Genomic DNA, 56,953 nt, shown 5'->3' on the forward strand with positions numbered 1-56,953 from the left:
CCGAGGGGTGATCGTGGCGGTCGCCACGTCCGATGGTGACCTGCATGACCGGGCCAGCCTCACCCCGGGCGAGGCACGGCGCATGACGGCCCTCGCGCGGCGGGCGGGGCGGCAGGAACACCACCGGCGTGAGAGCAAGGCGAAACGTCGGGGCGGGCCAGGTCCGTGCGCGCCCAGATGAACAAGCTGTGGGCGAAGGTCCGTGACAGGCGAACTGATTTCGCCCACCAGGTCGCCCACCGGCTCGCCGATACGTACGGCCAGGTCGTGATCGAAGACCTGCGCATCATCAACATGACCGCCTCAGCGGCCGGCACCATCGACGCCCCGGGCCGGCGGGTACGGCAGAAAGCGGGCCTGAACCGGGCCATCCTCGACAAGGGCTGGCACGGTCTGGAACTCGCCCTGAACAACCAGGCCCGCAAGACCGGCATGACCGTCATCAAAGTCAACCCGGCGTACACGTCACAGCAGTGCTCGACCTGCAAGCACACTGATCGCGACAACCGCGAAAGCCAAGCGGTGTTCCGGTGCGTGGCCTGCGGACACACCTGCAACGCCGACGTGAATGCCGCCCGCAACATCCGAGACCGAGCACACCTAACCGCCGGACAGGCCGGGATCGGGCGCATCAGCCACCACACACCGGTGCCGCGCCAACCACCAGACCGGGCCTAAACGCCCGGCAGAACCGCCCCCCACCAGCGGGCGAGGATGTCAAGATACCGCCTACACAGTGTTCGCGAAGGAGGACAGCGACGTGCCCGACAGCATCTGGCTGCGGCCCGAGCGTGCGGTACGCGGGCCGGTGCCGGAACACAGCCGCGAGGAGATCGCCGGGATCGGCATCGGCATCGCCGACGCGCGCGGTCTGCCCGCTGTCACCATGCGGGCTGTCGCCGGCGCGCTCGGCTCCGGCCCGGCCTCGCTGTACCGGTACGTCGTCTCCCGCGACGAGCTGCTCGAACTCATGGTCAACGAGGTGCACGGCGAGCTGGACTACTCGCGGCTCGGTTCCGGCGACTGGCTCGCCGACCTGCTGGTGCTCGCGCACGAGAGCCGCGCCGGGTACCTGCGCCACCCGTGGATGATCGAGCTGGCCGCGAGCCGGATGGCGGTGGGTCCGCACGCCATGGACTATCTCGAACACGCCCTGGCCGCGATGTCGACCCTGAAGGTGGACGCCGTCACCCAGTTGGAGACGGTCGGGCTGCTCGGCGGGTTGGTGCTCATGTTGACCCGCGCGGAGTTGGGCGACCAGCAGTCGCCGGAGGTCCAGCACGCCCGGGCGGCCTATGTGGGCGCGGTCGCCGCCGAGGGGCGGCATCCGCACCTCGCGGCGGTGGTCGTCGCTGCGGCGTCCGGACCGGTCGCGCCGGCCGAGCCGCTCTTCGACCGGGTGATCACCCGCATGTTGACGGGGTTGCTCCGCGCGGAGGGCTAGGGTCGCGGTCATCGGCCTCGCGGTCACCGCCCGCCTGGTCAGCGGCAGTCCTGGAACGGCGGCGCGACACCGTTCGCCGCAGCCGGCGAGCATCCCGACGGGCGTTCGTGGGGCGCGATCCACGGACCTGACTCGCCGCAGACGTCGACGGCGAGCGATAACTCCTTTGCGGACGGTGCGCGATCTGACGTAACCTCGCTACTGCGAACGTTGATCGCAGCAAACGGGGGTTCTTCGACGAGCGAACCGGGGCGATCATCCGCGAGAACGGGAGACGTGGACACACGACCGGCCGATTCCGGCCGGGGTGCTGTCCGCCCTCGGGGATGCGTCCCTCGCCGGAGGGCCGCGGCGCCGTTCGCAGCTCTCGCACCCGGCCGCAGCGGCCGGTGCGTACGGAGGGAGGAGAGTCAGCGATGACTTCAGTGGTTAGGTCGGTCGCGGCGCGTGCGTCCGATGTGTGGAAGGTGTACGGGCAGGGCGAGGCGCAGGTGATCGCGTTGCGGGGCATCAACGTGGAGCTGGCGCAGGGGCAGTTCACGGCGATCATGGGTCCGTCGGGGTCGGGTAAGTCGACGTTGATGCACTGTCTGGCGGGTTTGGACACGGTGACCCGTGGTGATCTGTTCGTGGGTGACACCCAGGTCAACAAGCTGTCGGACAGTGGGTTGACGAAGTTGCGCCGGGACAAGATCGGTTTCATCTTCCAGCAGTTCAACCTGCTGCCCACCCTGACGGCGGAGGAGAACATTCTGCTGCCGTTGTCGATCGCCGGCCGTAAACCCGATCAGGTCTGGTACGACACGGTCATCAAGACCGTCGGGCTCGAGGACCGCCTCAAGCACAAGCCCACCGAACTGTCGGGCGGTCAGCAGCAGCGCGTGGCGTGCGCCCGCGCCCTCGTCTCCCGCCCCGATGTGATCTTCGCCGACGAGCCGACCGGTAACCTCGACTCACGCTCGGGTGCTGAGGTCCTCAACTTCCTGCGCAACTCCGTGCGCGACTTCGGCCAGACCATCGTCATGGTCACCCACGACCCCACCGCCGCCTCCTACGCCGACCGGGTCATCTTCCTCGCCGACGGCCAGATCGTCGACGAACTCCTCGAACCCACCGTCGACCAGGTCCACGACAAACTCAAGAGCCTGGACCCCCACGCCCACAGCGGTGACGTCTGATGCTCAAAGCAACCCTGAAAAGCCTCCTGTCCCGCAAACTCCGACTCGTCCTGTCAGCACTCGCCGTCGTCCTCGGCGTCATGTTCGTCTCCGGCTCCTTCGTGCTGGGCTCGACGCTCAACAAGTCCTTCGACAGCCTGTACGCCTCCGTCTACGAGGGACTCGACGTCTCCGTCACGGGCAGGTCCACCATCGCCAACGGCCCGACGGCGCCGATCCCCGCGGCGGTGCTGGACAAGGTGTCCACCGTGCCGGGAGTCCGCAGGGCCACCGGCACCGTGTTCGCCAACGGCGCGCGCCTCATCGGCAGGAACGGCAAGGTCGTCACCGGCGGAGGACAGGCCTTCGGGACCAACTGGACCGGCGAGAACGACATCGTGAAGCTGCGGTCGGGCAGGGCCCCGTCCTCGGACACCGAGATCGTGATCAACCGGGCGCTGGCCGAGGCTTCCGGGTACCAGATCGGCGACCAGGTCGGGGTGCTGACCCTGGAGCCGAAGAAGCAGTTCACCATCGTCGGGATCTTCGGCTACTCCGGAGACCGCAGCTCGATCGCCGGTGAGTTCACGATCGCGTTCACGACCCCGGTGGCCCAGCGGCTGATGCTCGGCGACACCGGTCTGTTCACCTCGATCGACGTCACGGCCGCACCCGGCACCTCGGACGGGAAGCTGCGCGACTCGGTGCGCTCGGCGCTCGGCGACACGTTCGTCGTCCGGACCAGCGAGGAGATCAGCAGGGCGCAGGCCGACGCGGTCAAGGGCGTGTTCGACTTCCTCCGCAACGTCCTGATCGGCTTCGCGGCCGTGGCGCTGCTCGTCGGCGTATTTCTGATCATCAACACGTTCTCGATCATCGTCGCGCAGCGGACCAGGGAGCTCGCCCTGATGCGGGCTCTGGGCGCGAGTGGCGGCCAGGTCATCGGTTCGGTGATCATGGAGGCCGTCCTCATCGGGTTGATCGCCTCGGTCCTCGGTCTCGGGGCCGGGATCGGCGTGGGCGCCGGGCTCGTCGGGGCCATCGGCAGCGTCATCCCGACCAGCGGCCTCGTAGTTCCGGCGGCGGCGGTGATCGCCGCGTTCTCGATCGGCATCCTCGTCACGGTCCTGGCGGCGCTGTTCCCGGCGCTGCGGGCCGCCCGGATCCCCCCGATCGCCGCGATGCGGGACGCGGCGAACACCACCAGGTCCCTGCGGACGCTCACGATCGTGGGCGGCGTGGTCACGACGCTCGGCGTGGCCGGCCTGTGGGTGGCGCTCGCCGGCGACGCCGGTGACAACACCCTGGCCATGGTGCTCGGTGGCGTCCTGTTCTCCTTCGTCGGGATCGCGCTGCTCACCCCGTCGATCAGCCGGCCGGTCGTGTCGCTGCTGGGCCGGATCCTGTCGTGGTCGACGCCGGGTGAGCTCGGCCGGCGCAACTCGGCCCGCAACCCGCGCCGGACCGCCATCACGGCCGCCGCGCTGATGATCGGCATCGCGCTGGTGATCGGGGTCAGCGTCGTGGCCACGTCCATGCGGGCCAGCATCACCAGGACGATCGACGACGGCCTGCGGGCCGAGTTGGTCATCTCCGGCGAACAACTCGGCACCGCGCCGCCGACCTTCGACCCGTCCGTGCTGGACAAGATCAAGGACATCTCGGGGGTACGCGCCGTCGCCGGCATCTACATCGATGGCGCGAAGATCAACGACAGGGACGGTGGTTACGCGTACGCCACCAGTGACGTGCGGGCACTGGCCGACATCCTCGGACTGCGGGCCACGTCCGGTTCCGTGGACGTGGTGTCCGGTACCCAGGCGATCCTCGACGAGGAGACCGCGCGCCACTACGGCCTCGCCGTGGGGGACACGGTCCGGATCCGGTGCTCGCGTGGGGAGGCGGTCACCTACACCCTCGTCGGGGTGTACCGGAAGACCGGGGTCATGGACGGGTTCATCCTCCCGCAGGCGGCGGCGAGGAACTTCCTCACCCCCACCCCGGTCCGGGCCTACATCAGGCTCGGCGACGGGGCGCCGGTGTCGCGGGTCAAGGACCAGATCGACACGTACCTGGCCGACAGCCCCGAGGTCACCGTCGTCGACCGCAGCTCCTACGAGCGGCAGCAGACATCGTTCGTGGACATCCTGCTCGCGATGATCCAGATCCTGCTCGCGTTGGCGATCATCATCGCGGTGCTGGGCGTGATCAACACCCTGGCGCTGTCGATGATCGAACGCACCCGCGAACTCGGCCTGCTGCGCGCCGTCGGCATGAGCCGTCGCCAGATCATCGGGATGGTCACGGTCGAGTCGGTGGTGATCTCGGTGTTCGGCGCCCTGCTGGGCATCGGCGTCGGCGTCGGCCTCGGGGCGGCGATCGTCCGGGCGCTCAAGGACGATGGGCTGGCGGTCCTGGTCCTGCCGTGGACCCAGATGTTCGTGTACCTGAGCCTGGCCGTCGTCGTCGGCGTCCTCGCCGCCGCCCTGCCGGCCATCAGGGCGGCCCGCACGGACGTACTGACCGCGATCAGCTACGAGTAGGTACGCGGACGGCGCGGTCCTGTCGTATGGGACAGGACCGCGCCGGCCGCGCGAAACGCCTGAGCGTCGTCGTCGGCCAGCGCCGGGCGGAGGCGAGGGGTTGCGAGGGACCGTTATCGTGCCCGCCATGCATGCCGCCATCGCCGAGATCATCGACGTGGCACGGCGGACCGCCGCGCTGGAGGCCGACGACGAGCTGGACCCGCCGGGCGGCCCCGCCGGCGAGGAGGCCGTCGCGCGTGCCGTGCGGCGCTTCGGGGACAAGCTGTCCCCGGCCTACCTCGACTTCCTCCGCCAGCACGACGGATGGTCGGACTGCCCGTGGGGGATGCGCCTGTTCAGCGTCGACGAGCTGTGCGGCGAGGTGGGCGAGTGGGCCAAGGGGATGCTCGAGGACCTCGACGACGACGGGGAGATGCCCGCGGAGTTGACCGACGCGGTCGTCATCGGCAAGTGCGACAACACCGCGCAGACGCTCCTGCTGGTCGGCTCCGGCGAGGTCGTCGACTTCCTGTACGAGGAGGACTGCCGCTACCCCGACCTGAACGGGTACCTGGCGGACGTACTGGAGATGGTCCGCGACGTGCTCCGGGCCACCGAACGGGAGCAGCGCTCCGCCGCCGAGCAGACCGACCCCGGGTGGCGGGCCGAGGCGGAGAGCACGCTGCTGGCCGAGTTGCGCGCGGAGCTCGCAGACGCGCCGTCCGAGGGGCGGCCGGCCGGTCCACCGGTGCCCGCCTCGCCGGGTGGCGAGCGGCCCGCGCCGGTCACGCCGGCGGAGCTGGTCCACCGCGACGGCGACGGCACCGAGCTGGCGTACGTGCGGCTCAATCTCGTGCTGTACCTCGGTGCGTATCCGTCCCGCGAGGAGCTGGTCGGCGCGTTCCGCGCCTTCCGGCGGCACTTCCCGGTCGACGGCGACCTGATCTGGGGTCTGCCGGCCAGGTTCTACGTGAAGCAGAACCGCGCGGCCGACCCCGACTCGGAGGAGTGGGCCGACGCGGTCCGCGCCGACGGCTCCGGCATGTACGGGATCCGCCTGGCGATCGGCGACCACGTGCTGAATCTGTGCGGCGTCCCCGACAACGACGACGGGGAACCGCGGGCCGCGTTCTGCGAGGTCATGCTGCCGGTCGACGCTGATCCGCGGCGGCTCGTGGCACTGGCGGCCGAGCTGGCCGAGCTGTTGCCGGTGCGCTCCGGCCACGGCGGGTTCAGCGCGTACGCGTCCTCCTCGGCGCAACGGTCCGCGTACCGGGAGATCTTCCGGTGGTGCCGGCGCTTCCTCGGCCTGGACGTGGGCCACCTCGACGGATGGCTGGTGTCGGCGCGGCGGTGGGTGCTCGGCGCGGGCTGGCTGACCGTCCTCGGTCCGACGTTCGCGACGGTGCTGGCGGAACGCGGGGGCGCGCCGACCTTCGCGGATCCCACCATCGAGGTCCGCGACCTGCGGGGCGGTGGGGTACTGATCCGGGCCGGCGCCGCACCGACCCTCGGCGACGTCGCCCGGGCCCGGTTCCCGCACGCGCAGGCGGAGGTCGACCACTACCTCGAACCGCTCAAGCTGACCCGCTGGACCCACACCGCCCTGCTCATGATGGGTGACAGCGCCTGGCAGGTCGGCGGCGACGAACTGCCCGGCGGGTTCTACGACCACCGGATGACCGGCGCCTGGCTGCGTCGCCTGCTGGATCCGGCAGCGTTCCTCGGGCCCTCCGTGCTGGACCGCGGCGCGGCCTTGCGCCACCGTACGGAACGACCCGCGCTTCACCGCGTTGATGACCTCGGCCTAGCCGGGCCGGCGAGCGCGGCAAGCGCCGCCAGTCACGTCTGACGGACGGATGACAGACCGGCTGCCCGCGGTCGCGGCGGCGGCTGACGTGCGGATTGCGGATGCGAGCCGTCGGATGGTCTGGGACGATCGTGGCCTCGTTCGCGACGGAAATGGAGGTCAGGGTGTCTGGGCGTCTGTCGGTGACCACCTTGTGGCGCCCCACCGGGCCTGAGGAGCTGGCCCTGGTGCGCGAGTCCGGGTGGCGGGCCTGGCCGCCCCGGCTGCCGGACCAGCCGATCTTCTACCCGGTGCTGACCGAGGACTACGCGGTGCGTATCGCCAGGGAGTGGAATGTGCCGCACTCGGGCTCGGGGTACGTGACCAGATTCTTCGTGGACTCGGCATTTCTGGCGCGCTATCCGGTTCAGCTGGCCGGGGGCCGCGACATCCGTGAACTGTGGGTGCCGGCGGAGGATCTGCCGGAGTTCAACGCGCACATCATCGGCACGATCGAACTGGTGCACAGCTTCGAGCCGGTGCGATGACGGCGCCTGAGATCGTGTGACCGTCCTCGCCGAAGTGGGTGAACGGTTGGCGCGCCCCGGGTGTCGGCCGGGGCGCGCTGCGGATGTCCCGATGTTGCGGTCGGTCAGAAGTGGAGCATGTGCTGGAAGTCGTACCCGGCGTTGCTCACGTGCAGGTGCGAGCGGGTGCCGTATCCCAGCGGGGTGTTCCAGTTGTACTCCTCGACATCGAACGAACCGTCGGAGTAGACGGCGTTCACGTAGGCCACGTGGCCGAGGTTGTGGACGTCGTTGACCGCGATGGCGCCCACGGTCGGGGTGGTGTCGACCCGGACGCCGACCCGGACGGCGGCGTCGTCCCAGGTGCCGGCGTTGCCCCAGGTGACTCCGCCGTAGGAGTTACTGAAGCTGGGCACCCCGAGGCGGCTGGCGATGCGGTACGCGGCGAAGGCGGTGCAGTTGTTGGCCGCGAAGCCGCGGGTGCCGTGGTCGAAGTCGTCAGTCGGGGCCTGGTTCCCGCCACCCCCGCCGAGGAACTGGTGGGAGGCCTCGTTGTTCTTCAGCGTGGCGTTGAGGTTGGCCATCTGGCCCGGCGCGAAGTCCTGACTGGCGCCGCCGAAGCCACTGTTGTAGTAGACGCGGACGGTCTGTCCGGTGCGGTTCCACACCGACGCCGCGTTGTTCTTGACGCAGACGCCCTGGCCGGAGCCGGCGCTCTTGAACTCGTAGCAGGACGGCTGGCTGGACCCGAGATCGCTGACGGAGCCGGTGAAGTCCGAGACCGAGCCGGCCTGGTTGCTGTTGTAGTAGTAGCAGAACTCTCCGCTGTCGCAGACTCCGTCGCGGGAGGCGGCGAGGGCGGGGCCGGCGGTGGTGGCCAGGAGTGGGACGGCCAGGGCCAGGGCGGCCGCGGCGACGGTGAGCATGGAGCGCACGCTCTTCATGGTTTCCTCATTTCGTGTCGGTTCTGGATGTTGTGGTCAGTGGGAGCGCTGGTATTCCTCCCAGGTCTGGATGGGGATGCGGGGGCCGTCGTCGGCGGCGTGGTTGGCCAGGCCGTTGAGGCCGAGGTAGTAGTCACCGGTCTGGTTCTGGGCCTGGGTGGACAGGTCCGTGTCGCTGATGGCCGCGGCGTGGATGTGCCACGGCCAGTCGCCCTGGCTCGGGTTGCGGACCCAGGCGGCGAATCCGACCTGGCGCAGTGCCCGGGTGACGGCGGTGCGGGTGTCGGCGGACATGCCGTCGACGTTGATGTCCACCACGCCGCCGCCGTCGTGGGTGCCGGCGGACGTGGGGTCGCCGCCGGGGTTGTAGGACCCCTGGGACAGGGTGAGGTGGAAGCCGAGGAGACGCTCGGACTCGGTGAGCATCGCCTGGGTGCGGGCGTCGATGGTGTACCCGTCGCGTTGCAGGTGGGCGCCGGGACCGATCAGGCGGGTGAGCGTGAACCGGCCCTGCCCGAGTGCCGTGAGCGAGGAGGGGCCGGGGAGCCCGTTGGCGGCCAGTCCGGAGTACCCAAGGGAGCGCTGGAAGGCGGCGTAGGCGGTGATGGTGGATGTGCCGAAGTACCCGTCGACCCAGCGTGCGTCGAGGAGATTGCGGGCCTGCAGTGCCCGCTCGACGGCGAGGACCGAGTCCTTGGCCCCGGGGGTCAGCGTGCTGTCGGGGCGTCGGGGGTCGATCTGGGCGGCGAGAACGGTGGCTTCCATGTCCACCACCGGCAGTACGGTGACGGCCGACCGCGGGGTGGTCGCGTGGGCCGGGGTGGCGCCCATCGCCAGGCCGCCGGCGACGGCGACGGCCGCGAGTAGTCCGGTCACAGCGCGCCGGACGCTGATGGCGGGTGTCATCAGCCGCACCGCTGGTCGGTGCGGCTGTCGCTGACGTAGTTGCCCCAGAAGAGGGCCGCATCGGCGTAGGTGCACTTGCCGCTGCCCGCGAAGCCGTACGACCAGAACTCGGCCTGCCGGGTGTCGTTGTAGATCCGGGTACCCTCGCTCGTCTCCACGCCGGGCGAATGGACCCAGCCCTCGCCCACCGAGACGGTCCAGGTACCGGAGTGGCTGTTGCGGAAGGACTGCCAGACGAAGGCGTACGCGAAGTTCTGGCGGCAGCTCGGCGACCAGTACTGCTTGATGGACATGGCCGACTGCCCGCGCTCGTCGGGCACCACCGTGGTGGAGCCCACCTGGTAGGCGTCGGAGCACGAACCGATCTCCGAGGCGTGGGCCGGGGTGGCCGCGGCGATGATCGGGGTGGCGGCCAGGGCCAGTGCGGCCAGTCTGACCGCGACCCGGGGAAGTGAACGCTGCATGACTACTCCATCTGATGACATGCGAAGTGGGATTTCGTCGAAGGTCGTACCGGGTCCCGGCGGCCACGGTGATCGCCGTGGCCGCCCGGGTGCCATGCTCAGCAGCGGACGTCGGTCGTGACGGTGACGTCGCCGGCGACGGGCGAGCCGAAGTCCCCGCCGGAGCCGTTCCAGCCCAGGGCCTGGGTGCACTGCGACAGGGTGCTGGCCCCGAAGGACCAGACCTCCACGGGGTTGGGGCCGCCGCAGTTGACGTCCTGGATGGTGTGTCCGCCGTCGGTGACGATGGACGCGCACGCGTCCCAGCTGCTGTGGTGGCTGCGGTAGCCGGCCCACACGTACAGGTAGGCGTAGTTCTTCCCGCAGCCCTTGTACTGCTTCACCGACGCCATCGTCTCCCCGCCGACGGTGAGGTAGGAGGTGCCGCCGATCTGCGTGACGCTGGAACAACCGGACGGGGTGGAGGCGTTGGCGGTGCCGGCGGCACCGATGAGAATCGGCACGGCGAGGGCTGCGACCGTAGCGATCTTGGCGATTTTGGACATGATGAAAACCTTCGTCCTGGAAAGGGGAGCGGAGACGGGTTCAGCAGGTGGGCAGGGCGGGCAGGTCGGCCCCGGCGAGCACGTAGGTCACGTACGTCATGCTGTCGGCCTTGATCTCGCCGTCGGGGTAGGACACCGTGATCGCGCGGCCGTTGCCGAGCGCGGCGCCGTACTGGACGGACATCTGGGTGAACGACCGGCTGCGCAGGTCCGCGGCGTAGGTGGCGGTCGAACCGGTCCAGGTGACCAGGTCCCCGGCCACGTGGATCCCGTCGATGGCGTCGTCGCCGTCGACGGTCCGGACGGTGACCGGTGCCGCCCAGCCGGCGCGCCACGCCGACAGGGTCCGGGAGTCGGCCGAGCTCCACACCCAGGTCGTGCCGTCGCTGGCGATCGACGCCGGCTTGCGGATCGCGGCGAGCGTGGCCGGCAGCGCGGCCGGGGCCCCGGTGGACACCGAGACGGCGGTGAGCTGGCCGGGCGCGTCGGCGCTGGTGGACTCGGGCCACACGGCCAGGTCGCCGACGAGGATGGGGCTGGCGAGGTGGCCGGTGTGCACGATCCGGTCGACGTCGCCGGCCAGGGTGTACAGGTGCACCTGGCGGCTCGCGTCCGGGGTCGCCTGGATCCAGGTCGCCGTGCCGTTGCGGACGGCCGGCCACAGGAGCGGCGCACCCGGGGCGGTGGCGTCGTCGTGGGCGATCATGTGCGGGGCGCCACCGGCGGCGGAGTCCCAGGCGAACAGGTCCCAGGCCCCGACCACGTCCTGCGACTTGTTCGCCGCGAAGACCAGCCACCGGCCGTCGAAGTCCATCTGGCCGAATCCGAGGTACGGGGCCTGCAGGGTGAACACCGTCTGCCGCCGCGTGCCATGCTCGCGGAGCCAGATGAGCTCGTTCATGTGGGCCGCCCCGTGGCCGGCCTCGGCGAACAGGGACGATCCGTCGGGGGCGACGGCGACCGGGAAGAGGTTCTCGCCCGGGGCGTGCCCGATGGTGCCGGAAGCGGTGGCCCGGGTCCAGGACTCGGGGGACTTCACGGCGCAGAAGTTCGTGGCGGTGGCCTTGGCCGGGCCCTGCGGGGCGGGGAAGGCGACTGGGTTCTGGGCGGCGGCTTGCGGGGCGGGCCGGGGCGCCGGCGAGCACCCGAGGGTACTCGCCAGCACACCACACACCGTCATCGCAAGGAGCCACCTACCAGTAGTACGGACGTCCACTGATGATCCTCACCATGGTGTCCGAGCTGATGGTCGAGTACTTCGGAACGCTCCAGCCGTAGTCGGTGAAAGAGTCGGCGTAGTGCGTCGTGGCACCGTAGTCGAGGTAGCCGTCAATGGCGATGAAGTGGAACACATTGCTGTTCGACGGGTGCCCGACGAGGTGCGGTCCACCGGCGACCTCGTAGGCCACGGCGACGAGTCCGTACCCGGCGTTGATGTCACTCTGCAGCCGCGACTGGTAACTCGCGACATAGTTCGAGTAGGGCGAGCTGACCTGAACCTCGTCGTACTTGAATCCGCCGGAGTAGGCGTTGAGCGCCGGCCCCATTTCGCCGCCATTGGTGCCGCTGCCGCCCGGAGCGCCGGTGTGCAGGACGCCGGCCGCCCAACCCTGGTCCTTGTAGATGCCATGCTCGGCGAGCGTCTCCACCAGGGACGCCGGGCCGCAGTAGTTGTTGTACCACTGCCGCTGCTGGCTTTCGGTGAGCAGGTGGTAGCCCGGACCGCCGATCGTCGAGGCGTGGATGTGGGAGTTCATCCAGGCCTGCTTCTCGGGCGACACCGCGTCGGGGGCGGTGACGACCTTGTGGGCCTCGTAGCCGTCGGTGCCGGGCCGGTCGGCCGAGGCCTTGGCCTGGGCCAATGCCCGGTCGCCGAGGGCGGTGGGGCCGGCGGCGCTGGCCGGACCCGAGGCCATCAGCCCCGCTACCGCCGCTGCCGCCGTGATGGCGAGAATTCGCTTGTACACGATGACTCCTTTTGAATTGGGGGGCGGGTTTTCCGCCCCCCAGAACAATCGCAGTATTCGTGTGTGGCGAATAGACGGACCTTAGGGCGTAGAACAATGGTGCGTACCGCACTGGCAGTGCAGAACACTGAATGCGACTATTCCCACCTGCAGTCTCGACTCGACTCCCAGGCGGATCATCACCGCGGAGACGTGCTGTTTCACCGTGCGGTCGGCGAGCCCGATCTCGCGGGCGATGTGGGCGTTACTCAGGCCGCGGCCGATGCAGTCGAAGATGACGGCCTGTTGCCGGGTCAGCGAGTCGGCCCTGGCGCGCGCGTGCGCGAGCCAGACCGGATCGTGGTGGACGGGACGGAACTCGGCGAGCGTCTGCATGTTCGTTGCCTCTCTCGCGCCAAAGGGATCAGCCGGCCAGCAGCCAACGCGACAGCTCCGGGCTGTGTTCGAGAGCGCGGGCGCACAGGGCCCGCGCGGTGTCGAGGCCGGCGGACCGGCTCTCGGCGAGCACGAAGACGGCCACGTCGATGTGGCCGGGGTCGATCCGGACCCGGAAGTGCTCGATACGGTCCTCCGGCCGGCACCGCGCCCAGAGCTGCTCGGTCACGGCGGTCGGGTCGGGCTGGGCGTCCGTGGGGCCGGCCAGAGCCAACGTGATCAGGTGCAAGGCGGTGTCCATGGTGGGGTTCAGCCCTTCTGGTTCGGGTCGGTGACGCCCCAGCCGAAGCCGTCGGCGACGAGGGTTCCGTGCGTGCCGGTCGGTGCGGTGGCGACCGCGACGGTCCCGACGAGGAGGATGAGGGCTACGAACAGGAGCAGGATTTTGATCATGGACAGTCTCCACCCGTGAACGAGGTACCTGGCTTTCCGGAACGCTTCCGGTGCCTCCGAGTCTGCGCCGGGTCCGGGCGCACCGGCAGGGCCGCGGGCTGTCCCCAAAGGGCCTGGTCCCAAAGGGGACACGGGCCGTCAGGCGGCGTAAGGCAAACGTAAGGCGGGTGGTCCACAATGCGGTCTGGGGGTGGCTGATCATGTTGGAGATACTGGGGCTCTCTGACCCGACGGCGCGGGTGTACCAGGCCATGCTGTCGCACCCAGGCCGCGGAGTGGCGGTCCTCGCCGAGGTCGCCGAGCTGACCGAGGCCCAGGTCCGCGCGGCACTCAACGAACTCGCCGACCTGGAACTCCTGCGACCGCAGCTCGACGGCACCCAGCGCCCGGTCAGCCCGGAGATCGGTCTGACAGCCCTGCTGGCAGCGGCCGAGAGCGAGGTGGCCGACAAGCAGCGCCAGATCGAGGCCACCCGGGCGGCGATCGCCGCGATCGCCACCGAGCACGAGGCGCACCGCGCCCAGAGTTCCGACAGCGCGATCCGGCTAGAAGGGCTGGTCGCCGTCCGGGCCAGGCTGGAGGAACTGTCCGTCCTCGCCCGGGAGGAGTGCCTGTCGCTCAATCCCGGCGGCGCGCACCGTCCCGACGCCCGGAGCGCCTCGGCGCCCCTCAACCAACAGGCCCTCGAACGCGGGGTCCGGATCCAGACGGTCTGCCGGGACAGCTTCCGCAACGACCTCGCCACCCTGGCCTACGCGCGCTGGCTGACCAACCTGGGCGGCCAGATGCGCACCGTACCCACGGTGCCGATGCCCCTGATCATCATCGACCGCCGGATCGCGGTGCTCCCCATCGACCCCGTGGACCCGACGATCGGCGCCCTGGAGGTGACCAGCCCCGGGATCCTGGCGGCCTCATGCGCCCTGTTCGACCATCTGTGGAGCACCGGCACGCCCTTCGCGACCGCGGTCACCACCGACGAACAGGGCCTGACTCCACAGGAACGCACCCTGCTGGAACTCGCCGACGCCGGCCACACCGACGAGAGCGCCGCCCGCAAGCTGGGGGTGTCGGCGCGGACGGTCAAGCGGGCGATGGCCGAACTGATGGAGCGGCTGCGCGCCACCAGCCGGTTCCAGGCCGGGGCCAACGCCGCCCGGCGGGGCTGGATCTGACGCACAGGAGCCGCACTCCGTTTCCACCGTCCGTTGGACCCGCAGGCCCGGGCCTTGTGGCCCTGTCGGCGTGGTCGTATCCGGTTCTAGCGTCGGAAGGGGAAGCCGACGAAGGAGGCCGCCATGCGCGTACGTGACGTGATGACCCGACCTGTGCGCACCGTGCGGATGCGGCACCGCCTCGACGAGTACGGCGACGGCACCCGACGGCGACCGTCACCGACGGGGCGGTCACGGTCGACGGCACGTTCCTCGACGACGCCAAACGGCACGTGGTGGACATCCTCGCCCGGACCGTCCCTGGCATCCGGCGCGCGACCACCGCCACTTCCCACTAGCTTCGGAGACCAGTCATGACGGACACCTCCCGGCGCGTCGTCGCCGGTATCGACGGCTCGCCCGACAGCTTCGCCGCGCTCGACCTCGCGGCCGAGGAGGCCCGGGCGCGCGGCGTGCCCCTGCACCTCGTGTGCGCGTACGTGTCTCCGCTGCTCTACATCCCCTACTCGCCGCCGGTGATCCCCGGCGCCGACGAACCGGCCCGGAAGATGGTCCACGACACGGCCGAACGGATCCGCCTGGAAAATCCCGGGCTGACGGTCGTGGAGAACGTCGTGCAGGGCGGCGGAGCGGCCATCCTGGTCGACGAGTCCCACACCGCCGACCTCGTCGTGGTGGGCTGCCGGGGGAGGGGCGGCTTCACGGGCCTGCTCGCCGGTTCGGTGAGCGCCCAGCTCGCCGCGCACGCCTCCTGCCCGGTGATCGTGGTCCGACCCGCGCATCCGGCGGTACGTCCGGAGGGCGGGCACGTCGTCGTCGGGGTGGACGCCAGTCCGGAGTGCGGCCCAGCCGTGGAGTTCGCCTTCATCGAGGCTGCGCGGCGCCGGGTCCCGCTCACCGCCGCCCACGTGTGGTCACACCTGCCGGTCACCGCGATGACGGCCGACGCGCCGATCTCCTACAGCTACGCCCAGGCGCACGAGGACGCCGAGCGTGTGATCGCTGAGTCGGTGGCCGGCTGGGCCGAGAAGTACCCGGACGTGGAGGTGCTCGCCTCGCCGATCCTGGCTGAGGACGCGGGAGCGGAACTCGTCGCGGTGTCCGAACACGCCGGCCTCCTCGTGGTCGGGTCGCGCGGGCGCGGCGAGCTGGCCGGGATGGTCCTGGGGTCTGTCGGCTACACCCTGGTACATCACGCGCTCTGCCCGGTCGCCATTGTGCGGCGCCGACCGGCGAGAAACCAGACCAGGGGTTGACACCCCCACTCCGCGACCGTGGTGCGCATCGCCGGAGCGCTGGCCACCGCCCAGGCGTCGTGGCGGGGTAACGTCAGCCGGACGTCCTACCGCGGCGGTGACCGGTGACAGAAGGCAGCGGATAGACCCGCTGTTCCTGTCGCTTGCGGGCCGCGGATGCTCGACTCCGTAACGGGCGAGAACGCCGAACACCCTGAGGCACGGTCGCCGGTTCGGGCATATTCGGTGGTGACCGTGTCCGATCCGCGAAAGGCGCATCCGTGGCCAAGTTCGACCCCTCCGCCCAGCACCATCCGAGTGTCGTCGCGCACTGGGAGAACCGCGGTGCCAGCCTGCAACTGCGGGTCGCCGACGCGATCACCGCGTTCGCCGGCTCGATGACCTTCGTGTACATCCACGCTGCTGCCTTCGCCATCTGGATGATCTTCGGAGAATCCAGCCCGTGGCCCACGCTGACGCTTATCGTCTCCCTGGAGGCGATCTTCCTGTCCACGTTCGTCATGATCGGCCAGAACCGCCAGGCCCATTTCCAGCAGGTGAAGGCCGACCACGACTTCGTCGCCCAGGAACTCGAACTCCAGACCAACACCGAACTCACCCGGCAGATCCACGTCCTGACGGCCGAACTGCACCGCCGGCTGTTGGCCGATCCGCAGCAGGGGTGAGCATCGTTTCCGATCGACACGTGATCATGAGTCCGCTGCCCCGCGGGTTGCTGACCGGAGGTTCATGGCTCAGGTCAGTGGCGAACCCCGTCGTGTCTGAGCTGTTCCCGACGGCACGGCGGCCCGGCCACGCGGTGACGCGTGGCCGGACCGCCGTGCCGAAGGGCATCAGCCGTTGAGGTACTCCACGCCTTCGATGATCTCGTACATGATGTCGGGGCAGTTCGAACCCTCGGTCATTGTCACGGTCTTGGACGGGTTGCCGGTGTAGTTGACGGTCACCTGGTAGGTGAACCGGTCGCAGCACGGGTTGGCCGGCGCGTAGGAGGCGTTTAGTGCCAGGTACTCCGGGCTGGATGCCCGGGCCAGGATCGGTGCGCTGTTCGGGGTGGACCTGTCCACGCTGTAGGTCTCGTTCACCCCGGCGATGCCCCCGGTCTGCACGACGCTGATCCGGTACGCGCGGTGGTTCGACGGCCGGCTGGAGGACGCCGAGGCCGGTCCTGCGGCGACCGCGGTGGCGGTGACGCCGACGAGCAGCAGGGCGGTCAGTGCGGTGATCCGGTGTGCGATCGAGGACTTCGTGGTGGGCATGGTGTTCCTTCCGTCGGGCGGCGCCTGTGGATCGTTGTCCGTTTGGCCTTCTTGTCTAGCTGCGGACGTTTATGTCGACATTCAGTAGACCGGTTCGGCACCCTGGCACTCAGGGCCAGACAGCCCGTCCACACGGGACCATCGACCTGTGGCGACCCGGGCCGTACGGCAGAATCACCCGGCTGCGCCGATGGGACGTGCAGGCACATTCAGGCAGGCGGGGGGGGAGTCATGGGGGCGCGACGAACCCGAAGTGCCGAACGGCCCCGCCGGACCGGGTCGTGGCCTGGGACCGTTGTGCGGACGGCCTATGGTGTCCACGACGCCCTTACCCCTCATCCGATGGACGAGGGGTAAGGATGGCCGCGCCGCGCCGCGGTCGCCGAGTGCGGTCTGGATGGTGACGCGGAGGGCGTGTGTGAGTGCCCGCCGGCGGGATCGGGACGGGCCTCCCGCCGGGATCTCCCATCGTCACGATGGTGGGTGTCGGGGTCAGACGACCTCCGTGTCCCTTCTCCTCAGCGGTGGCCGCCCGGGTTCTCCGTCGGCGGGCACAACTCCAGAGTCACCGTCGGCCGCCCTCGGGGACAGGGCCGAAAGACCCCGTTGCCTCGGGCGGAGCGGACCCTCGTCGACAGGTCACTGGGCACTGCCCGTGCAGGTGTCCGGGGTGCAGGCTGGAGGCGGAAACGAGACGAACGGAGTACCCGCCATGAACTCGACGCACGGTCTTCGGCCTTCGTGGCGGCGCAGCCCGGCTCCGGCCGGGTCCCCGACGCCTCGATCCGTCCGCTGGTGGCGGCACCCGCTGACGCCCGCCGCACGAGAACCCGATCTCCAGACCCGGGAACTCGTGCCGGTGCCGGTGCGCAGGAGCTGAACACCACGGAGGGTTGGGGTGGGTGCGGTTGAGGGGCCGCGCCCACCCGGGTCCCCGGCGCCCGGCTCGCCGAATCGGGCATTCGAGACACGCCTCGGCGCGGATCCGTCCCGTTGGGTGTGCCGGTCGCGACGCTCCAGCGGCCTAGGATAAGGACATGGCCGACAAGCGCGCTGACAACTCTGGGCCCGCTTCCTCCGCGCTCGGCCTGCCTCCGCTGTCTCAGACCGGTCTCGACGACCTGCTCCAGGAGCTGTTGTCGCGGGTCGGGGACGTGATGGCGAGCCGGGAACGGCTGCGTTCGCTGCTGGACGCGGTGGTCGGGATCGGCACTGACCTGGAGCTGCGTGCCACCCTCGAACGCATCACCCTGGCGGCCTGTGAACTGACCGACGCCGAGTACGGGGCGCTGGGCGTGATCGGCCCTGACCGCACGCTGGTCGAGTTCATCACGCACGGCATGAACCCGGCCGTGCACGCCCGGATCGGGGACCTGCCGTCCGGGCACGGCGTGCTGGGCCTGCTGATCGAGGACCCGCGCCCGATCCGGCTACCGGACATCACCCAGCACCCCCGGGCCTACGGCTTCCCGGCCGAGCACCCGCCGATGCACACGTTCCTGGGCGTGCCGATCCGCATCCGCGACCAGGTGTACGGCAACCTGTACCTGTCGGAGAAGCGCGGCGGCGGCCTGTTCACCGACGACGACGAGGAGATCATGATCGCCCTCGCCGTGGCGGCCGGCGCGGCGATCGACAACGCTCGGCTCTACGCGCAGTCCCGCCGCCGGCAACGCTGGCTGGAGGCCACCACCGAGACCAGCGCCGTGATCCTCGGCGACGTCGACCGCACCGACGCGCTGCGGATCGTCGCCTCCCGGGCCCGGGAGGTCGCCGAGGCGCACCTGGCCATGGTGCTGCTCTATGACGAGCGGGCGGACACGTTGACCGTCGAGGTCGCCGACGGCGGCCCGGGTGCGGCGTTGGAGGGCTTCGCGTTACCGACGGTGGGGGGCGAACTGGCCACGGTGATCGCGGAACGTCACCTCGCGGTGGTGGAGGATCTCGGCAGGACCGCCACCTGGCCCGCGGACCTGTCCACCGGCACCGCCCTGTTGGTGCCCCTGATCGCCGACGGCACGATGCTCGGCATCCTGGCCGTCGCCTACCGGCAGGGCGGGGTCGCGTTCGCCGAGGGGCCCGACGTCGCGCTGATCGAGACGTTCGCCGGGCAGGCAGCCCTGGCCCTGGTCCGGGCCAGGGCGCGCGACGAACGGGCGTTGCTGGCCATGATCGGCGACCGGGAGCGCATCGCCCGTGACCTGCACGACGTGGTGATCCAGCGGCTGTTCGCGGCCGGAATGCACCTGCAGGGCGCGGCCCGGATCACCGCGAAACAGGACGTCGCCGACCGGATCAACGCGGTCGTCGACGACCTGGACGGCACGATCCGCGATATCCGCGGCGCCATCTTCGAACTGCGCTCCCCAGCGACGTCCGAGTTGCGCGTCGAGGTGCGCGACCTGGTCGACGAGTCGGCGCGCACTCTGGGATTCCGTCCCACGCTGGTGCTGGACGGGCCCGTGGACAGCGCGGTGCCCGACGAGGTGCGCCCCGATCTGCTGGCGGTCCTGCGGGAGACCCTGTCCAACGTGGCCCGACACGCCGGGGCCAGCCGGGTCGAGGTCGGGGTGCGGGTCACGACGGGCCGGCTGACGGTGACCGTGGCCGACGACGGGTGCGGCGGGGCGACGCCGCGCGGCGGATTGCGCAACCTGGCCGAGCGGGCCGATACCCGGGGCGGCGGGTTCGAGGTGGACGGCGTCGAGCCGTCCGGCACCCGGGTGACCTGGTGGGCCCCGATCTAGGACGTCAGCTCTTCTCCGTTCCGAGGAGTTTGCTGGCCAGGACAGCGGCCTGGGTGCGGCGTTCCAGGCCGAGCTTCGCCAGTACCGACGAGACGTAGTTCTTCACGGTCTTCTCGGCCAGGAACATGCTCGTCGCGATCTCGCGGTTGGTCTTGCCCTCGGCCATGTGGACCAGTACCTTGCGTTCCTGTTCGGTGAGGTCGGCCAGGGCGTCGGGAGCCTGGGTGCCGCGCCGGATGCGGTCGAGGACCCTGGCTGTCACCGCGGGGTCGAGGAGGGACTGGCCGGCGGCGACCCTGCGGACGGCGTCGACGAGGTCGGTGCCCCGGATCTGTTTGAGCAGGTAGCCTGCCGCTCCGGCCATGATGGCGGCGAACAGGGCCTCGTCGTCCTCGTAGGAGGTGAGGATCAGGGCCTGGACGCTCGGGTCCACCGACCGGACGGTGCGGCACACCTCGATGCCGCTGCCGTCGGGCAGCCGGGCGTCGAGAACGGCGACCTGGGGCTTGAGGGCAGGAATGCGGCTGGCGGCCTCGACGGCCGAGCCGGACTCCCCGACGATCTCGATGTCGCCGGAGTCCTCGAGCAGGTCGCGCAGGCCGCGGCGGACCACCTCGTGGTCGTCGAGGAGGAAAACTCTGATCATGTGTCCGTTGTACAGGACGAGCGCGGCCGGGGACCGTGCCGAAGGTCCCGAACCGGACAGGCCACAGGTCACAGGAACGAGAAGAACAGCAGGGCGAGCACGCAGAACGACAGCGCGACGATCATGGCGAACTGGGCGGTGGCCATCCGCCGCCCGGTGGCGAAGGGGCCCATCAGGTCCCGGTCGCGGCCCAGCCGGTACAGGTAGATCAGCAGGGGCGGGAGGGCCACGGCGTTGAGGATCTGGGTACCGACCAGGATCGGCACCAGCGGCGCGCCGGGGATCAGCACGAGTGCGGCGCCGAGGACGGTGACGGTGAGGGTGGTGCCGTAGAACAGCGGGTCGGCGCGCGGGGTGTCGTTGAGGGCTGCGGGGCGGCCGAAGACGTCGGTGACGGAGTAGCCGGTGGACAGGGGCAGGATCGCGGCGGCGAGCATGGCCGAGCCGATCAGGCCGATGGCGAAAACGGTGCCGGCCAGGTCCCCGGCCAGGGGGCGCAGGGCGGCGGCCGCGTCGGCGGCGTCGGTGATGGTGTGGCCCTGCTTGTGCAGGGTCGCGGCGCAGGCGACGACGACGAACAGCCCGATGACGCCGGTGAGGACGGAGCCGGTGACCAGGTCGTAGCGGGAGGCGCGCAGGTCGTGCGGTGTGAGGTGTTTGTCGAGGACGTAGGACTGCACGAAGCTCAGCCCCCACGGGGCGAGGGTGGTGCCGATGGTGGCCACGGTGATGTACACGGCGTCGCGGGTGAGGGGCATGGTGGGGACGACGAGACCGGTGGCGGCGGCTCCCCAGTCCGGGCCGGCCAGGAACCCGGCGACGATGTAGGAGACGAACACGGCGCTCAGGGCCAGCAGGACCCGTTCGACGATCCGGAAGCTGCCACGGCGCACCAGCACGATGATGATCAGGGCCGTGAGGGGCACGGCGATCTGCCGGCGCACGCCGAACAGTTCCCAGCCGGCGGCGATGCCGGCGAACTCGGCGACCGTGGTGCCCACGTTGGCGACCACGAGCGCGGCGAGGGCGCCGACCCCGGCGCGGACGCCGTACTGCTGGCGGATCAGGCCGGCCATGCCCTGGCCGGTGACGACCCCGAGCCGGGCGGCCAGGTTGTGGAACATGATCAGGGCAACGGTGGAGGCAAGGAGTACCCAGAGCAGGCGGTAGCCGTGGTCTGCGCCGAGTACCGAATAGGTGGTGATGCCGGCGGGGTCGTCGTCGGACAGCCCGGCGAGCAGGCCGGGACCGGCCACGGCAAACACCGCCCAGAGGCGTTTTCTCACAGCAGCAGGTTCCGCAGGCGGGTGAGGGCTGCGGCGCGGCTCGGGTGCAGGTGGCCCAGGACGGCTTCGGCGTGTGCCGGTGGCAGGTGGTCGAGCACCATGGCGGCGTGGTGGGTGGCCAGCCCCGATGTCAGGGTGGCCAGCTGGGGCGCGGTGAGCTGGTGCAGGGCTGCCGGGTTGGCGGCCAGGTGGTGGGCGAGCCCGGCCCCGGTCGCGGGGTGCAGGTCCGGCCATTCGATGACGGTCGTGGGCAGGTGGTCGGCGACCCGCCGCAGTCCGAGCCGCCGCCACACCGAGGCCGCGCCCACCTCGACCCCCACGAGAAGCAGGTCCCCGTCCTCCTCGAAGAGGACGTCGCCGACCCGGACGAGCCGGTTGCCGGCGATGTCGAAGACCTGCCCGTCGAGCAGGTCGCGGACCAGCCGGAGCTCGCCGGGCACCGGCTCGGGGGCGGGGGAGCGCAGGTCGGGCCAGCGGACCCAGTCCGACACCCGGGTCCGGTGGCCCAGTCCGGCGGCCCGGACCGCCAGCTGGTCGGCCCCGAGGGGCGCGACCAGATCGGTGATCCGGGACCGGGTGGCGGGAACCGGACGTCCGAGCAGTTCGCTGAGTCGGACGATGCCCATTATCAGCGCAGCCAGGGCAGCCGGTGGACCAGCGGCAGCTTCGCCCACCAGGTTCCCAGCCCGAGGGTGTTCCCGGCGCTGGTGAGGGCAAGGGCGACGAGCAGGCCGGCGTAGATGAGGTGGTCGTCCATGAACGGATTCGTGGCCGGAGGCAGGACTGCGGTCCACATCATGACCAGGAGCGCTGACCCGCTGATCGCGGCGATCCGCATCCCGATCCCGAGCATCAGCGCGACGCCGACCCCGGCGAGGGCGGCCATGAACATGGTGTCCGCCCAGGCGGTACCGGCGATGGAGTGGTAGAAGTCGGCGAACGGGCCCTTCGCGGAGTTCTTCAGGAACCCCAGCGTCGGGTGCCCGCCGTTGACCCAGGCGCCCTTCGACGGGGTGGCGTAGCCCAGTCCGAACAGCTTGTCGACGAACGCCCACAGGAACACCCAGCCCAGGGCCAGGCGGAGTCCGGCGAACACCCAGCGGGTCGCGGCGGCCCGGCCGACCGTCGCCGTGGCGGGCAGCGTATGGGCGTTGCGGTGCGTGATGGTGGTCATCGTCAGGTCCTCTCACGGTGTAGTGACCCCCACAGACTCCGCCTGTCCTGGTGCCCCGGGCAGTGCCGGGCGTCCCGACAATGACGGTCCCAGTGCCCTACGTGACCAGGCCCTTCGGCACTGTCGGGCGGCCGGCGACAGCGCGAAGGTGGAGGCAAGGCACACACCCACGGAGGTCGCCATGTCCACCCAACCCGTCGTCACCGATCACGTCGTCGTCGGCGTGGACGGCTCCGACCTGGCTCTGGCCGCCGTGGACTGGGCGGCCGACGCCGCCACCCTGCGCGGCCGGCCGCTGCGGATCGTGCACGCCTCGATCTGGCCCCAGATGCGGTTCCCCGACACCCCGGTCCTGGCCTCGCGGATCCTCCAGGGGCTCCGGGTCCAGGGCGAGGAGTACGTCGCCACCGCGACCACCCGTGCCCAGGCCCGCCAGCCGGGTCTGGCGGTCGAGTCGGAGGTCATCGAGGGCGCGCCCGCGCCGGTGCTGATCCGGGAGAGCCGGACGGCGGACATGATCGTCCTCGGGCACCGGGGCCTGGGCGGCTTCACCGGCCTACTCGTCGGGTCCGTGGGTGTGCAGCTCGCCGCGCACGCCGGCTGTCCGGTCATCGTTGTTCGCCCGCACACCCTGCCGCCGGGTCCCGCCGCCGGCACCGTCGTCGTCGGCGTCGACGGCTCCGAGGAGTCCGACGCCGCCATCGAGTTCGCGTTCACCGAGGCCTCGCTCAACGAAGTGGGCCTGACCGCCGTGCACGCCTGGCGCTGGCCGCAGTCCACCGAGCCCGGGGACATGCTGCCCCTGGTCTACGACGCCGACGTCCTCGCCGCCGAGGAACTGCGGATGTTCGCCGAGTCGCTGGCCGGCTGGCAGGAACGCTTCCCCGACGTCAAGGTCCACCACGACCAGGTGCGGACCCGGGCCGGCAAGGCCCTCATCGAGGCATCACCCGGCGCGCACCTGCTCGTCGTCGGCTCCCGCGGCAGGGGCGGCTTCACCGGCTTGCTGCTGGGCTCCGTCAGCCAGGCCGCGCTGCACCACGCGGACTGCCCCGTCGCGGTCGTCCGGTCATAAGGAGAGAACACCATGTCCGTGTACTTCACCGACACCGACCCGGCGATGCGCGCCCGCGCGAGCTCCGGCCCGCTCGGCCAGGCCGCCATGGCCGCGCTGCGCGCCCCGTCCGTGTTCAACACCCAGCCCTGGCGTTGGGACCTGCACGACGGGGTCGCCGACCTGCGCGCGGACGTCGGCCGTCGGCTGCCGGTGCTCGACCCCGACAGTCGGCTGCTCGTGGTCAGCTGCGGGACAGCACTCAACCACGCCGTAGTCAGCCTGACCGCCGCCGGCCACGCCGTGAGCGTGCACCGGCTGCCCGACCCCGACGACCCGACCCTCCTGGCCCGGCTGGTCCTCGCCGGTCGGCGTCCACCGGAGCCGATGGACCTGCGTCTCATGCAGGCCACCGCGGTCCGGCGCACCGACCGCCGGCCCTTCAGCGACATCCCGGTGCCCGAGGAGTCGGTGGAGGCGCTGCGCGTCGCGGCGGAACGGTACGGCGCGCACCTGCAATTCCTTCGCGAGGACCAGGTCGTCGAGCTGACCGTCGCGGCGTCGCACGCCGCCGACGCGGAGGTCACAGATCCCCGGTACCGGGCCGAGCTGTCCGCCTGGACCCACCGCCCGCCCGGCAGCGCCGACGGCGTCCCCGCCACCGGTGCGGTGGGGACGGTCCCGCGCCGGGTGCCGGTGCGCGACTTCGCCCTGGAGGGCGGCGCGGCGCTGGCCCCTGGCGGGGACTCCGACGCGGGCACCCGTTACGCGATCCTGTTCACCGACGCAGACACCCCGACGGACTGGTTGGTGGCGGGCGAGGCCATGTCAGCGGTCCTGCTCACCGCCGTGTACTGCGGGCTGGCGTCGTCGCCGATGAGTGACGTCACCGAGGTACCCGCGGTGCGCCAGGCTCTGCGGCAGCTGCTGTCGGGGCTCGGCTGGCCCGTGCTGGCGCTGCGGTTCGGGATCGCCCACCGACCCGGTGCCGTGCCGCACACCCCCCGCCGGGGTCCTGAGGAGGAGCCGTCATGAGTGTCCTGACAGAGGAGGTCTTCACCGAGGCGGTCACCGCAGCGACCTTGGCGCCGTCGATGCACAACACCCAGCCGTGGCCGTTCCGCCGCGAGGGCGACGCGATCGAGGTGTATGCCGACACCGACCGTGCCCTGCCCGTGGCAGACCCGCACCACAGGGCCGTCCGGATCGCCTGCGGGGCGGCGCTACTCAACCTGCGCCTCGCCCTGGCGGTCCGCGGCCACCAGGCGACGGTGCGCCTGCTGCCGATCGCCGGCCACTCGGACATGGTCGCGCGCCTCACCCCGGCCGAGCCGCGCCCGGCGACCCCGCTGGAGATCGAACTGCACGGCGCGATCCCGCACCGGCACAGCAACCGCGACCCGTTCCTGGACAGCCCCGTCCCCGTCGAACACCGCCACAGCCTCGCCCGGGCCGCGGAGGCCGAACGGTGCTGGCTCCAGTTCACCGACGACCCGGCCGTCCTGGCACGGATCGCGACGATCGTGCGCGCCGCCAACCGGAGGATCACCGACAACCCCGCCTACCGCGAAGAGCTCGCCGCCTGGACCAGCCACGACGACGCCCGCCGCGACGGCGTGCCCGTTGCGGCGGGCGGCCCGGCACCGCAGGCACACGAACTCCTGCCCCGCCGCGACTATGGCGGCCCGGAACGCACCGGCGTCCGCGACTACGAACCCGAGCCGCTGCTCGCGATCCTCGGCGCGCACGGCGACCTGCCCAGCGACCAGCTCCGCGCCGGCCAGGCACTGCAACGCGTCCTGCTCACCGCCACCGAACTCGGCCTGTCCGCGCAGATGATGTCCCAACCCGTCGACGACCCCGAGGCCCGCGACGAACTGTGGCAGGAACTCCCATGGAACGGCAGCCCCCAGATGCTGCTCCGCCTCGGCTACGGCCTGCCAGCCGTCACCAGCCCCCGTCGCCCGGCCAGCGACGTCATCCTGTCCTGAAGCGGGCGGCCGTCCGCACCCCTCGGGGTCCGACATGGGCCGAAGGACCCGGGCCGAGCCGGGACGCACGCCTCTGACCCGGCCCCGGCCGATCCGCGAGCCTCAACACATCGGCGATCCACACTCGGAGGAAACAAGGAGCCACACCGACGCGCCAGCCGTCCTCGTCGGGGTCGACGGTTCGCAGATCAGCGACGACGCCTCGACCTCGTCTGCTGAGCCCGCCCGCCCCGGACATAGATGACAACCGGTGTCGCTGCACCAACCGTGTGGGCCGCTCGGGCGACGTTCGGGAGTGGTCTGCCGGGCTGTGGGGTAACGTCTCGCCGTATGCGGCTGGGCTTTCACCACCTCGAGGTCCTGGTCACCGTCGCCGACGCCGGCAGCATCCGCAAGGCGGCCCAGGTGCTCCAGGTCGCCCAGCCGGCCGTGACGACGCAGTTGCACCGGATCGAGACGACGCTCGGGGTGCGGTTGTTCGACCGCAATCGCGACGGGGTCACCCCGACAGAACTCGGCCGGTACGCCGTCACCCGGGCCCGGGAGCTCCTGGCCGGTATCGAGGAGCTGGCGACCACGTTGAGCAGCCTGGCCAGGGAGGAACTGCCGAACCTGGCCCTGCGGGTGGGCGGGGTCGCGGGCCCGTTCGTTCTGGATCTGGTCAACGTGCTGCACGAGCTGATCCCGGGTCGCGAGACCGCCACGGTGATGGAACCGATGGTCGGCACCCTGTTGGACCAGGTCGCCTCCGGGGACCTCGACCTGGTGGTCGTGCACGAGTTCCCCGGCTTCGAGGTGCGCGCGCCCGAACACGTCGACCTGGTCACGATCATCGCCGCCGAGCCGGTGTTCGCCATGGTCGCCGACAGCCATCCGGCCGCGGTCAAGCCGGCCATCGGCCTCGCGGACCTGGCCGGCGACGACTGGGTGATGATGACGCCCGACGATACGGGCCTGTACGCGCGGCTGCGGATCATCTGCGAGGCCGCCGGGTTCACGCCGCGCTTCCGGCACGCGGCCAACGACTCCTCGGCGGCCGTGGCCATCGTCGCCGACGCCCAGGCGGTCAGCGGCATGTACGCCACCGGCCGCCAACTGCCCGGCATCATGGTGCGGCCCCTCGCCGGGACCCCGCACACCCGGCGGATCATGCTCGCCTGGCGGCAGGACTCCGAGATCGCCGATCTCGGCGGCGACATCGTCCAGCGGCTCATGGAACGCTACTTCCAGCTCGCCGACGACCGGCCGCACTATGCTGCGTGGCTGGCCGAGCACGGCCGCGAGGCGATTCTCAAACCGCCTCCGGGGCCACGCTGACGGTGACGACCGGCGTCGGTGGCCGGCCGTGGCGGTGCGACCATGATCCGGGCCGGGGATGCCATGGTCGCGGTGACCGTGGCACCCCTGAGCCATGCGTCCGAGGGTCCAGCGCTGTCCTCGACGGAGACCGTCGTGGCCTGTTCCTAGGTGACGAAGAAGGTGGGCTTCCAGGTGCCGGTGTGGCCCTGGGTGTCGGTGATGGTGAGGATCGGGTGGTAGGTGCCGGCCCTGGTCAGCGTGCCGCTGAGGTAGCCCAGGAACGGGGTGGCGGTGATCGGGTGGTAGGTCAGGCTGGGCGGCAGGCCCTTCCAGGCGTACGTGTAGGTGCCCGTGCCGCCGGAGAAGTCGATGTCCATCTCCTGGCAGACGTCACCGACGCCGAAGTCGAACGGGTCCGGTGGCGAGGAGATGCGCACCGGCTGGTCGGTCAGGGCGGTGACGGTGAACCCGACGGTCGCCGTGGCCCCGGCGCTGTCGGTGACGGTCACGTCGACGTGGTGGACGCCGGCCGAGGTGATGTAGCCCTTGAAGCCGGTGCCGCTCTTGGTCAGTCCCGCCGGTAGCCCCGTGTAGGCGACCTGGTAGGGCTTCTGACCGCCCCGGATCGCCGGTGCGCCGTACTGCCAGGTGTCGATGGCGTCCAGGACATCGGACGGCTTCGTCACCGACAGTGCGACAGCCTGGGCGTCGGTCGTGGTGTCCGCGGCTGTCAGGGTCGTGGCGTGGGCGGCGGGAGTGAATCCGACGACGGCCAGCGCCGCGCTCGCTACGGTGAGGCCGAGCCGGATCATCCTTCGTGGTGTTCGCACAGTTCCTCCTGAGGGCTGGAAGCTTCTCCAGGAGGAGGATGGCGGGGCGGCATCGAACCACGCCAATACCAAAGGGTGATAACACAAGGTAGGGCGCTGCCGCGCCGACGCCACGCGAACGCGAATGTTATCGGCGATTGACAGCTGCCGTGATGGACAGTGCCGGATCCACACTCGACAGTGTTTCTGGTTTCCCGCCCCTTGAAGGAGTGTCTTGTGAGACCCACTCGTCTTGCCCCGGTCGTCGCCGGTGCTGCGCTCGCCCTGGTGTTCACCGGCCCGGCCACGGCCTCGGCGCCGGCCGAGTCGTCCGCCCGTGGTGCCGAGGCTCTCGTGGTCACCGACTCGGTCACGGACCCCGACGGCAGTCGGCACGTGCACTACGACCGCACGTACGCCGGCCTGCCGGTGCTCGGCGGCGATCTGATCGTGCACTACGCCCCGGACGGCACCGTCCGCGGCACCGACCGGCTCGGCCCAGTGGAGGTCCGGCTGTCGTCCGTCACCCCGACGGTCGCCGCTCGTGACGCCGCCGGCCTCGCGGCCCCGGGTCTCGTCGCGGGCACCGCGACGCCCCGGCTCGTCGTCTGGGCGACCGGCGACGCCCAGGCCCTGGCATGGGAGACCACGATCTCCGGCGTGGACTCCGACGGCACGCCCAGCGAGGCGCACGTCATCTCCGACGCTCGCTCCGGCGGCCAGCTCGACCGGTGGGAAGCGGTGACCACATTCGCACCCCGCGGCACCACCGCCACCGGCTCGGATGCCGCGCGGTCGGCGACCATCGGGGACGCGGGCACCGGTACCGGGTACTACGACGGCCCGGTCGCGCTCACCACCACCAAGAGTGGCGCTTCCTACCAGTTGAAGGACCCGTCGCGGGGCAACCAGTCGACGGTCGACATGAACAACGCCACCACCGGCGCCGGCACCCTGTTCACCGACCCGGACAACAAGTGGGGCGACGGCACGGTGGCCAACCGGCAGTCCACCGGCGTGGACGTCCAGTACGGCGCGGCCATGACCTGGGACTTCTACAAGACCACCTACGGCCGCAACGGGATCAAGGACAACGGCAAGGGCGCGATGTCCAAGGCCCACTACGGCAGGAACTACGTCAACGCGTTCTGGAACGACGGCTGCTTCTGCATGACGTACGGCGACGGCGCCCAGAACAAGCATCCGCTCACCGCGCTCGACGTGGCCGGCCACGAGATGAGCCACGGGGTCACGTCGGCGACAGCGAAGCTGCGCTACAGCGGTGAGTCGGGCGGGCTCAACGAGGCGAACAGCGACATCTTCGGCACCATGGTCGAGTTCTACGCCAAGAACTCCAAGGACGTCGGCGACTACCTGATCGGCGAGAAGGTCGACATCTTCGGCACCGGCAAGCCGTTGCGCTACATGGACGACCCGAAGAAGGACGGGCAGTCGCTGTCGTGCTGGAAGGTCGGCGCCGGCAACTCCGACGTGCACTACTCCTCCGGTATCGGCAACCACTTCTTCTACCTGCTGTCCGAGGGCAGCGGCGCCAAGACGATCAACGGCGTGTCCTACAACTCGCCCACCTGCGACGGCTCGAAGGTCACCGGGATCGGCCGCGACGCCGCCGCGAAGATCTGGTACACGGCACTGACGAAGTACATGACCGCCACCACCACGTACAAGGACGCGCGTGCCGCCACCCTCAAGGCGGCCACCGACCTGTACGGGGCGACCAGCGCCCAGTACAAGGCCGTCGACGCCAGCTGGAAGGGCGTCGCCGTCACCGCGTGACACCGCTTCATCCGGCTGGCCGGGGAGGAGATTCCCTGGCCGGCCGGCCCATGAGCGCTCACGCGGACGCGGCTGCTACGCCCGGATGAGTCCGCTCTGGTACGCGATCACGACCAGCTGGGCGCGGTCGCGGGCCCCGAGTTTGGTCATGGCGCGGTTGACGTGGGTCTTGGCGGTCAGCGGCGAGAGGTGCAGGCGTTCGGCGATCTCGTCGTTGGACAGGCCGGTGGCGACGAGGAGCAGGATCTCGCGTTCGCGGTCGGTGAGGGCGTGCAACTGCGGGGGGACCGCCGCCTGTGTGGGTTCCGGCTGGGCGAGGAACCGGGTGATCAGGCTCCGGGTTGCCTTCGGCGACAGGAGGGCGTCGCCGCGGGCGACCACGCGGATCGCGTCGAGGAGTTCGGCGGGTTCCACGCCCTTGCTGAGGAAGCCGCTGGCACCGGCCCGCAGCGCGCGCAGGACGTACTCGTCGATCTCGAAGGTGGTGAGAATGAGGACGCGGACCCCGGCGAGATCGTCGTCCGCGGTGATCGCGGTGGTGGCCTCCAGCCCGTCGAGGTCGGGCATGCGGATGTCCATGAGCACCACGTCCGCACGGGCACTGCGGGCCAGCGCGACGGCTTCCCGTCCGGTGGCGGCCTCGCCGACGATCTCCAGGTCCGGTGCGGAGTCGATGAGGACCCGGAATCCGGCCCGGATCAGGGCCTGGTCATCGGCGATGAGTACCCGGATCGTCATGCGTCGTCTCCTGGCAGTGGGAGCCGGGCCCGCAGCACGAACTCTCCGTTCACCGCGTGGTCCGCGCGCAGGGTGCCGTTGACCGTGAGGGCGCGCTCGCGCATGCCGACCAGGCCGTGTCCGGTGCCGTTGTGCCCGGGCGTCGGGCGGGCGGGCACGAAGTTGTGGACCTCGACGACCAGCGCGGCGGTCGTGTACTCCACGGACAGCCGCGCGCCCCGACCGTCCCCGTGTTTGTGGGCGTTGGTCAGCGCCTCCTGGATGATGCGGTAGGCGGCCAGGTCCACTGTCGGGGGTAGCGGTCGGGCCTGACCAGCCTGCTGGTAGGAGACGCGCAGGCCCGCGGTGGCCAGCGTGCCGAGGAGGTCGGCGAGCCGGCCGAGGCCGGGGGCCGGTTCGGTGGGGGCGTCGGGGTCGCCGGGCTGGCGCAGTACCCCGAGCAGGGTGCTGAGTTCTTCCAGGACGCTGCGGGCGGCCTGGCGGATGTGGCCCAGCGCCTCCTCGGCCTGTCGCGGCTCCGCGCGCAGGACGTGCGCGGCGACACCGGCCTGCACGCTGATCATGGCGATGTTGTGCGCGACCACGTCGTGCAGCTCGCGGGCGATGCGGAGCCGCTCGTCCGTGACCTGGCGGCTGGCCTCCTGTTCGCGGTTCTCCTCTGCGCGCCGGGCGCGCTCCTCGACGGCGGCGAGATAGGCGCGGCGGGTGCGGGTGGCGTCCCCTACGGCGGTGGCCATCCCGGTCCACGCGAGGATCGCCACATTCTCCGGATCCAGCCAGCCGTGCCCAGCCCAGCGCACGCTGGCCGCGTACAGCAGCAGCCCGGCCGCGCCGCCGGCGAGCCACGCGGTGAACCGGGAGGTCACCGACGCGACGGTGTACACGGCGATCACGACGGCGGCCTGCAGGATGTTGCGTGCGCCGTCGAGCGCCGTGAAGGTCACCGCCGCGACGGTCGTCAGTGCCAGCACGGCCAGCGGCCAGCGGCGGCGGCAGACCAGCAGTCCGCATGCGAGGGCGATCGTGACGTACGTGGCCGGGGTACGCGGATTGCGGTCCGAACCGGCGGTGACGGCCAGCAGGGCGGTGCCGGCGAAGATCGTGGCGACGACGGCGTCGAACACGCGCGGGTGTCCGGCGACCGTGCGCCAGGGGCGCCACAGCAGATCGGCGGATCCACCCATACCTGTCACGCTACGCGATCCTTGAATAACCATGCGTCGTCTGGTTGTGGTAGTCCTCCCTGCTCGCCTTCCACGGCCGTGGTATGCGGGGAGACCACGCCTGGACGACGACAGGGACCAGGCGAAAGGCCAGGCTGGAGGCATGATCGAAGTCAACGAACTGACCAAGCGGTACGGAAACAAGACGGCCGTCGACAGCCTGACGTTCTCGGTGAAACCGGGCATCGTCACCGGCTTTCTCGGCCCCAACGGTGCCGGCAAGTCGACCACGATGCGGATGATCCTCGGCCTGGACCGGCCCACCTCAGGCACGGTCACGGTCGACGGCCGCCCGTACGCCGAGCACGTCGCCCCGCTGCACGAGGTCGGCGCGCTCCTGGAGGCCAGATCAGTTCATACCGGACGTTCGGCCTATTACCACCTCGCCGCGATGGCCGCGACCTGTGGCCTGCCCCGCGCCCGGGTCGAGGAGGTCATCGACCTCGTCGGGCTGCACGAGGTCGCCCGCAAACGGGCCGGCGGCTTCTCCCTCGGCATGGGCCAGCGCCTGGGCATCGCCTCGGCCCTGTTGGCCGACCCGAAGATGCTGATCCTGGACGAGCCCGTCAACGGCCTGGACCCCGAGGGCATCCTGTGGATCCGCAACCTGTTGCAGAACCTGGCGGCCCAGGGCCGCACCGTCTTCGTCTCCTCGCACCTGATGAGCGAGATGGCACTGACCGCCGAGCACCTCATCGTCATCGGCAAGGGGAAGCTGATCGCCGACCTGCCCATGGCCGAGTTCATCCGGCGGGCGTCCAACAACTCCGTGCTGGTGCGCTCCCCGCAGGTGGAGAGACTGCACGACCTGCTGACTGGCCCGGACGTCACCGTGACGGGCCTGGAGCGCGGGCTGTTCGAGGTCACGGGGCTGACCGTCGAGCAGATCGGTGACCGGGCCGCCGCGAGTGGAATCACCCTGCACGAGCTGACGGTGCGGGAGCCGTCGCTCGAGGAGGCGTTCATGGAACTCACCCGCGACGCCGTCGAGTACCACGCCACCGCGGGCCGCGCGCTCGCCGCCGCCGGGAGGGCAGCATGATGGCCACCACCACGATGCACCTACGCGTCACCCAGACCCGGGTGATCCGCTCGGAATGGATCAAGTTCTGGTCCCTGCGGTCCACGATCGTCACCATCGCCGCAGCCCTGGCCGTCGTGGTCGGCATCGGCCTGCTGGCCGCGCAGATCACCAGCACCGGCGCGGCCGGCGACACCCCGGCGGACCCGACTGACGTGAGCCTCGCCGGTGTCGGTATCGGCGTGCTCATCCTCGGCACGCTCGGGGTCCTGTTCACGGCCACCGAGTACTCCACCGGGATGATCCGGTCGACGCTGGCCGCCGTGCCGAAGCGGTTGCCGGTGCTGTGGGGCAAGGCAGCGGTGTTCGCCGCCGTCGTGTTCCCGCTGACGCTGGCCGCCGCGCTCATCGCGTTCCTCGGCGGACAGGCGCTCCTCGGCGACCATGGCGCGTCCCTGACCGACCCGGGCGTGGCGCGCGCCGTCCTCGGCTCAGCCGGATACCTCACCGGCGCGGGGCTGTTCGGGCTGGCGCTCGGCTCGCTCCTGCGCAGCACGGCCGCAGCGGTCAGCACGCTGTTCGGTGTGCTGTTCCTGCTGCCGGGCATCTCCTTCCTCCTGCTGCCCGACAGCTGGCAGAACAACGTCGGCCCCTACCTGCCGTCCTCCGCGGGCAGCGCGTTCACCGCGGTCCGACAGTCGGCCGACCTGCTCACTCCCTGGGCCGGACTCGCGGTGTTCGCCGGCTACCTCGTCGTCCTCGGCGGCGCGGCGGCCTGGCGGCTCCGGCGTCACGACGCCTGACCCAGTCATGCCCGGGACCACCGTTCCGGGCATGAGCGCGGAACCGAACGTGGCGCTGCCGGTCGTCGGTCCGAGGGCACCCGACGCCCCGGACAAGAGCGGGACGGTGTCCCTGGCGAAAATGAGGTGGACAGTCCGGATTCCGCCCGCATACGGTGCGGACCGGTTGACCACGAGGGAGTTTCGATGTCCACAGTCCTGTCGGCGGACGGTACCCGGATCGCCTACGACCGGTACGGTCAGGGCCCAGCGGTCGTGCTGGTCGGCGGCGCGTTCCAGGTCCGGGGCAACCCGAGCCTGACCGGCCTCGCGGAGTGGCTGGCCGACCGGTTCACGGTGTACAGCTACGACCGGCGCGGCCGTGGGGACAGCACCGACACCGCGCCGTACGCGGTCGAGCGGGAGATCGAGGACCTCGGCGCGCTGATCGCGGCCGCCGGAGGCTCGGCAGCGGTGTTCGGCGTCTCCTCCGGCGCGGCCCTGGCCCTACGCGCAGCCCGGGTCCTGGCGGTGACCAGGCTCGCGGTGTACGAGCCGCCGTTCGTCGTCGACGACAGCCGCCCCCCGGTGCCCGAGGACTACCTGGCCACCGTGGACCGGCTGATCGCCGGGGACCGCAGGGCCGAGGCGATCGGGTACTTCACGACGGCGGCCGTCGGACTGCCGGCCGAGATGACGGTCGGCATGGATCAGTCGCCGTACTGGCCGGTGATGCTGTCGGTGGCGCACACCATCGGCTACGACGGCCGGGTGATGGGGGAGAGCATGTCCGGCCGGCCGCTGCGGGCCGAGTGGGGCGAGGTGCCGGTGCCGACGCTGGTCCTGGCGGGGGCGCAGACCTTCGGCTGGTTGCTCACCGGGGTGGCCCAGCTGGCCTCGATGGTGCCGGACGCCCGGCATGTGGTGCTCGACGGGCAGACCCACGAGGTGCGGCCGGAGGTGGTCGGGCCACTGCTCGCGGAGTTCCTGGCCGGGTAGGGGGTTCAGGTCGTGGCCCCGGTGCCGAACTCGCGCCGGGACCTGACCCCGAGCTTGCGCATCGCCTTGGCCACGTGTTCCTCGACCGTCCGTTCGGACAGGAACAGGGTCGCGGCGATCTCCCGGTTGGAGTGCCCGAGCCCGGCCAACCGGACCACGTCGCGTTCCCGGGGGGACAGCTCGGTGCCGTAGCCGCGCCGGCCTCGGCGGGGGGACACCCGCAGGCCGTGGGCGCGGAGTGCCGCCCGGGCCCGGGCCGCGTCCCAGGCGGCGCCGAGCCGGTCGTACGTCGCGATCGCCTCGCCCAGCGGCCCGGCCCCGTCCCGCCCGGCGGCCAGCAGGCAACGGCCGGCCGCCTCGGTGGCCTGTGCGGCGTCGTACGGGCGGGGCAGTTCCGCGTACGCCGCGGCGGCCCGCCGGTACCCGTCGGCTGCTTCTGCCTGTGCGCCCGTGGCCTCGGCCAGTCGGGCCGCGCAGTCCAGGACCGCCGCCGCGGCCAACGGCGCGTGGAGTCCGTCGACCCCGGCGGTGAAGGCCGCCGACCAGTCCCGGGCCTCGGCCGGGTCGTGGCGGGCCAGCGCCGCGACGGCCGTCGGCAGCAGGTCGGCGCCCCAGGGCCAGCACCCGACCGCGCCGACCGCGGCCACCTCCCTCCGGGCCGTGGACACCGCCTCGTCGAGGTCACCCCGGCTGACCAGGAGCCGGATCAGGCCGGGGGCGGCCTCGGTGCGGTACTCCAGGGTCGTGTCGGCCGGATCGGTCGCCAGGACCTGGCGTAGTCGGATCTCCGCCGAGGCGAGGTCGGCCGTGGCCAGGTCGTGCAGGCCGCCGATCGTGGCCAGCCCCGGGGCGACCCGCGACGGGCCGTCCTCGCGCAGCTCGCCGATCCGGGTCTCCAGGTCCGTCCAGTGCCCGGTAGCCCAGTCCAGGCGCAGGGCCGCCGTCCGGTACGTGATCCGGCCCAGCCGCTCCGGGAACGACGCGGGGTCACCGACGAACGCGAGGATGTCGGCGGCCCGACGGTACCGGCCACTGTCGACCGCGGTGATGGCAAGGTTGCCCCAGCCCCGGGCGACCTGCAGCCGCTCCTGCGGGGTGTCGGCCCCGGTGGGCAGGGCCGCGATCAGCCGTTCGGCGTCGGGGGAGTGCAGGCTGTCGAGGGTGTAGGCCTGGTTCATCCGCACCGCCAGCCGCACGGCCGGATCGGGCACCCGGGGCAGGAGCGCGACGGCCCGGTCGAGCCAGCCGAGGTGCTCGGACAGCGCGACGTCGCGCCGGCCCATGGGCATGGCGAGCGCGGCCATCGCCCGGGCGGCCAGCGCCGGCTGGTCGGCGAGTTCGTCGACCGCGCGGACGAACGCGGCGTAGGAGGCCAGGTCCTGCCCGGCCGAGCGCAGTACCAGCGCCAGGTCGAGGCGGATCTCTCCGCGGGCCTCGTCCGGCAGCAGGGGATCTGCGAGCACCCGGGGCAGCAGCCGCATGCTCTCCTCCGGCGGCAGCCCGTACATGGCGGCCTTGCCGAGTTTTCTGGCCAGGCGGGCGAAGTTGTCGGCGGGCAGGTCCAGGGTGTCGAGCGCCGCCCGCAGGAGTGCGGCGCCGGCCGCGTCGTCGCCCCGCGCGGTGGCGGAGTCGGCGGCGAGTTCGGCGTGCCGGACGGACTCGAGGTACTGCCCGCAGCGGCGGTGGTGCTCGGCGAGCCGGGCGTGCGGCGGGTCGGCCACAGTGGCCAGCACCGCGGCGGCGCGGGCGTGCAGGGCGCGCAGGCGCAGGTCACCGAGGTGGTTGTAGACGGCGTGTTGGGCCAGCGCGTGCCGGAATCCGTACCCGCCGCCGGGCAGCGACCACAGCAGTCCGGCGCTGACCGCCCCGGTGACCGCTGCGGGGTCCGATCCGCCGGCCACGGCGAGCAGCAGGTCGGCCGGGGCGGGGGTGCCGAGGACGGCGGCGGCGTGCGTGACGGCGGCGGCGTCCGGGCCGGCCAGGGCCAGCCGGGCCCGGATCGGGTCGCGGATGCCGGCCGGGACCACCCGGGGGTCGAGCCGGCCCGGGGTTTCCAGCCCCTCGAACAGGCTGAGAACCTCCTCGACGGCGAACGGTATCCCGGAGGTGCAGTCGTGCAGGTCCCGGGCGAACTCGGCGGGGACCGGTGCGCCGAGAAGGTCGGCGGCCAGCGCCGCGACCTCGGCCGGGTCGAGGGGTTCCAGCGCGAGGTGCGTGCACCGCGTCCGGTCGGCCATCCCGGCCGGCAGGGCGGCCACGGACAGCTCGGCGGGTCCCTCGTCCGGCCGGTACGTGCACACGAGGGTCACTCCGGCCACCGGCGTGCGGGTCAGGTACCGCAACAGGTCGTAGCTGTGCGCGTCGACCCAGTGCAGATCCTCCAGTACCAGGACGACCGGGGCCAGTGCGCCGAGCACTTCGGCCACGGCGCGCATGACCCGGTGCCGGTCGGTGGCCGGGTCCCCGGAGGGCGGCAGGGCCGGCGGCAGGATGCCGGACAGCTCGGGCAGGAGCGGGTGCAGCGCGCCGGCCACGGGGCTGAGCCGGGTTGGGTCCAGCGGGGCCCGCATCGTGCCGAGCGCCTCGATCACGGGTCCGAACAGGAACGGTTCGCCGACCGGATGACAGTGTCCGGTCAGCACGCGGCGGCCGGCCAGCGCGGTCGAGCCGAGGAGTTCGGCGAGCAGCCGGGTCTTGCCGATGCCGGCCGCGCCGCCGATCAGGACGAGGCCACCTGGGCCGGTGACCGCCGCGGAGACCGACCGCAGCTGCGGCTGCCGGCCGATCATCGATCGTGCGACCCGCATCCCACCCTCCCCGCCATCGATTCTTCCGGTACCGGCACTCAGGTCGCCGTCTCCAGCGCGAGCAGCCCGTCGCGGTACGCGGCGCTGGCGTCGGCGTGCCGTCCCCGCGCGGTGAGCACGTCGCCGAGCAGCCGGGCGGTGACCGCGATCTCGGCGCGCAGCGTGGCCGGAACGCTCAACCGCAGCGCCCGGCGGAGACTGGCCTCGGCGGCGGGCAGGTCGCCGAGGTCGAGGTGCAGCTGGCCCAGGTACCTGTGCGCCTCGGCCCGCAGCGGCACCTCCTGGCCCCGGTCGAGCTGGTCGACGGCGTACCGCAGCAGCTCCATCGCCCCGGTGTGGTCGCCGGTGCGGCGCAGCACGTCACCGAGTTCGGCGGCGAGCATCGCCTCGTCGGTGCGGGCGTCGATCGCGTGCAGGATGTCGCGGCCGGTGCGCAGCTCGGTCACGGCGGCGTCGAGGTCGCCGCGCCGGGCGTGCGCGTACCCGAGCGCCCAGTGGCACAGCCCCAGTTCGCGGCGGAAGTCCAGCTGGTCGAGCAGGCTCTGGGCCTTGGCGAGCGAGGCCAGCGCGGCGTCGGTGTGCCCGTCGGCGATCAGCGAGCGGGCGACCTGGGTGTGCATGGTGGCCAGCATCCGGGGGTCGCTGGCCCGGGGCGCGAGTTCGAGGGCGGCCCGGGCGGCGGTGGCGGCGCGTTCCGGGCTGCCGAGGTCCATGTAGGCCAGCACCAGCCCGCCCCGCAGGTACAGCAGCGCGTCGGGGTCGGCCAGGCCGGTGGTCTCCAGTCCCCGGATGGTGGTCTCCAGCAGGTGCACCGCGTAGCTGGAGTCCCCGAGCGTGCGCGCGCAGGCCGCCCGCACCGCGATCATCGGCACCCGGGCCGGCAGCGGCTGGTCGGAGAGCAGGTCCTCGGCCCGGCCGGCGAGGACCGCGCACCCGCTGGGGTCCCCGTCGCGGAACGCGACCATGCCCTGCAGGAGGACGGCCTGGGCCAGGGGCTCGACGAGCTGGTGCCGGTCGGCCGTGGCCGCGATGTCGGCCAGCTCGGCCCCGGTCGCCGAGGTCGGGCCGGCGGAGAGGGCGTGGCGGACCTCGGCGAGCCGCAGTCGTAGCCCGCTGACCAGGTGCGGCGGGTGGCCGAGGCCCAGCTCGGCCTCGGTGACGCCGAGCCGGTCGGCGAAGTGCCGCAGGGCCCGTTCGGACGGCCGGCGGCGGCCGGACTCGACGGCGGACACGAACGCGTTGGTGAACTGCGGAGCGGCAAGCTGCTGCTGGGTGAGGCCCCGTTCCTGGCGCAGCCGCAGCAGCCGCTGGCCGACGGACGTGTCGATCGGCCCGGTGGGCTGCGGATCAGCGGTCATCGCCGGGGTCTCCCTCCTCGCGGGAATGCGCAGCATACCCGCTGCTCACCATGCTGCCAGCTTCCTGAAGAAGTTGTTAACACATCTATGCACCTGAGTTAACCACGTGGTTGATTGTCCGGGCCCGGTCGGCCCCCTCGGCGTTCGGCCGGTCCCTTCCCCTTAACCCAGTGAGGACCTCATGCAACGCAGACATCTGTTAGCGGCGGGCGCGGCGGTGGCCGTCGCCGTCGCCGGTTCGGTGACCATGGCCCTCACGGCCAGCGGCTCCCCGGGTACCGCGGCCGCGCAGCCCGCGACCAGCTCCGTCAGCTACGGCGTCCCCGACCAGGCCGCCGCCGTGGCCACCAGCGACCAGGTGGTCACCGGCCAGCCGGCGGTGGTGCACGCCTCGGCCGCCGACTCCTTCGCCCAGCGCGCGGCGGTGAGCACCCCGCAGGGGCTGCAGTACGTCACCTACGACCGGCGGTACAAGGGACTGCCGGTGGTCGGCGGGGACGTCACCGTGGTCACCGACGCGGCCGGCAAGCTGCGGTCCACCTCGGTCGCGCAGAACGCGACGATCGACGTGTCGACCACCCCGACCGTGACCGCGGAGCAGGCCAAGGCGACGTCCCTGGCCCAGCTCACCGGTGGGGCCAGGACGGTGGACCGACAGCGGCTGGTCGTGCTGGCATGGGACAGCCCCGTGCTTGCCTGGGAGACGGTGGTCGACGGCGTCGTGGCGAACGGTCCGGCCCGGCTGCACGTCTTCGTCGACGCGGGCACCGGTCGGATGGTCCGGTCGTACAACGAGATCGTGGCCGGCGAGGGCACCAGCAAGTACAACGGTCCCAACCCGCTCCAGATCGACACCACCCACTCGGGCGGTTCCTACACCACGGTCGACCCGAACCGGCCCGGCCTCAAGTGCACCGACTACGACACGAAGCAGCCCTTCTCCCGCTCCGAGGACAAATTCGGCAACGGTTCCGGCACTGACCGGGAGACCGGTTGCGTCGACGCGTTGTTCGCCGCCCAGCACGAGTGGGACATGCTGAAGAACTGGCTGGGGCGCAGCGGCATCGACGGCCAGGGCCATGGCTTCGAGGTCCGGGTGGGCCTCGGCGACGTCAACGCCTACTGGGTGCCCCAGGACAGTCACATCGAGATCGGCCACAACAAGGCCGGCAACTGGATCACGTCGATGGATGTCGTGGGCCACGAGTTCGGACACGGGCTCGACCAGTACACCGGCGGCGGCGCCGCCGGTGACGGTGAGCACGGGCTGGGCGAGGGCACGGGTGACATCTTCGGTGCGCTCACCGAGGCCTACGCGAACGAGCCCTCGCAGTACGACTCGCCCGACTACCTCGTCGGCGAGATGATCGACCTGGAGGGCAAGGGCCCGATCCGCAACATGGCCGAGCCGGAGAAGTCCAACTACTCCTCCTACAACTGCTACTCCTCGGCCATCCCGAACGCGGAGGTGCACGCCGCCGCCGGCCCGATGAACCACTGGTTCTACCTGCTGGCCGAGGGCACCAACCCGGGCAACGGCAAGCCGACCAGCCCGACCTGCAACAACGGCGGCACCCTCACCGGCATCGGGATCAAGGACGCGGGCCTGGTGTTCTACCACGCGATGCTGGCCAAGCCGTCCAACATGACCTACAAGAAGTACCGGACGCTGACCCTGCAGTCGGCCAAGGACCTCGACAACACCTGCGGCTACTTCGCCAAGGTCAAGGCCGCCTGGGACGCCGTCAGCGTGCCGGCCCAGTCCGGTGACCCGACGTGCTCCGGCTCCACCCCGACCGCCTCGCCGTCGGCCAGCCCGCGGCCGTCCGGCACGCCGAGCACGTCGCCGTCCCCGTCCGCGTCGCCCTCGTCCTCGCCGACCGGCCAGCCGGGCACCGTGACCGTGACCAACCCCGGTGACCAGGCGGCGTTCACCGGGTGGTCGATCTGGCCGGTGCAGGTCAAGGCGACCTCCAGCAACGGCGGCACGCTGACCTTCTCGGCGACCGGGTTGCCGCCGGGGCTGTCGATCAGCTCCACCGGCAACATCACCGGCACGCCGACCACGGGTGGCACGTACACGGTGAAGGTGACCGCGACCAGTAGCGGCGGCGGCACCGGCAGCACGACCTTCTCCTGGCAGATCTACCAGTTCTGACCAGGCCCGGTCCCGGGCGCCCGACGTGAGGGGAGGGCACCCGGGACCGACCCCGTTGCTCTGCCCGGCGGCAACGGGTCCGGAGCCGGGCCCGGGGCGCGGTCGACAGCGGCGCCCCGGGCCCGGCGTTTCCCCACCCCCGTGAGAGGTCCCGGATGGTCCTGTTCCCACACCACCCGCGACTCGCGGTCTGGACGGGCGGCCCGGGACCCACGGCGTGAGAACCCGTACCAGCACGGGTTGTTCGCGCCCCGCCCACCGCCGATGCTGTCGTGATTATGGCAACTATCCTTCTTGTCGGAAGTCAGTCCGCGCGGCGGGCGGCGGTGGCCGACGCGCTCGGCGGCGCCGGGCACCAGGTGTGGCCGGCGCCGACAGCGTTGGCCGCCCTACGCCGGCTCGACGGCGGCCGGCCGGACGCGGTGATCGTCGAGTTCGAGCTGGCGGACCTGGACCCGGCGACAGCGGTGCGCACGATGCGCGCGGTGTCGGCGGCCCCGGTGCTGGTGCTGTCCGGCCCGCTCGCCGAGGACCAGGTGATCCGGCTGCTGGCCGCCGGCGCCGATCAGGTGCTGGCCCGCCCGTTCTCGGTGCGGCACTTCCTCGCCCGGCTGCAGGCGATCCTGCGCCGGCCGCCGCCGGTCGACGAGAACGACCCCGGCTCGACGATCGCGGTCGGACCGCTGGTGGTCGACCTCGTCGGGCGGTCGGCCACTCTGGACGCCACACCCCTGGTCCTCACGCGCAAGGAGTTCGACCTGCTGGCCTACCTCGCGGTCCGCACCGGGCAGACCGTGACCCGGCGCGAGCTGGCCGAGGCGGTGTGGCGGCACGACGGGGAGAGTTGCGAGCGGACCGTGTACGTGCACCTGTCGTGGCTGCGCCGCAAACTCGGCGAGACCGCGGCCCGGCCGCGACTGCTGGTCACGGTGCACCGGGTCGGCGTCAAACTGGTCGACCCCACCACCCGGATCCGGCTGTTCGACGAGGTCGCCCGGGACGTGGCGGCCAACCAACGGTGGAGCTAGGCCGGGGGATCTCAGGGTGGCCCTCCGGGTACTCCCCGATAGTGGCCCCGATCGAGATCTTGCACGATGGGTACATGACGAGGTCGAGGGTGTTCGCGGTGGGAATGGTCGGACTGGCGCTGGTCGGCACGGCGGCGGGCTGTCGGATCCAGACCGGCGACCGGTCCCAGGTCGACTCCTCCTACGAGGTGACCGAGGCGGCCACCCGCCTGGAGGTCACCGGCAAGGCCGGCGCGATCAGGGTGACCACGGGGGACGGTCCGATCGTGGTCCGCGAGCACGTGACGTACCGGCAGGGCCAGCCGGCGACGAAGCACGACCTGTCCGGCGGGGTCCTGCGGCTGACCAACGACTGCCGGGACTCCTGCGAGGTGGACTACACGATCCGGGTGCCCGCGACGCTGGCCGCGAAGCTGGTCAACGACGAGGGCCTGATCTCCGTCGCCGGCCTCACCGGAGACCTCGAGGTCCGCACGGACGCCGGCCTGGTCGAGGGCACCGCGCTAGGCGGCAGGACGGTGAAGGTCACCGCCGACGCCGGCAAGGTGTCGCTCGGCTTCACGGGCGTGCCCGACGAGGTGACCGCGAAGAGCACCGCCGGCGAGGTGGAGATCGTGCTGCCGGCCGGGACCAGCTACCGGGTCAGGGCGTCGAACACCGTCGGCTCGAGCAAGGTGTCGGTACAGACCAGCGACGCGTCCACCCACGTCATCACGGCGAGCACCGACATGGGCAGCCTGGAGGTCCGCAACGGGTAGTGCCGGGGGCTTCCTCCGGACCTGACAGAACCGGGTGGTTCACGGCCGGTCGGGAGGTCGCCCCCGGCGGCGTCAGCCGGTGACGTCCGGCCGGGCCGTCCTGCGGGCGTGCAGCAGGGTGGCGTCCAGCGGCAGCGACCGGTGGCCGACGAGGGACAGGCCCGCGTCGTCGAGCAGCCGGGCGTAGTGCGCCAGGGTGCGTTCGCGACCGCCCACGTTGCACATCATGTGCAGGTCCCACGCGGTGGCCAGCGAGGCCGCGCCGTCGGTGGGCAGGACCCGCTCGACGATCAGCAGGGTGGCGTGGGCCGGCATGGCGTCGGCGCAGTGCCGCAGGATCTCCCGGCAGCGGTCGTCGTCCCAGTCGTGCAGGATCCGGGCGAGGACGTAGACGTCGGCGCCGGGCGGCACGTCGGCGAAGTCGCCGGCCACGTACGCGCAGCGCTCCGCGCAGCCGGCCACTGCCAGCGAGCGCCGGGCGCCCGCCAGCACGTGCGGCCGTTCGAGCAGCACCCCGGTCAGGTGCGGGTGCGCGGTCAGGATCCGGCCGAGCAACGCGCCGTTGCCACCGGCGATGTCGACGACCCGCCGCGCGGAGTCGAACACGGGGTGGGCGGGGACGGGTTCGAACATCCGCGAGCTGGCGGCCATGGACCGGTCGAACAGGTCCGCCAGCTCGGGATGCCGGGCGAAGTGGGCGAAATGATGCTCGCCGAAAGTGTGCTCGAAGGCGTCCCGCCCGGTGCGCACGGCGTGTGCGAGCTGGGCGAAGGACCGGTAGAACGGTCCGGCGTACAGCAGCGCGAGGGGGCGCATCGAGTGCGGTTCGTCGGCACGTAGCAGCGCGCCGAGTTCGGTGAGCCGGAAACCGTCGCGGCCCCACGCCACCACGCCGAGCATCGCCAGGTACCGCAGGAGCCGGGCCAGGCCGTCCGGGTGGGTACCGGTCGCGCGGGCCAGGTCGGCGACGTCCGTGTCCGCGCGGGTGTCCATGGCGTCGGGCACCCCCAGTTCGGCAGCCGCCGCGAGTGCCTGGGTGGTCCACGCGCCGGTCAGGAGGCGCAGCAGCCGCTCGGCCGGCTGGTCGGCGTGGGGTCCGAGATGGACGTCGAGCACGTCGCGGTGGTCGCCGGGCGCGTACAGTTCCAGCCGCTGGTAGCGCACCTTCGCCTGCGGGGTGCCGAAGTAGAACACCGTGGCGTCCTCGTGCGGGTTGTAGCCGCCGCCGTCGGGGACCGCGCCGCGGCGGAGCAGGATCGCACGCAGGCCGTGCAGTACCAGGGGATCGGGGTCGTCGACCGCGAAGGCGACGTGCGCCTCGTCCTCGTTGGCCCGTTCGTGGCGGGCGAGTTCCGCCAGGTCCGAGCCCGGGGGGACGGGCAGCACGAACACCTCGACGGTCCGGTGGACGCCGTCCGGGCCGTGCACCGGTGGCCGCAGGATCGTGACGTCGAGGGTGTCCGCGCCGCGGCGGTGCCGTTCGGCCAACCGGTCGCGCACGACCACGCTCGGCCGCGGGGCCTGGTCCGACAGCAGGCCCGACGCGGCCAGTTCGGCGCGCAGCGTCTCCGGGTCCGGCGGGAAGACGACCAGGGCGGCGTGCGAGAACCGGCACCGCTCGGCCAGTGCGCGGGTCTCCAGGCCGTCGAGCTCCGGTAACAGGAACGGCAGCAGCGCGGCGGCGTCGTGCTCGCGGACGAAGGCCGCGGTCGCCCGCAGCCGGAAAGTGTCAGTCATCATCGGCTTTCTGCTCAGTGGCCTGCCGGGGCGTCAGACCCCGACGTAGTTCTCCGCGAACCAGTCCTGCGCGCTGCGCGACGTGCGCAGCGACGCGAGCCGGGAACGTTGCAGGGCGGCGTCGAACGGGGACGCGCTGTGCAACAGGTGGACCATCCAGTGCGTGAACTCCTGCGCCCGCCAGACGTGCGCCAGGGCCCGCGCGGAGTAGTCGGCCAGCGGTCCGGGACTGGCGTGCCGCAGGTCGTCGATCAGCGCCTCGGCCAGCAGTTCGGCCTGCAGGACAGCGAGGTTCGCGCCCTTCGCGGCGCACGGGCTGATCAGGCTCGCCGCGTCGCCGGCCAGTACCAGCGAGCCGTGCCGGAGTTCCTCGAGCACATCGGACTCCAGGTCGAGCACGGCCCGGTCCAGGATCGGGCCCCGGTGCAGGGGCCCGTAGCGGTCGGCGCGCAGCCGGACCGACAGTTCCGCCCAGATCCGGTCTTCGGTCCACGCCCCGGCGGCGGTGCCGCGCTCGCACTGGAGGTAGTAGCGGGTGACCCGCGGGCCGCGCGCCATGTGCCCAGCGAACCCCCGGTCATGGACGGCGTAGCCGACCGCGTCGAGGCTGGGCGGGGCCTCGGCGAGCACGGCCAGCCAGGTCACCCCGTGGTCGCGGTGCCGACGGACGGCCGCCGGCAGCGAGCGGCGGGCCGCCCCGTGCCGGCCGTCGCAGCCGGCCACGTACCGGGCCGGCCAGTGCCCGACGGCCCCGTCCGGGCCGCGCGCGGTGACCTGGGGCCGGGTGGAGTCCGCCCCGGTCACCGCGAGCGCCTCGGTCGAGAAGTGCACCCGTCCGCCGACCGCCAGGTACTCGGTCAGCAGGTCCGTGACCAGCTCCTGTTGCGGGTAGACGGTGTGCGGCTCGCCCCGGCCGAGGGTGGCGTAGTCCAGGGTGAACCGCCCGTCGTCGGTGCGGAACTCGCACCGGCTGTGCTCCCGGCCCGCGCGGCGCAGGCCCCCGGCCAGGCCGTGGCGGTCGAGGATCCGCACGGTGTTCGGGGCGAGGAAACCGGCCCGGGCCCGGGTCCGCACCCGGTCCGTGGTCTCGCGTTCGAGGATGAGGCAGTCGATGCCGGCGCGGTGCAGGAGGTTGCCGAGGAGGAGCCCGGCCGGACCCGCGCCGAGAATGACCACGTCGGCCGCGCGCGGGCCCTGAGCATCCATCACAACTCAGGATAATAATCAGACAAAGACGACATAACGGACTGAAATGCATATAAACAGTGAATTTTATGCAGGCGAAGGTGCGGTGCCCAGTCGCGCGGCACCTCGGCCACGTCGGAAGTCATCGGGTCGCCTGGCACGGCACCCGCTCGGTGAGGCGCAGGCCATGCTGGTGCCGGCGGCGAACGCCGAGCGGGGCGACGCGGTGCGCGGTACTGGAGACGGGTCGAGGCGCTCACGACCAGCCGCGGACTCGTGCCGGTCGCTGTGGAGTGTCAATGGGGTCGGCTACGCTGCGTGTGTGCGGTCAGCCGACTCCGGTGGCGCGCACAGCGATCGGGGAGGGTGCCATTCGCCTGGCCCAGCTCCACAGTCGCCCGCGCACCGAGACAACCCGATGACCAGGGGTCGACCCGGGCGCCCCCGCCACCACGACGTCCGGCCTCGACGTCCGCACTGTCCTCGACGGCTTCGCCGCCCGCTACGAACTGGGAGACCCGTGACCATGCACACCGCGACACCCCTCGCGGTCGACACCGCCGTGGCCGCCGTACGCGTCACGACACCGACCGACCGAAACAGGCCCGCCACCATCGGTGCCGCCCGCACGCTCAGCGGGGTGCGGAAATGACGACCGCGCTGGTCCTCGCCGGCGGCGGGGTCGCCGGCATCGCCTGGGAGCTTGGCGTGTTGCGCGGCCTCGCCGACGCCGATCCCGCCCTGGCCGAGCGGGTCCTGGCCGCCGACCTGATCGTCGGCACCTCGGCGGGTGCGTCCGTCGCCGCGCAGATCACGAGCGGCGCGCCGCTCGACGAGCTGTACGCGGCGCAGCTCCTCCCGGAGACCGCGGAGATCGAGGTCGACGTCGACCTGGCCCAGCTGTTCGCGGAACTTGGCGCGATCCTGACCACCGCCACCGGGCCGACCGACGCGGGCCGCCGGATCGGCGCGCTGGCGCTCGCCGCCTCGACCGTCGATCCGGCGGCCAGGCTCGCCGCGGTCGCGGCCCGGCTGCCGGTCCAGACCTGGCCGGACCGGAACCTGCTGGTCACCGGGGTGGACGCCGCGACCGGCGAACTGGCCGTCTTCACCCGCGAATCGGAGGTCAGCCTGTGTGACGCGGTCGCGGCCAGTGCCGCCGTGCCCGGCGTCTGGCCGCCCGTCGCGATCGGCGGCGCTGACTACGTCGACGGTGGCGTGCGGTCGCTGACCAATGCGGACCTCGCCGCCGGGGCCCACCGGGTCGTGGTCATCCACCCGGCGCTCGCCGGGGCGCCGCAGCCGTTCGGTGATCTCGCCGCTGAGACCGCCGCGCTCGGGCCTGTCGCGGTGCAGGTGATCAACGCCGACGAGGCGTCGGTCGCCGCGTTCGGAGCCAACCCGTTGTCCCCGCTGACCCGCGCGGCCTCCGCCCGGGCCGGTCGGGCGGTGGGCGCGGCCCAGGCCCGTGCGTTGGCGGCCTGCTGGGCCTGAGTACGGTGCGGTGCGGTTCCCGCGTCCGGCGGGAGCCGCACCGCGTGTTCACACCGAGCTTCCGTCGCGCCCGTACGAGGCCCGGTGGCAGCCGCGACGCCGAGGGACGTGCGCAGGAAGTCGGCCTCCAGGCACGGGGAGCCGCCGTCGATCCGAACCGTCCACAGTGAACCGCCGGCCGTGAAGGCGACGACCCGCAGGTCCCGGTCGGTCGCATACCCGGTCAGACCGTGGTCCGCGCCGACGAGGGGTCGTTCGTGGCCGTCCTCGAACAACCAGAGCACGCGGCGGGCGTCGGACCCGGACACCGACCGGACGAACAGCACCCGCCCGCCGTCCGGCGACACCGAGAACTGGCCGGGCACCCCGAGCGAGAAGCGGCGGGTACGGACGAACTGGTGGGAGAGCGCGGAGGGCATCCGGCAAACTAGCCCCCTCGTGGCCTGCGTGTCCGGCCCGATCGGTACTCCGGCGGCACGGCTCCTCGTACCCGAAGAGGTGTCAGTATCAAGGGTTGATGGACAAGAAGACGAACGCGCCGAACAGGACCAGGTGCACCATGCCCTGGAGCCGGGTCGCACGGCCTGGTACCAGGGTCAGGGTGCCGACCACCACGGTGAGGGTGAGCAGCACGGTCTGGGTGGCACCGAGGCCGAGCAGGAGCGGGCCGTCCAACCAGATCATCGCGACGGCGATCGCAGGGATGGTCAGGCCGATGCTGGCCATGGCGGAGCCGAGTGCCAGGTTGAGGCTGATCTGGAGCTGGTCGCGTCGGGCGGCGCGTACCGCCGACAGGGTCTCAGGAGCCAGAACCAGCAGGGCGATCACCACGCCGACGAAGGACAGCGGGAAGCCGACGGCCCGCACGCCGGACTCGATGGCCGGCGACTCGACCTTGGCCAGGCCGACAACGGCGACCAGAGCGGCCAGCAGCAGGCCGAGGCTGGTCAGGGTGGCCCTGAGGGTCGGCGGCGCGGCGTGTTCGGCGCGGATGCCCGGCTCCGCCGTGGTCACCGGCAGGAAGAAGTCCCGGTGCCGCACCGTCTGGACGGCCACGAAGCTGGCGTAGAGCACCAGGGACGAGGCCGCGGCGAAGGCCAGCTGCCCGGGGGAGAACTCCGGTCCGGGCCGGCTGGTGGTGAACGTCGGCAGGACCAGGCTCAGACCGGCGAGCGAGGCGACGGTGGCCAGCGCCGCGCCGCTGCCCTCCGCGTTGAACAGCGTCTCGCCGAACCGGAGCGAACCGGCCAGCAGGCACAGGCCGACGATGCCGTTCAGGGTGATCATCACGGCGGCGAAGACCGTGTCCCGGGCCAGTGAGGAGGCGCCCTCCCCGCCGGGGACCATCAGGGTGATGATGAGGGCGACCTCGATCACGGTGACGGCGACCGCCAGTACCAGGGAACCGAAAGGTTCACCGACCCGGTGCGCGACCACCTCGGCGTGGTGCACGGCGGACAGTACCGCGCCGCCGAGGACCACCGCGACCACGCCGACCAGGAACGGCCCGGGCTTGCGTCCCCAGGTCAGCGCGAGGGCCAGCAGAGCAAACACCGGAAGGACGTTCGCCGTGACCATCAGCGGCGAGCGGCGAGTCGTCATAACAGTGGTCTACCGGATGCCGCACCTCCGCGACCCGCGAACGGGAGAACCTGCGGGGTACGTCCGCCGCCCGCCCCGCCGACGGTCAGGCGTACGAGCCGGCCACCAGGTCCGAGGTGACGTACCGTTCCCGCGGCTGCCAGCCCAGGTCCGTCGCGGTCCGGTCGGCGGACACGGTCTGGTCGGCGGCCAGGGCCCGCGCGAACGGCCCGCCGAACACGTCGGTGGCCTGCTCGACCGGCCAGGGCTCGGCCCGACCGGTGCCGCCGGCCGCGACGTCGGCCGCGGCGGCCAGGGCGGCGGTCGGCACCGCCGGGGTCGCGATCCCGTGCAGGACACTGCCCGGGGTGGCCTTGCCCAGGGCCAGTACGAACAGGGCCGCCAGGTCGTCGACGTGCACCATCGGCCACCGGGTGCCGGCGGTGCCGACGTAGCGGCCCTGGCCGTGCTCTCTTGCCCAGTCGACCATCATGGCGGGGATGCCGCCGCCGTGGCCGTAGACGATCCCGGGCCGCAGTACCACGGCCCGCACGCCGGCGGCGGCGGCGGCGAGGACCCGCTGCTCGATCCGGGGCCGGTAGCCGACGATGTCCAGCGGGTCGGTGGCCGTCGACTCGTCGGCCACCCGGTCGCCGGTCACGCCGAGTACCCACACGCCGCTGGTGTAGACGAACGGGCGTCCGGTACCGCGCAGCCGGTCGAGCAGCGCGTCGACGGCTGCGGCGTCCACCTCCTCCTGTCCGGTCGGGGTGGCCAGGTGCAGCACCGCGTCGATGTCGTCGGTCACCGCCGCGCGCAGCGAGTCGGGGTCGGTCAGGTCGCCGACCCGGATCGCCGCGTCCACCACGGCAGAGCTCTTCTTGACCAGTGCGACGATCTGGTGACCCTCGCGGGTCAACCGCCGGACGACGGCGGATCCGATGTAGCCGGTGGCGCCGAGTACCAACACGTTCACGTCACGTACTGCCTTTCGCAAGGGTTTCCGGGCGTGTCGTCACACCGCGGGGAGTCAAGATCATTTTAATCGGGCGGCACCGCGCCGCCCAGGTGATCCGTGCCATCCCTTGTGGTCACGGGCCGCTCGGATCAGGGCAGGGGAAGAAGTCCGCCCGCGCGCCGCCCGCTGACCTCGGCCAGTGGTGGGCCGAGGTCCCGGATCGGCGTGGCGCACGGCAGGCGGATTCCCGCGCGTGCGCGGAGGGGCGACAGGTAGGCGCGGCAGTATATCTTAAGACGCTATCCAGTGGCATCCGATGAACGAGCGATACTTCCGCGCCGATCGGTCTCCGTACCGTGATCATCTGCAAGTCCACTGTGGAATTCATGGAGCGAACAATGATGGACATCAAGCGGAATGTGACGGTCGCGGCGGCTCTGGTCGCGCTCGGTGGCGGGCTCCTCGCGGGCACGGCGACCGCGGCGCAGGCCAGCACGCCCGTGTGCAACGACCCGGAGTACAGCCTGGTGCAGGACGGCGGCACCCTGGTCGCCACCGCGTACAAGTACTGCAGCGGGATCCGGTACAGCCAGTCCGCGCTGATCCAGCGCAGCAACGCCGACGGCAGCTACACGAACCTGGTCAGCGGCGTCGGCCAGGTGGTGTACACGTGCGCGGGGACCGCGCCCAACACCTACCGGGCGACCCTCAATGTCACGGTGCGCCGCACCATCCAGGCGAACTGCGGCTGACAATGGTGGGTGTCCACCGGCCCGGCCGGCCGCCCGCCCCGGCGGCGCGCCACCGGTGGACACCCCCGTTCAGCGTGGCACCGTTGGACGCCAGCCCCGCTCGGCGCGTAACCAGCGTCCACACGGCTGCGGTGCGAGGCCGGCGGACCGCGTCGTCAGCGGGCCAACGCCGCCGGGACGTCCGCGCCGTCGACGCCCGCGCCGGCCGGCCTGCCCGCCGGCACCTGCGTCCACCGCCACCGCACCCGCAACGAACTCGGCGAGCACGCCGAGCGCTGCTCCCACGGCTTCGTCACCCGTGTCGCCACTGTGCTCGGCGACCCCGAGCGGGCCCGACTGCTGATCGCCCTCCTCGACGGCCTCTTCGCCGACGAGTTGATCCGGGGCGCGCCCCGACCCGACCCGGCGACACTGCGCCGGCGGGTCGCGGCGGTCGACTCCCACGCGATGGTCGACGTCGCGACGCCGCCGTCTCGGTCCTGACCTGCGAAACCCTCGCGGCGGATCTGGCGACAGGTGATACCTTGAACTACTATGCATCATGGTTCTAGGGATGGAGGTGCGCGGTGCACATCACGAAGGACCTGGTGGCCGCAGCGGCAACGCCGATGGTGCTGGGCATCCTCGCCCAGGGGGAAAGCTACGGCTACGCGATCATCAAGCAGATCCTCGAGCTGTCCGGCGGGAACCTCGAGTGGACCGAGGGCCTGCTCTACCCGCTCCTGCACCGGCTCGAACGCCTCGGCCACGTCGAGGCGACCTGGCGCACCGCGGCCGGTGAGCGCAGGCGCAAGTACTACAGCATCACCGACCAGGGCCGCGCGGAACTCGCCGAGCAACGGCGTCAGTGGGCCGCGGTGATCGACGCGCTGAAGGGCGCGTGGCAGCTGACCGTCCCGGCACTGGAGGCCCAGGCGTGACATCCGAACCAACCGGTCCCGACCCGGCCCTGGAGGAGCAGATCTCCCAGTGGCGCGGCTACGTCCGCCACCACCGGGGGATCAGCGAGTCCGACGTGGACGAGCTCGAGGACCACCTCCGAGGCACCGTCGCGGACCTCTCCTCGGCCGGGCTACGCCCCGACGAGGCGTTCCTGATCGGCGTCAAGCGGCTCGGGGCGCTCGACGCCCTCTCCCGCGAGTTCGCCCGCGAACACTCGGGCAGGCTGTGGAAGCAGCTCGTCCTCGGCGGTGATCAGGGCCCTGCGGGCGCGGACCGCGCGGGCAACGGCTGGCTGACGATGCTGGTGTTCGCCGTGCTCGCCGCCGCGGCCATCAAGGTCCCGGCGCTGTTCGGCGTCCACATGGACAGCGTCGCCGGCGCCACCTTCTACCTGCGCAACGCCAGCCTGCTCGCCCTGGCGCCGATGGTGGCGTTCCTGGGCTGGCGTCGCCGGATCGGCGTACCCGTCATCGCCGTGCTCGTCGCCTGCTACGGCGCCGCCGCCGTCGCGATCAACAGCTACCCCTTCGCCACCGACACCGCGCACACCCTGATCCTGGCGGCACTGCACCTGCCGCTGGTGCTGTGGTTCACCGGCGGCCTGGCCTACACGGGCGCGGACTGGCGGACGCACGCCCGCTGGATGGACTTCCTCCGCTTCACCGGCGAATGGTTCATCTACTACGTCCTGATCGCGCTCGGCGGCGGACTGCTCACCGGCGTGACCGTCGCGACGTTCAACGCCATCGGCGTCAACGTCGAGACGTTCGTCCCGCAGTGGCTGCTGCCCTGCGGCGCGACCGCCGCCGTCGTGGTCGCCGCGTGGCTCGTGGAGGCCAAACAGGGCGTGATCGAGAACATGGCCCCGGTGCTCACCCGGGTCTTCACCCCGCTGTTCGCCGTCCTGCTGGTCGCGTTCGTCACGGCCGTGCTGGTGACCGGGCACGGCATCCAGGTCCAACGCGACATCCTGATCCTGTTCAACGTGGTGCTCGTGGTGGTGCTCGGGCTCGTGCTCTACTCGATCTCCGCCCGCGACCCGCTGGCCCGGCCAGGATTCTTCGACTGGCTGCAGCTGGTGCTCATCGTGAGCGCGCTGGCGATGGACGTCCTCGTCCTGCTGGCGGTCTACGGCCGCACCGCCGACTCCTACGGCTTCACCCCGAACCGGGTCGCCGCGCTCGGCGAGAACGTCGTCCTGCTGGGCAACCTTGCCTGGTCGGCGGTGCTGCTCGGCACTTTCCTGCTGCGCCGGTCGCCCTTCAGTCGACTGGAGCGGTGGCAGACCACCTACGTACCAGTCTATCTGTTGTGGACCGCCGCGGTGGTCGCCCTCTTCCCGCCGCTGTTCGACTACCGCTAGGCCGACGGCCGGTCAGGGGATGAGCACGAGCTTGCCGGGAGCGTGCCCGGCGAGGCCGATCTCGTGATCCTTCGCGGCGTCGGAGTCCTCCACCCGCTCACCGCCACCCCGACCAGCTGAGACGGAGAGAGCGGGCCGGGAAGTCCCGGCCCGCTCCCGTTCTCCGATCGGGTCAGTGCGGCAGCAGCGCCCGCTGACACTTGGTGCCCGCGTTGGGCACCGTCGGGATGAACGCCATCGCGTCGAAGGCGATGTCGGCGTAGCTGGCGGGGTTCGCCGCGTCGATGTTGTTCAGCTCGACCCGGGCCCCGAGCCCGAGTGAGTAGTTTCCGATGGACACCCACAGGTCGGTGCCGTGGGCGGCGCTCTGGTCGATGAGACACTGCTCGGAGTCGGTGTGGGAGTCAGCCACCCCGTTGCCGTATCCGGTCGGATGGACGACGTACCGGGCGGTGGTGTACTCGCCGCCGTGGCTGGGCAGGTGGACGAAGATGTCGTAGTTCTTCAGCTGGCCCGGCGCGACGTCGAGGTCCGGGGACCACATGCCGGTGACCTGGTAGAACTTGTTGGTCGGGATGCCGGTGAAGTCCCGCTCGACGGTGTGGGTGAACCAGATGTGCCCGTCGTATCCGGCACCGGCCTGATGCGTGTCGATCAGCCCGAACTGGCTGGAGAAGCGCAGGGTGAACTTTCCGTCGTTGGCTGGCAGGTTGCTGCACCCCAACGCGTACTGGGACGTGTCGTTGAGGTCGTAGACGACAGTCGCCGGGCCGCCCAGCGGGTCGTGGGACGTGTCGTCGGAGGCGTCGATCCGGGAGCAGTCGCGGTCGTAGATCCGCTGCACGCCGGGCTCCGCCGCGCCGGCGCCGTACGTCAGCTTCTCCTTGGCGCAGGCGCCGTTGGAGCAGTCGGCGAAGGTCACGTCGCCGTGCCACCAGCACGACCAGTCCCAGTTCGGGCACGGGTCGGCGTTCGCGGCGTTGCAGTTGTTGGTGGCGGAGCAGAACGTGTCGCGGTGCGGCAGGGACAGGTGCCCGGCGATGTTGTTGGTGATCGGCGTGGCGTACGCGCCGGTAGACGGGCTGCCCTTCAACTGGGGGGTCTCGACCCAGCCCATGATCCGCTCGGGGTAGGACCAGTGGCTGGGCGTCGCGGCGTCGGCGTACGTGAACCGGAGGAACGGTTCCCGGTTGGCCGGGTAGGACGGGTTCGCCGGGTTGTTGAGGTAGCCGACGCCGAAGTTGCCCTCGGAGTGGCTGGCGTACGCGGTCGAGTGGTAGCCGCTGTTGTAGGCCCACACCGCCAGGAACCAGTTCTCGATCCATGTCGGGTCGTTGTTGTTGACGGAGCTCGCCGGGTTGTCCCCGGAGACCTCGTTCCACTTGTCGATGAGGATGTTCATGGCGGCGGAGATGTTCGCCGCGTAGTCGGTGGCCAGGGCGATCTGCTGTGACCGGGTGTAGAGAGTGCTTCCCGTCCGCATGCCGTCGGTGACCTGGCCGATGCCGTAGCCGCAGTCGGACTTCGAGTAGTCGATCTGGGCCTCGCCGTCGCGGTTGCCGTAGTAGTCGGACACCAGCGGGTTGCCGGTGTCACCGGGGACGGCGTGCCAGGACGCCTGCGACAGGTTGGTCTCCTGCGCCAGGATCGCGAGCAGGAGCTGCGCCGGCACGGTGCCGCCGTCCCGGACGCTGTGCGGGGGGAACATGCCCTGCGGCGAGTACGCCGGCTGGCCGGTCTTGAGGTAGTTGGCCGGGCGCTGGGTGGTCAACCGACCGTGCACGGCCTGGTCGACCGCCCACTCGACCATGTTCGGACTGGGCTGGAACGCCTGGATCTGCGGATCGTTGCGGCCGACCGCGCAGCCCGGGGTGCTGGTGTCAGCGGTGAGCGACGGGCGGTTGGTCGCCGTCGTAGGGATGGCGTCCAGTGTCGGCGCCGCGGACGTCGTGACCGTACCGGTGCTGATCCGCCCGGTCCGGGTGGCCCGCACCGTCACCATCATCGTGCCGGCGTCCCGGGCGTCCGGGCGCGCCAGTGGCGCGGCGACGCTCCGGCCGGCCTGTCGGGTCAGGATCTCCTGGGCGAGCAGGTGGCCCTGGGCCGACACGGCCTGCACCTGCCGGTCGCTGGTCAGCTTCGACAGCTCGGCGACGGTTCCCGGGACGGCGTTCGTGTCTCCGACCACCGCGTTCCCGCCGCCGACGAGCCCGAACAGTTGCAGCTTGTTCCAGGGGCCCGTGCCGATCTGGGTGACCTTGCCCCGCGCGAACCGCTGGACGACGGCCTTGTCCTTGTCGACCGAGGCCACGTCGATGCCGTTGTGCGCGGTGGCCTGGACCGCGAACGGGGTGCCCTGCGGCGTGCCGACGGGCGTGAGCTCCCCGGCCGGGCCGATCTTGACCAGGGCGCCGTGCGCGATGCCGTAGTCGCCGTCCGGTGCCGGCGTCGGGGTGGTCAGTTGCGCGGCGATCCGACGGGTACCGGTGACCTTCGCCGCCGCCGCGTCGACGGCGAGCAGGTCGGTCTGCTGTTTCCCGTCGTCGCCGCCGATCACCCGGGTCAGCAGCGCCCTGTCGCCGGGCCCGCAGGCGGGGTTGAAGTAGGCGAGCTGCACGCCCTCGGCGACCTTGGTCGCCTTGCCCGTGCGGGTGTCGACCACTGCGGCCAGTCCGCCCGCGGCGAGCAGCCTCGGCGTGGAGGCGGCCGCGGCCGGCGCGTAGACCGCGACCGCGTACCGGCCGGAGCCGGTGACGCAGACCTGACCGGTCCACGGCCCCTGGTCGAGTGCCGAGGCGGTCAGCGTGGCGAGGGTCGTCCAGGCGAAGGCGTCCTTCTCCCGGGCGACGTACAGGTGGAAGCCCTTGCTGTCTCCGGCGCCCGTGACCAGCACGTCGGAAGAGTTTCGCCAGCCGGGGGCGAGAGCGGCGTCGGTCTCGGCGACCGCGCCCTGCCCGGCCGGCACCGGAGCGGGTTTCGGCGGGGCGGCCTCGGCGGACTGCGCCGCGAGGCCCAGCCCTACCGTGGTGGCCGCGAAGGCCGCCAGTAGTCGGGTTCTGTTACTGGAAAAGCGCATGGTTGTACCCCGTGTGTGTGAAGCGGAAGTGCGGAAGGCTAGCGGGTGCCGGAGATGCAGGGGTTGGAGCCCGAGTCGTCCCCGACGCCGATGTAGGTCGCGCAGTAGGTGAACGAGTTGTCCCAGTCAGCCATGGGCGTCTCGTAGGTGCCGGGCCCGTGCGCCCTGCTGTCGACGTTCCGCGACGTGTTCGAGTACGCGGACGTCACGAACACGATGAGGTCGCGGAAGTCACCCTCGGTGTGGGTGGTGTAGTCGGCCCAGGCGGCGTGGCACGCCGGCGAATACCACAGACCCCCCACGGCCGGAGCCGTGCCGGTCGGAGTGGTGCTGTCCTGGACCGTGAAGCCGCCGATGGCGTACCGGTCGGCGTTGCAGCCCATGTCGACCGCTTGTTTCCCGTTGCACCCTGAGCCCCGGCACTGCGCCGACGCTGCGGCGGGCTGGGCTGGTGCTGTTGCCACTGCGCTGGCGGCCAGAGTCAGCCCACACAGCAGCAGCGCGGATAATCTGCGCATTTCATGCTCCCCGTTGGATATGGCGTCGGTGACCGGGCGGGTTCTGTGTCGACGATGGAGGATGGATCGCCCGTTTGGTCACCTGTGGTTGGTGCGCCCCAAAACGTATTGCCCATTGTGCGAGAATGTCAACGGTCTATGTGAAATGAGCCGTCCTAGGGGGACGGTCGACAGCAACACACGGGGGATCGACGGTGGCGAACGAGAGCATGGACGGTCAGGGCGACTCGGGACCGGCGGGAAGACCGCGCCGGAATCGCATCGCGGCGATCTGGATCGGCGTCGTCCTGGTCCTGGTGCTCGGCGCGGTCGCCTGGTGGGCGTTCCCCGACCACGACGGGACCCTGAGCGGAGCTGGGCAGCCGCGGTCCCCGGCCACGCCGACCGGCGGGTCGCCGGCCCCGGGCGCCACGGCGTCCCGGTCGCCCGGCCCCACGGTCCCCGACAGCAGCATCGCCGACACCACCCGCCAGCTGTCCGCCCAGTGGGGTGTCCCGCTCGTGCCGGGCGCCACCGCGTACAGCGCGAAATTCGTCAAACCGGGCACGAGTCGCAGCCTGTGGATGGTCGTCGGCCACGCCGTCGGCGACTCCGGCGACGGCCTCGGCAGCCTGATCTGTGAGACCTTCGGGCCTGATCTGGTCATCGACCAGGCGGCCCTGCAGGACCTCAAGGCCTGCCTCGCGCCGGTGCTGCGGGGGCCGGAGAAGACCTCGGTGCCCGAGTGGCTCGACCGGACCGCGCCGGGGTTGGCGAGCGACGGATTCAAGGATGAGGAGTTCGCGACGTTCCGGCTGCACCTGATCCACCGGGGGACCGAGGGCCTGCTCGTCCAGCTCAAAGCCAAGTAACGGCAGCTCGGGCCGCCGCGCCGTGCGCTCGGCGG

51 protein-coding genes and 2 pseudogenes (1 of these 53 cut by a window edge) are annotated in these 56,953 nt (G+C 71.5%); 27 read left to right on the forward strand and 26 right to left on the reverse strand.

The features are described from left to right. The 6 genes and pseudogenes from IW245_RS40200 to IW245_RS02235 all read left to right on the forward strand — a co-directional run. Positions 1-678 (forward strand): annotated as a pseudogene (locus tag IW245_RS40200) (RNA-guided endonuclease InsQ/TnpB family protein); its annotated part reaches 536 nt to the left of the window's first position; the annotation flags it as partial. 58 nt (positions 679-736) lie between these two features. Beyond that, on the forward strand, positions 737-1,444 hold the full coding sequence (locus tag IW245_RS02215; protein ID WP_197001521.1) for a TetR/AcrR family transcriptional regulator: 708 nt from the start codon (positions 737-739) through the stop codon (positions 1,442-1,444). Between the two features lie 416 nt (positions 1,445-1,860). Then, complete coding sequence (locus IW245_RS02220) at positions 1,861-2,622, forward strand: ABC transporter ATP-binding protein (protein WP_197001522.1); 762 nt, start codon at positions 1,861-1,863, stop codon at positions 2,620-2,622. Then, positions 2,622-5,144, forward strand: a complete 2,523-nt coding sequence (locus IW245_RS02225; protein WP_197001523.1) for an ABC transporter permease — start codon at positions 2,622-2,624, stop codon at positions 5,142-5,144. The genes IW245_RS02220 and IW245_RS02225 overlap by 1 nt, the downstream gene beginning before the upstream one ends. Before the next feature lie 127 nt (positions 5,145-5,271). Continuing rightward, entirely contained in the window at positions 5,272-6,978 is a 1,707-nt protein-coding gene (locus IW245_RS02230; protein WP_197001524.1) for a type VI immunity family protein, read from the forward strand. 122 nt (positions 6,979-7,100) lie between these two features. After that, on the forward strand, positions 7,101-7,463 hold the full coding sequence (locus tag IW245_RS02235) for an ADP-ribosylation/crystallin J1 (protein ID WP_233473191.1): 363 nt from the start codon (positions 7,101-7,103) through the stop codon (positions 7,461-7,463). A gap of 104 nt (positions 7,464-7,567) precedes the next feature. Here the strand turns inward: IW245_RS02235 and IW245_RS02240 are convergent, their stop codons facing one another. From IW245_RS02240 to IW245_RS02280, 9 genes are all read right to left on the reverse strand, one after another. Continuing rightward, the gene (locus IW245_RS02240) at positions 7,568-8,386 is read right to left on the reverse strand and encodes a CHAP domain-containing protein (protein ID WP_197001525.1); all 819 of its coding nucleotides are present in this window, start codon (positions 8,384-8,386) and stop codon (positions 7,568-7,570) included. Positions 8,387-8,422: 36 nt separating this feature from the next. Then, complete coding sequence (locus tag IW245_RS02245) at positions 8,423-9,292, reverse strand: peptidoglycan-binding domain-containing protein (RefSeq protein ID WP_197001526.1); 870 nt, start codon at positions 9,290-9,292, stop codon at positions 8,423-8,425. Next, the gene (locus IW245_RS02250) at positions 9,292-9,756 is read right to left on the reverse strand and encodes a hypothetical protein (RefSeq protein ID WP_197001527.1); all 465 of its coding nucleotides are present in this window, start codon (positions 9,754-9,756) and stop codon (positions 9,292-9,294) included. The genes IW245_RS02245 and IW245_RS02250 overlap by 1 nt, the downstream gene beginning before the upstream one ends. A gap of 98 nt (positions 9,757-9,854) precedes the next feature. After that, on the reverse strand, positions 9,855-10,301 hold the full coding sequence (locus IW245_RS02255; RefSeq protein ID WP_197001528.1) for a hypothetical protein: 447 nt from the start codon (positions 10,299-10,301) through the stop codon (positions 9,855-9,857). Positions 10,302-10,341: 40 nt separating this feature from the next. Further along, complete coding sequence (locus IW245_RS02260) at positions 10,342-11,466, reverse strand: hypothetical protein (protein WP_197001529.1); 1,125 nt, start codon at positions 11,464-11,466, stop codon at positions 10,342-10,344. 28 nt (positions 11,467-11,494) lie between these two features. Next, a complete protein-coding gene (locus IW245_RS02265; RefSeq protein WP_197001530.1) occupies positions 11,495-12,268 on the reverse strand; it encodes a C39 family peptidase in 774 nt (257 codons plus the stop codon). 81 nt (positions 12,269-12,349) lie between these two features. Next, positions 12,350-12,643, reverse strand: a complete 294-nt coding sequence (locus IW245_RS02270; protein ID WP_197001531.1) for a helix-turn-helix domain-containing protein — start codon at positions 12,641-12,643, stop codon at positions 12,350-12,352. 28 nt (positions 12,644-12,671) lie between these two features. Next, on the reverse strand, positions 12,672-12,944 hold the full coding sequence (locus IW245_RS02275; protein WP_197001532.1) for a hypothetical protein: 273 nt from the start codon (positions 12,942-12,944) through the stop codon (positions 12,672-12,674). Positions 12,945-12,952: 8 nt separating this feature from the next. Beyond that, entirely contained in the window at positions 12,953-13,096 is a 144-nt protein-coding gene (locus tag IW245_RS02280) for a hypothetical protein (RefSeq protein ID WP_197001533.1), read from the reverse strand. A gap of 200 nt (positions 13,097-13,296) precedes the next feature. On the opposite strand from IW245_RS02280, the gene IW245_RS02285 reads away from it, so the two are divergent. The 3 genes from IW245_RS02285 to IW245_RS40205 all read left to right on the forward strand — a co-directional run bounded on the left by IW245_RS02285 (position 13,297) and on the right by IW245_RS40205 (position 16,192). After that, positions 13,297-14,271 carry a helix-turn-helix transcriptional regulator gene (locus IW245_RS02285; RefSeq protein ID WP_197001534.1) on the forward strand — a complete coding sequence of 325 codons (975 nt, stop codon included), beginning with the start codon at positions 13,297-13,299 and terminating at the stop codon, positions 14,269-14,271. Between the two features lie 353 nt (positions 14,272-14,624). Continuing rightward, positions 14,625-15,527, forward strand: coding sequence for a universal stress protein (locus tag IW245_RS02290; protein ID WP_197001535.1), 903 nt, complete (start codon positions 14,625-14,627; stop codon positions 15,525-15,527). A gap of 260 nt (positions 15,528-15,787) precedes the next feature. Next, complete coding sequence (locus tag IW245_RS40205; RefSeq protein ID WP_197001536.1) at positions 15,788-16,192, forward strand: DUF1003 domain-containing protein; 405 nt, start codon at positions 15,788-15,790, stop codon at positions 16,190-16,192. 168 nt (positions 16,193-16,360) lie between these two features. Here the strand turns inward: IW245_RS40205 and IW245_RS02300 are convergent, their stop codons facing one another. After that, positions 16,361-16,786, reverse strand: coding sequence for a hypothetical protein (locus IW245_RS02300; RefSeq protein ID WP_197001537.1), 426 nt, complete (start codon positions 16,784-16,786; stop codon positions 16,361-16,363). A gap of 1,037 nt (positions 16,787-17,823) precedes the next feature. Here IW245_RS02300 and IW245_RS02305 point away from each other — a divergent pair. Beyond that, positions 17,824-19,533 (forward strand): sensor histidine kinase, encoded by a 1,710-nt coding sequence (locus tag IW245_RS02305; RefSeq protein ID WP_197001538.1) that lies wholly within the window; start codon positions 17,824-17,826, stop codon positions 19,531-19,533. A gap of 4 nt (positions 19,534-19,537) precedes the next feature. On the opposite strand, the gene IW245_RS02310 is transcribed toward IW245_RS02305, so the two are convergent. The 4 genes from IW245_RS02310 to IW245_RS02325 form a co-directional block, all read right to left on the reverse strand. Then, entirely contained in the window at positions 19,538-20,179 is a 642-nt protein-coding gene (locus tag IW245_RS02310; RefSeq protein ID WP_197001539.1) for a response regulator, read from the reverse strand. Between the two features lie 68 nt (positions 20,180-20,247). Beyond that, a complete protein-coding gene (locus IW245_RS02315) occupies positions 20,248-21,465 on the reverse strand; it encodes an NRAMP family divalent metal transporter (RefSeq protein WP_197001540.1) in 1,218 nt (405 codons plus the stop codon). After that, entirely contained in the window at positions 21,462-22,091 is a 630-nt protein-coding gene (locus tag IW245_RS02320) for a hypothetical protein (RefSeq protein ID WP_197001541.1), read from the reverse strand. The genes IW245_RS02315 and IW245_RS02320 overlap by 4 nt, the downstream gene beginning before the upstream one ends. A 2-nt stretch (positions 22,092-22,093) precedes the next feature. Further along, complete coding sequence (locus IW245_RS02325; protein WP_197001542.1) at positions 22,094-22,639, reverse strand: DoxX family membrane protein; 546 nt, start codon at positions 22,637-22,639, stop codon at positions 22,094-22,096. A 181-nt stretch (positions 22,640-22,820) separates the two neighbouring features. Between IW245_RS02325 and IW245_RS02330 the strand changes: the two genes are divergently transcribed. From IW245_RS02330 to IW245_RS02345, 4 genes are all read left to right on the forward strand, one after another. Then, on the forward strand, positions 22,821-23,714 hold the full coding sequence (locus IW245_RS02330; protein ID WP_197001543.1) for a universal stress protein: 894 nt from the start codon (positions 22,821-22,823) through the stop codon (positions 23,712-23,714). Between the two features lie 12 nt (positions 23,715-23,726). Next, positions 23,727-24,728 (forward strand): Acg family FMN-binding oxidoreductase, encoded by a 1,002-nt coding sequence (locus IW245_RS02335; RefSeq protein ID WP_231398625.1) that lies wholly within the window; start codon positions 23,727-23,729, stop codon positions 24,726-24,728. After that, positions 24,725-25,684: an Acg family FMN-binding oxidoreductase gene (locus IW245_RS02340; protein ID WP_197001544.1), complete on the forward strand. Its 960-nt coding sequence runs from the start codon at positions 24,725-24,727 to the stop codon at positions 25,682-25,684. The genes IW245_RS02335 and IW245_RS02340 overlap by 4 nt, the downstream gene beginning before the upstream one ends. Before the next feature lie 330 nt (positions 25,685-26,014). After that, positions 26,015-27,001, forward strand: coding sequence for a LysR family transcriptional regulator (locus IW245_RS02345; protein WP_197001545.1), 987 nt, complete (start codon positions 26,015-26,017; stop codon positions 26,999-27,001). Between the two features lie 146 nt (positions 27,002-27,147). Here IW245_RS02345 and IW245_RS02350 read toward each other — a convergent pair whose 3' ends face one another. Next, positions 27,148-27,813, reverse strand: a complete 666-nt coding sequence (locus tag IW245_RS02350) for a hypothetical protein (protein WP_197001546.1) — start codon at positions 27,811-27,813, stop codon at positions 27,148-27,150. A gap of 216 nt (positions 27,814-28,029) precedes the next feature. Here IW245_RS02350 and IW245_RS02355 point away from each other — a divergent pair, with 216 nt between their 5' ends. Then, positions 28,030-29,589 carry a M4 family metallopeptidase gene (locus tag IW245_RS02355; protein ID WP_197001547.1) on the forward strand — a complete coding sequence of 520 codons (1,560 nt, stop codon included), beginning with the start codon at positions 28,030-28,032 and terminating at the stop codon, positions 29,587-29,589. Between the two features lie 75 nt (positions 29,590-29,664). Here IW245_RS02355 and IW245_RS02360 read toward each other — a convergent pair whose 3' ends face one another. Next, complete coding sequence (locus tag IW245_RS02360; RefSeq protein WP_197001548.1) at positions 29,665-30,327, reverse strand: response regulator transcription factor; 663 nt, start codon at positions 30,325-30,327, stop codon at positions 29,665-29,667. Beyond that, complete coding sequence (locus IW245_RS02365; protein ID WP_197001549.1) at positions 30,324-31,511, reverse strand: sensor histidine kinase; 1,188 nt, start codon at positions 31,509-31,511, stop codon at positions 30,324-30,326. The genes IW245_RS02360 and IW245_RS02365 overlap by 4 nt, the downstream gene beginning before the upstream one ends. Positions 31,512-31,653: 142 nt before the next feature. Between IW245_RS02365 and IW245_RS02370 the strand changes: the two genes are divergently transcribed. The 3 genes from IW245_RS02370 (at position 31,654) to IW245_RS02380 (ending at position 34,352) form a co-directional block, all read left to right on the forward strand. Further along, entirely contained in the window at positions 31,654-32,592 is a 939-nt protein-coding gene (locus IW245_RS02370) for an ABC transporter ATP-binding protein (RefSeq protein WP_197001550.1), read from the forward strand. After that, positions 32,589-33,374, forward strand: a complete 786-nt coding sequence (locus IW245_RS02375) for an ABC transporter permease (RefSeq protein WP_197001551.1) — start codon at positions 32,589-32,591, stop codon at positions 33,372-33,374. The genes IW245_RS02370 and IW245_RS02375 overlap by 4 nt, the downstream gene beginning before the upstream one ends. Before the next feature lie 186 nt (positions 33,375-33,560). Next, the gene (locus tag IW245_RS02380) at positions 33,561-34,352 is read left to right on the forward strand and encodes an alpha/beta fold hydrolase (protein ID WP_197001552.1); all 792 of its coding nucleotides are present in this window, start codon (positions 33,561-33,563) and stop codon (positions 34,350-34,352) included. 5 nt (positions 34,353-34,357) lie between these two features. Here IW245_RS02380 and IW245_RS02385 read toward each other — a convergent pair whose 3' ends face one another. Next, the gene (locus tag IW245_RS02385; RefSeq protein WP_197001553.1) at positions 34,358-37,159 is read right to left on the reverse strand and encodes an ATP-binding protein; all 2,802 of its coding nucleotides are present in this window, start codon (positions 37,157-37,159) and stop codon (positions 34,358-34,360) included. A 38-nt stretch (positions 37,160-37,197) separates the two neighbouring features. After that, on the reverse strand, positions 37,198-38,517 hold the full coding sequence (locus tag IW245_RS02390) for a tetratricopeptide repeat protein (RefSeq protein WP_197001554.1): 1,320 nt from the start codon (positions 38,515-38,517) through the stop codon (positions 37,198-37,200). Between the two features lie 181 nt (positions 38,518-38,698). On the opposite strand from IW245_RS02390, the gene IW245_RS02395 reads away from it, so the two are divergent. The 3 genes from IW245_RS02395 (at position 38,699) to IW245_RS02405 (ending at position 42,461) form a co-directional block, all read left to right on the forward strand. Further along, positions 38,699-40,675: a M4 family metallopeptidase gene (locus IW245_RS02395; protein WP_197001555.1), complete on the forward strand. Its 1,977-nt coding sequence runs from the start codon at positions 38,699-38,701 to the stop codon at positions 40,673-40,675. Between the two features lie 278 nt (positions 40,676-40,953). Next, on the forward strand, positions 40,954-41,703 hold the full coding sequence (locus IW245_RS02400) for a response regulator transcription factor (protein ID WP_197001556.1): 750 nt from the start codon (positions 40,954-40,956) through the stop codon (positions 41,701-41,703). A 74-nt stretch (positions 41,704-41,777) separates the two neighbouring features. Continuing rightward, on the forward strand, positions 41,778-42,461 hold the full coding sequence (locus IW245_RS02405; protein WP_197001557.1) for a DUF4097 family beta strand repeat-containing protein: 684 nt from the start codon (positions 41,778-41,780) through the stop codon (positions 42,459-42,461). A 72-nt stretch (positions 42,462-42,533) separates the two neighbouring features. On the opposite strand, the gene IW245_RS02410 is transcribed toward IW245_RS02405, so the two are convergent. Together IW245_RS02410 and IW245_RS02415 are read right to left on the reverse strand one after the other, a co-directional pair. Then, entirely contained in the window at positions 42,534-44,198 is a 1,665-nt protein-coding gene (locus IW245_RS02410) for a methyltransferase (RefSeq protein WP_197001558.1), read from the reverse strand. Positions 44,199-44,231: 33 nt separating this feature from the next. Next, complete coding sequence (locus IW245_RS02415; protein WP_203787709.1) at positions 44,232-45,404, reverse strand: 4-hydroxybenzoate 3-monooxygenase; 1,173 nt, start codon at positions 45,402-45,404, stop codon at positions 44,232-44,234. A 627-nt stretch (positions 45,405-46,031) separates the two neighbouring features. Between IW245_RS02415 and IW245_RS02420 the strand changes: the two genes are divergently transcribed. Further along, positions 46,032-46,877 carry a patatin-like phospholipase family protein gene (locus IW245_RS02420; RefSeq protein WP_197001560.1) on the forward strand — a complete coding sequence of 282 codons (846 nt, stop codon included), beginning with the start codon at positions 46,032-46,034 and terminating at the stop codon, positions 46,875-46,877. 507 nt (positions 46,878-47,384) lie between these two features. Here the strand turns inward: IW245_RS02420 and IW245_RS02425 are convergent. Beyond that, the gene (locus tag IW245_RS02425; RefSeq protein ID WP_197001561.1) at positions 47,385-48,479 is read right to left on the reverse strand and encodes a calcium:cation antiporter; all 1,095 of its coding nucleotides are present in this window, start codon (positions 48,477-48,479) and stop codon (positions 47,385-47,387) included. Between the two features lie 85 nt (positions 48,480-48,564). After that, entirely contained in the window at positions 48,565-49,434 is an 870-nt protein-coding gene (locus IW245_RS02430; RefSeq protein ID WP_197001562.1) for an NAD-dependent epimerase/dehydratase family protein, read from the reverse strand. Between the two features lie 368 nt (positions 49,435-49,802). Between IW245_RS02430 and IW245_RS02435 the strand changes: the two genes are divergently transcribed. Continuing rightward, the gene (locus tag IW245_RS02435; RefSeq protein ID WP_197001563.1) at positions 49,803-50,168 is read left to right on the forward strand and encodes a hypothetical protein; all 366 of its coding nucleotides are present in this window, start codon (positions 49,803-49,805) and stop codon (positions 50,166-50,168) included. 155 nt (positions 50,169-50,323) lie between these two features. Here IW245_RS02435 and IW245_RS02440 read toward each other — a convergent pair whose 3' ends face one another. Then, positions 50,324-50,464 (reverse strand): hypothetical protein, encoded by a 141-nt coding sequence (locus IW245_RS02440; protein WP_197001564.1) that lies wholly within the window; start codon positions 50,462-50,464, stop codon positions 50,324-50,326. 7 nt (positions 50,465-50,471) lie between these two features. Between IW245_RS02440 and IW245_RS02445 the strand changes: the two are divergent. From IW245_RS02445 to IW245_RS02455, 3 genes and pseudogenes are all read left to right on the forward strand, one after another. Then, positions 50,472-50,651, forward strand: a pseudogene (locus IW245_RS02445) (hypothetical protein); the annotation flags it as partial. An 83-nt stretch (positions 50,652-50,734) separates the two neighbouring features. Continuing rightward, entirely contained in the window at positions 50,735-51,088 is a 354-nt protein-coding gene (locus IW245_RS02450; protein ID WP_197001566.1) for a PadR family transcriptional regulator, read from the forward strand. Further along, positions 51,085-52,473 carry a hypothetical protein gene (locus tag IW245_RS02455; RefSeq protein ID WP_197001567.1) on the forward strand — a complete coding sequence of 463 codons (1,389 nt, stop codon included), beginning with the start codon at positions 51,085-51,087 and terminating at the stop codon, positions 52,471-52,473. Before IW245_RS02450 ends, IW245_RS02455 begins: the two co-directional genes overlap by 4 nt. Before the next feature lie 172 nt (positions 52,474-52,645). On the opposite strand, the gene IW245_RS02460 is transcribed toward IW245_RS02455, so the two are convergent. Both IW245_RS02460 and IW245_RS02465 read right to left on the reverse strand, forming a co-directional pair. Further along, positions 52,646-55,549: a hypothetical protein gene (locus tag IW245_RS02460; RefSeq protein ID WP_197001568.1), complete on the reverse strand. Its 2,904-nt coding sequence runs from the start codon at positions 55,547-55,549 to the stop codon at positions 52,646-52,648. A 38-nt stretch (positions 55,550-55,587) separates the two neighbouring features. Then, positions 55,588-56,067, reverse strand: a complete 480-nt coding sequence (locus IW245_RS02465) for a DUF2690 domain-containing protein (RefSeq protein WP_197001569.1) — start codon at positions 56,065-56,067, stop codon at positions 55,588-55,590. A 194-nt stretch (positions 56,068-56,261) separates the two neighbouring features. Between IW245_RS02465 and IW245_RS02470 the strand changes: the two genes are divergently transcribed. After that, on the forward strand, positions 56,262-56,918 hold the full coding sequence (locus tag IW245_RS02470; protein WP_197001570.1) for a hypothetical protein: 657 nt from the start codon (positions 56,262-56,264) through the stop codon (positions 56,916-56,918). Positions 56,919-56,953: the final 35 nt, after the last annotated feature.

The sequence above is a fragment of the Longispora fulva genome (assembly GCF_015751905.1).
Classification (GTDB): Bacteria; Actinomycetota; Actinomycetes; order Mycobacteriales; family Micromonosporaceae; genus Longispora; species Longispora fulva.

Bases quoted from the DNA above. Each gene is read 5' to 3' on its own strand.
- IW245_RS02220 (WP_197001522.1), top strand. From the start codon at position 1,861: ATGACTTCAGTGGTTAGGTCGGTCGCGGCGCGTGCGTCCGATGTGTGG.
- IW245_RS02225 (WP_197001523.1), top strand. From the start codon at position 2,622: ATGCTCAAAGCAACCCTGAAAAGCCTCCTGTCCCGCAAACTCCGACTC.
- IW245_RS02230 (WP_197001524.1), top strand. From the start codon at position 5,272: ATGCATGCCGCCATCGCCGAGATCATCGACGTGGCACGGCGGACCGCC.
- IW245_RS02240 (WP_197001525.1), bottom strand. From the start codon at position 8,386: ATGAAGAGCGTGCGCTCCATGCTCACCGTCGCCGCGGCCGCCCTGGCC.
- IW245_RS02245 (WP_197001526.1), bottom strand. From the start codon at position 9,292: ATGACACCCGCCATCAGCGTCCGGCGCGCTGTGACCGGACTACTCGCG.
- IW245_RS02250 (WP_197001527.1), bottom strand. From the start codon at position 9,756: ATGCAGCGTTCACTTCCCCGGGTCGCGGTCAGACTGGCCGCACTGGCC.
- IW245_RS02255 (WP_197001528.1), bottom strand. From the start codon at position 10,301: ATGTCCAAAATCGCCAAGATCGCTACGGTCGCAGCCCTCGCCGTGCCG.
- IW245_RS02270 (WP_197001531.1), bottom strand. From the start codon at position 12,643: ATGCAGACGCTCGCCGAGTTCCGTCCCGTCCACCACGATCCGGTCTGG.
- IW245_RS02275 (WP_197001532.1), bottom strand. From the start codon at position 12,944: ATGGACACCGCCTTGCACCTGATCACGTTGGCTCTGGCCGGCCCCACG.
- IW245_RS02280 (WP_197001533.1), bottom strand. From the start codon at position 13,096: ATGATCAAAATCCTGCTCCTGTTCGTAGCCCTCATCCTCCTCGTCGGG.
- IW245_RS02285 (WP_197001534.1), top strand. From the start codon at position 13,297: ATGTTGGAGATACTGGGGCTCTCTGACCCGACGGCGCGGGTGTACCAG.
- IW245_RS02290 (WP_197001535.1), top strand. From the start codon at position 14,625: ATGACGGACACCTCCCGGCGCGTCGTCGCCGGTATCGACGGCTCGCCC.
- IW245_RS02300 (WP_197001537.1), bottom strand. From the start codon at position 16,786: ATGCCCACCACGAAGTCCTCGATCGCACACCGGATCACCGCACTGACC.
- IW245_RS02305 (WP_197001538.1), top strand. From the start codon at position 17,824: ATGGCCGACAAGCGCGCTGACAACTCTGGGCCCGCTTCCTCCGCGCTC.
- IW245_RS02310 (WP_197001539.1), bottom strand. From the start codon at position 20,179: ATGATCAGAGTTTTCCTCCTCGACGACCACGAGGTGGTCCGCCGCGGC.
- IW245_RS02320 (WP_197001541.1), bottom strand. From the start codon at position 22,091: ATGGGCATCGTCCGACTCAGCGAACTGCTCGGACGTCCGGTTCCCGCC.
- IW245_RS02325 (WP_197001542.1), bottom strand. From the start codon at position 22,639: ATGACCACCATCACGCACCGCAACGCCCATACGCTGCCCGCCACGGCG.
- IW245_RS02330 (WP_197001543.1), top strand. From the start codon at position 22,821: ATGTCCACCCAACCCGTCGTCACCGATCACGTCGTCGTCGGCGTGGAC.
- IW245_RS02335 (WP_231398625.1), top strand. From the start codon at position 23,727: ATGTCCGTGTACTTCACCGACACCGACCCGGCGATGCGCGCCCGCGCG.
- IW245_RS02340 (WP_197001544.1), top strand. From the start codon at position 24,725: ATGAGTGTCCTGACAGAGGAGGTCTTCACCGAGGCGGTCACCGCAGCG.
- IW245_RS02345 (WP_197001545.1), top strand. From the start codon at position 26,015: ATGCGGCTGGGCTTTCACCACCTCGAGGTCCTGGTCACCGTCGCCGAC.
- IW245_RS02360 (WP_197001548.1), bottom strand. From the start codon at position 30,327: ATGACGATCCGGGTACTCATCGCCGATGACCAGGCCCTGATCCGGGCC.
- IW245_RS02365 (WP_197001549.1), bottom strand. From the start codon at position 31,511: ATGGGTGGATCCGCCGATCTGCTGTGGCGCCCCTGGCGCACGGTCGCC.
- IW245_RS02370 (WP_197001550.1), top strand. From the start codon at position 31,654: ATGATCGAAGTCAACGAACTGACCAAGCGGTACGGAAACAAGACGGCC.
- IW245_RS02375 (WP_197001551.1), top strand. From the start codon at position 32,589: ATGATGGCCACCACCACGATGCACCTACGCGTCACCCAGACCCGGGTG.
- IW245_RS02380 (WP_197001552.1), top strand. From the start codon at position 33,561: ATGTCCACAGTCCTGTCGGCGGACGGTACCCGGATCGCCTACGACCGG.
- IW245_RS02385 (WP_197001553.1), bottom strand. From the start codon at position 37,159: ATGCGGGTCGCACGATCGATGATCGGCCGGCAGCCGCAGCTGCGGTCG.
- IW245_RS02390 (WP_197001554.1), bottom strand. From the start codon at position 38,517: ATGACCGCTGATCCGCAGCCCACCGGGCCGATCGACACGTCCGTCGGC.
- IW245_RS02395 (WP_197001555.1), top strand. From the start codon at position 38,699: ATGCAACGCAGACATCTGTTAGCGGCGGGCGCGGCGGTGGCCGTCGCC.
- IW245_RS02400 (WP_197001556.1), top strand. From the start codon at position 40,954: ATGGCAACTATCCTTCTTGTCGGAAGTCAGTCCGCGCGGCGGGCGGCG.
- IW245_RS02405 (WP_197001557.1), top strand. From the start codon at position 41,778: ATGACGAGGTCGAGGGTGTTCGCGGTGGGAATGGTCGGACTGGCGCTG.
- IW245_RS02410 (WP_197001558.1), bottom strand. From the start codon at position 44,198: ATGACTGACACTTTCCGGCTGCGGGCGACCGCGGCCTTCGTCCGCGAG.
- IW245_RS02415 (WP_203787709.1), bottom strand. From the start codon at position 45,404: ATGGATGCTCAGGGCCCGCGCGCGGCCGACGTGGTCATTCTCGGCGCG.
- IW245_RS02420 (WP_197001560.1), top strand. From the start codon at position 46,032: ATGACGACCGCGCTGGTCCTCGCCGGCGGCGGGGTCGCCGGCATCGCC.
- IW245_RS02425 (WP_197001561.1), bottom strand. From the start codon at position 48,479: ATGACGACTCGCCGCTCGCCGCTGATGGTCACGGCGAACGTCCTTCCG.
- IW245_RS02435 (WP_197001563.1), top strand. From the start codon at position 49,803: ATGGAGCGAACAATGATGGACATCAAGCGGAATGTGACGGTCGCGGCG.
- IW245_RS02460 (WP_197001568.1), bottom strand. From the start codon at position 55,549: ATGCGCTTTTCCAGTAACAGAACCCGACTACTGGCGGCCTTCGCGGCC.
- IW245_RS02465 (WP_197001569.1), bottom strand. From the start codon at position 56,067: ATGCGCAGATTATCCGCGCTGCTGCTGTGTGGGCTGACTCTGGCCGCC.